The organism is Pseudomonas sp. B329 (assembly GCF_023127835.1).
Lineage (GTDB): Bacteria > Pseudomonadota > Gammaproteobacteria > Pseudomonadales > Pseudomonadaceae > Aquipseudomonas > Aquipseudomonas synxantha_A.
In genome coordinates this window covers 1-57,671 of record NZ_SPKP01000069.1, presented here as the reverse complement: position 1 = coordinate 57,671, position 57,671 = coordinate 1, and the positions used below count along the sequence as shown (strand labels likewise).

General features: G+C 60.9%; 42 protein-coding genes, 1 pseudogene and 1 riboswitch. Of the genes and pseudogenes, 30 read left to right on the top strand and 13 right to left on the bottom strand.

Going from position 1 to position 57,671, the window contains the following annotated elements:
* Nucleotides 1–325: 325 nt before the first annotated feature.
* Entirely contained in the window at nt 326–1,273 is a 948-nt protein-coding gene (locus E4P00_RS28285) for a hypothetical protein (RefSeq protein WP_078820118.1), read from the bottom strand.
* Between the two features lie 346 nt (nt 1,274–1,619).
* On the opposite strand from E4P00_RS28285, the gene E4P00_RS28280 reads away from it, so the two are divergent.
* The 3 genes from E4P00_RS28280 (at nt 1,620) to rlmJ (ending at nt 5,300) form a co-directional block, all read left to right on the top strand.
* Complete coding sequence (locus E4P00_RS28280) at nt 1,620–3,641, top strand: type VI secretion system tip protein VgrG (protein WP_248133471.1); 2,022 nt, start codon at nt 1,620–1,622, stop codon at nt 3,639–3,641.
* Nucleotides 3,641–4,366: a DUF4123 domain-containing protein gene (locus E4P00_RS28275; RefSeq protein WP_248133468.1), complete on the top strand. Its 726-nt coding sequence runs from the start codon at nt 3,641–3,643 to the stop codon at nt 4,364–4,366. Before E4P00_RS28280 ends, E4P00_RS28275 begins: the two co-directional genes overlap by 1 nt.
* Nucleotides 4,367–4,463: 97 nt before the next feature.
* On the top strand, nt 4,464–5,300 hold the full coding sequence (rlmJ, locus tag E4P00_RS28270) for a 23S rRNA (adenine(2030)-N(6))-methyltransferase RlmJ (RefSeq protein ID WP_005784124.1): 837 nt from the start codon (nt 4,464–4,466) through the stop codon (nt 5,298–5,300).
* A gap of 136 nt (nt 5,301–5,436) precedes the next feature.
* Here the strand turns inward: rlmJ and msrA are convergent, their stop codons facing one another.
* The 4 genes from msrA to aceE form a co-directional block, all read right to left on the bottom strand.
* Complete coding sequence (msrA, locus tag E4P00_RS28265; protein WP_248133467.1) at nt 5,437–6,084, bottom strand: peptide-methionine (S)-S-oxide reductase MsrA; 648 nt, start codon at nt 6,082–6,084, stop codon at nt 5,437–5,439.
* A 72-nt stretch (nt 6,085–6,156) separates the two neighbouring features.
* Nucleotides 6,157–8,850, bottom strand: a complete 2,694-nt coding sequence (locus tag E4P00_RS28260; protein WP_248133466.1) for a GGDEF and EAL domain-containing protein — start codon at nt 8,848–8,850, stop codon at nt 6,157–6,159.
* A 303-nt stretch (nt 8,851–9,153) separates the two neighbouring features.
* Nucleotides 9,154–10,794: a dihydrolipoyllysine-residue acetyltransferase gene (gene aceF / locus E4P00_RS28255; protein WP_103733920.1), complete on the bottom strand. Its 1,641-nt coding sequence runs from the start codon at nt 10,792–10,794 to the stop codon at nt 9,154–9,156.
* An 11-nt stretch (nt 10,795–10,805) separates the two neighbouring features.
* Entirely contained in the window at nt 10,806–13,451 is a 2,646-nt protein-coding gene (aceE, locus tag E4P00_RS28250) for a pyruvate dehydrogenase (acetyl-transferring), homodimeric type (RefSeq protein WP_003187985.1), read from the bottom strand.
* A 383-nt stretch (nt 13,452–13,834) separates the two neighbouring features.
* Here aceE and glnE point away from each other — a divergent pair, with 383 nt between their 5' ends.
* From glnE to E4P00_RS28210, 8 genes are all read left to right on the top strand, one after another.
* The gene (gene glnE, locus E4P00_RS28245) at nt 13,835–16,774 is read left to right on the top strand and encodes a bifunctional [glutamate--ammonia ligase]-adenylyl-L-tyrosine phosphorylase/[glutamate--ammonia-ligase] adenylyltransferase (RefSeq protein WP_078820123.1); all 2,940 of its coding nucleotides are present in this window, start codon (nt 13,835–13,837) and stop codon (nt 16,772–16,774) included.
* Nucleotides 16,775–16,996: 222 nt separating this feature from the next.
* The gene (waaF, locus tag E4P00_RS28240; RefSeq protein ID WP_032878265.1) at nt 16,997–18,031 is read left to right on the top strand and encodes a lipopolysaccharide heptosyltransferase II; all 1,035 of its coding nucleotides are present in this window, start codon (nt 16,997–16,999) and stop codon (nt 18,029–18,031) included.
* Nucleotide 18,032: 1 nt separating this feature from the next.
* Nucleotides 18,033–19,094 (top strand): lipopolysaccharide heptosyltransferase I, encoded by a 1,062-nt coding sequence (waaC, locus tag E4P00_RS28235; RefSeq protein ID WP_248133522.1) that lies wholly within the window; start codon nt 18,033–18,035, stop codon nt 19,092–19,094.
* Nucleotides 19,094–20,218, top strand: a complete 1,125-nt coding sequence (locus tag E4P00_RS28230) for a glycosyltransferase family 4 protein (protein WP_005784135.1) — start codon at nt 19,094–19,096, stop codon at nt 20,216–20,218. Before waaC ends, E4P00_RS28230 begins: the two co-directional genes overlap by 1 nt.
* Nucleotides 20,215–21,021 (top strand): lipopolysaccharide core heptose(I) kinase RfaP, encoded by an 807-nt coding sequence (gene rfaP / locus E4P00_RS28225; protein ID WP_078820125.1) that lies wholly within the window; start codon nt 20,215–20,217, stop codon nt 21,019–21,021. The genes E4P00_RS28230 and rfaP overlap by 4 nt, the downstream gene beginning before the upstream one ends.
* Complete coding sequence (locus E4P00_RS28220; RefSeq protein ID WP_005784139.1) at nt 21,021–21,755, top strand: lipopolysaccharide kinase InaA family protein; 735 nt, start codon at nt 21,021–21,023, stop codon at nt 21,753–21,755. Before rfaP ends, E4P00_RS28220 begins: the two co-directional genes overlap by 1 nt.
* On the top strand, nt 21,752–22,504 hold the full coding sequence (locus tag E4P00_RS28215; RefSeq protein ID WP_032878263.1) for a lipopolysaccharide kinase InaA family protein: 753 nt from the start codon (nt 21,752–21,754) through the stop codon (nt 22,502–22,504). Before E4P00_RS28220 ends, E4P00_RS28215 begins: the two co-directional genes overlap by 4 nt.
* Complete coding sequence (locus E4P00_RS28210; protein WP_216090646.1) at nt 22,504–23,949, top strand: lipopolysaccharide kinase InaA family protein; 1,446 nt, start codon at nt 22,504–22,506, stop codon at nt 23,947–23,949. Before E4P00_RS28215 ends, E4P00_RS28210 begins: the two co-directional genes overlap by 1 nt.
* Nucleotides 23,950–23,997: 48 nt before the next feature.
* Here E4P00_RS28210 and E4P00_RS28205 read toward each other — a convergent pair whose 3' ends face one another.
* Nucleotides 23,998–26,076, bottom strand: coding sequence for a TonB-dependent receptor (locus tag E4P00_RS28205; RefSeq protein WP_248133465.1), 2,079 nt, complete (start codon nt 26,074–26,076; stop codon nt 23,998–24,000).
* Nucleotides 26,077–26,281: 205 nt separating this feature from the next.
* Here E4P00_RS28205 and E4P00_RS28200 point away from each other — a divergent pair, with 205 nt between their 5' ends.
* The 6 genes from E4P00_RS28200 to E4P00_RS28175 all read left to right on the top strand — a co-directional run bounded on the left by E4P00_RS28200 (nt 26,282) and on the right by E4P00_RS28175 (nt 32,907).
* Nucleotides 26,282–26,617 (top strand): YceK/YidQ family lipoprotein, encoded by a 336-nt coding sequence (locus tag E4P00_RS28200; RefSeq protein ID WP_032878260.1) that lies wholly within the window; start codon nt 26,282–26,284, stop codon nt 26,615–26,617.
* 119 nt (nt 26,618–26,736) lie between these two features.
* Entirely contained in the window at nt 26,737–28,494 is a 1,758-nt protein-coding gene (locus tag E4P00_RS28195; RefSeq protein ID WP_248133464.1) for a carbamoyltransferase, read from the top strand.
* Nucleotides 28,495–29,391, top strand: coding sequence for a GNAT family N-acetyltransferase (locus E4P00_RS28190; RefSeq protein ID WP_216090648.1), 897 nt, complete (start codon nt 28,495–28,497; stop codon nt 29,389–29,391).
* Nucleotides 29,388–30,794, top strand: coding sequence for a PIG-L family deacetylase (locus E4P00_RS28185; RefSeq protein ID WP_216090649.1), 1,407 nt, complete (start codon nt 29,388–29,390; stop codon nt 30,792–30,794). The genes E4P00_RS28190 and E4P00_RS28185 overlap by 4 nt, the downstream gene beginning before the upstream one ends.
* A gap of 86 nt (nt 30,795–30,880) precedes the next feature.
* The gene (locus E4P00_RS28180; RefSeq protein ID WP_032878257.1) at nt 30,881–32,029 is read left to right on the top strand and encodes a glycosyltransferase family 4 protein; all 1,149 of its coding nucleotides are present in this window, start codon (nt 30,881–30,883) and stop codon (nt 32,027–32,029) included.
* Nucleotides 32,026–32,907: a glycosyltransferase gene (locus tag E4P00_RS28175; RefSeq protein ID WP_078820131.1), complete on the top strand. Its 882-nt coding sequence runs from the start codon at nt 32,026–32,028 to the stop codon at nt 32,905–32,907. Before E4P00_RS28180 ends, E4P00_RS28175 begins: the two co-directional genes overlap by 4 nt.
* A gap of 19 nt (nt 32,908–32,926) precedes the next feature.
* Here the strand turns inward: E4P00_RS28175 and E4P00_RS28170 are convergent, their stop codons facing one another.
* Nucleotides 32,927–34,768, bottom strand: a complete 1,842-nt coding sequence (locus E4P00_RS28170; protein ID WP_248133463.1) for a bifunctional O-antigen ligase/aminoglycoside phosphotransferase family protein — start codon at nt 34,766–34,768, stop codon at nt 32,927–32,929.
* Nucleotides 34,769–34,925: 157 nt separating this feature from the next.
* On the opposite strand from E4P00_RS28170, the gene msbA reads away from it, so the two are divergent.
* Together msbA and hldE are read left to right on the top strand one after the other, a co-directional pair.
* Nucleotides 34,926–36,731, top strand: a complete 1,806-nt coding sequence (msbA, locus tag E4P00_RS28165; protein WP_216090650.1) for a lipid A export permease/ATP-binding protein MsbA — start codon at nt 34,926–34,928, stop codon at nt 36,729–36,731.
* Nucleotides 36,732–36,920: 189 nt separating this feature from the next.
* Nucleotides 36,921–38,345, top strand: coding sequence for a bifunctional D-glycero-beta-D-manno-heptose-7-phosphate kinase/D-glycero-beta-D-manno-heptose 1-phosphate adenylyltransferase HldE (gene hldE / locus E4P00_RS28160; protein WP_032878253.1), 1,425 nt, complete (start codon nt 36,921–36,923; stop codon nt 38,343–38,345).
* Nucleotides 38,346–38,534: 189 nt separating this feature from the next.
* Here the strand turns inward: hldE and E4P00_RS28155 are convergent, their stop codons facing one another.
* The 4 genes from E4P00_RS28155 to E4P00_RS28140 are packed head-to-tail and all read right to left on the bottom strand — an operon-like array spanning nt 38,535 to nt 41,911.
* Nucleotides 38,535–39,494 carry a metal ABC transporter ATPase gene (locus tag E4P00_RS28155; RefSeq protein ID WP_216090651.1) on the bottom strand — a complete coding sequence of 320 codons (960 nt, stop codon included), beginning with the start codon at nt 39,492–39,494 and terminating at the stop codon, nt 38,535–38,537.
* 41 nt (nt 39,495–39,535) lie between these two features.
* On the bottom strand, nt 39,536–40,348 hold the full coding sequence (locus E4P00_RS28150) for an aldo/keto reductase (RefSeq protein WP_032878250.1): 813 nt from the start codon (nt 40,346–40,348) through the stop codon (nt 39,536–39,538).
* Complete coding sequence (locus tag E4P00_RS28145; RefSeq protein ID WP_078820133.1) at nt 40,345–41,520, bottom strand: FAD-dependent oxidoreductase; 1,176 nt, start codon at nt 41,518–41,520, stop codon at nt 40,345–40,347. The genes E4P00_RS28150 and E4P00_RS28145 overlap by 4 nt, the downstream gene beginning before the upstream one ends.
* A gap of 55 nt (nt 41,521–41,575) precedes the next feature.
* Nucleotides 41,576–41,911, bottom strand: coding sequence for a multidrug efflux SMR transporter (locus E4P00_RS28140; RefSeq protein ID WP_005784167.1), 336 nt, complete (start codon nt 41,909–41,911; stop codon nt 41,576–41,578).
* Between the two features lie 103 nt (nt 41,912–42,014).
* Here E4P00_RS28140 and E4P00_RS28135 point away from each other — a divergent pair, with 103 nt between their 5' ends.
* Both E4P00_RS28135 and waaA read left to right on the top strand, forming a co-directional pair.
* Nucleotides 42,015–42,905, top strand: a complete 891-nt coding sequence (locus tag E4P00_RS28135; protein ID WP_216090652.1) for a LysR family transcriptional regulator — start codon at nt 42,015–42,017, stop codon at nt 42,903–42,905.
* Between the two features lie 23 nt (nt 42,906–42,928).
* Entirely contained in the window at nt 42,929–44,206 is a 1,278-nt protein-coding gene (waaA, locus tag E4P00_RS28130; RefSeq protein WP_216090653.1) for a lipid IV(A) 3-deoxy-D-manno-octulosonic acid transferase, read from the top strand.
* Nucleotides 44,207–44,329: 123 nt separating this feature from the next.
* Here waaA and E4P00_RS28125 read toward each other — a convergent pair whose 3' ends face one another.
* Nucleotides 44,330–45,769, bottom strand: coding sequence for a TolC family outer membrane protein (locus E4P00_RS28125; protein ID WP_005784173.1), 1,440 nt, complete (start codon nt 45,767–45,769; stop codon nt 44,330–44,332).
* 196 nt (nt 45,770–45,965) lie between these two features.
* A riboswitch (TPP riboswitch) is annotated at nt 45,966–46,071 on the top strand.
* Between the two features lie 149 nt (nt 46,072–46,220).
* Between E4P00_RS28125 and thiC the strand changes: the two genes are divergently transcribed.
* Entirely contained in the window at nt 46,221–48,125 is a 1,905-nt protein-coding gene (gene thiC / locus E4P00_RS28120) for a phosphomethylpyrimidine synthase ThiC (RefSeq protein ID WP_032878242.1), read from the top strand.
* A gap of 226 nt (nt 48,126–48,351) precedes the next feature.
* A pseudogene (locus E4P00_RS28115) lies at nt 48,352–48,693 on the top strand (putative hydroxymethylpyrimidine transporter CytX); the annotation flags it as partial.
* Here E4P00_RS28115 and E4P00_RS28110 read toward each other — a convergent pair.
* Nucleotides 48,662–49,408 (bottom strand): RsiV family protein, encoded by a 747-nt coding sequence (locus tag E4P00_RS28110; RefSeq protein WP_032878238.1) that lies wholly within the window; start codon nt 49,406–49,408, stop codon nt 48,662–48,664. The pseudogene E4P00_RS28115 and the gene E4P00_RS28110 sit on opposite strands and share 32 nt — an antisense overlap.
* Nucleotides 49,409–49,613: 205 nt before the next feature.
* On the opposite strand from E4P00_RS28110, the gene E4P00_RS28105 reads away from it, so the two are divergent.
* From E4P00_RS28105 to parC, 7 genes are all read left to right on the top strand, one after another.
* A complete protein-coding gene (locus tag E4P00_RS28105) occupies nt 49,614–50,231 on the top strand; it encodes an NUDIX domain-containing protein (RefSeq protein WP_032878236.1) in 618 nt (205 codons plus the stop codon).
* Complete coding sequence (locus tag E4P00_RS28100; protein ID WP_003209507.1) at nt 50,222–50,671, top strand: DUF1249 domain-containing protein; 450 nt, start codon at nt 50,222–50,224, stop codon at nt 50,669–50,671. Before E4P00_RS28105 ends, E4P00_RS28100 begins: the two co-directional genes overlap by 10 nt.
* 95 nt (nt 50,672–50,766) lie before the next feature.
* On the top strand, nt 50,767–51,579 hold the full coding sequence (gene cpdA, locus E4P00_RS28095; RefSeq protein ID WP_248133462.1) for a 3',5'-cyclic-AMP phosphodiesterase: 813 nt from the start codon (nt 50,767–50,769) through the stop codon (nt 51,577–51,579).
* A gap of 141 nt (nt 51,580–51,720) precedes the next feature.
* Complete coding sequence (locus tag E4P00_RS28090) at nt 51,721–52,329, top strand: YqiA/YcfP family alpha/beta fold hydrolase (protein ID WP_078820136.1); 609 nt, start codon at nt 51,721–51,723, stop codon at nt 52,327–52,329.
* Nucleotides 52,330–52,375: 46 nt separating this feature from the next.
* Nucleotides 52,376–54,280, top strand: a complete 1,905-nt coding sequence (gene parE / locus E4P00_RS28085) for a DNA topoisomerase IV subunit B (RefSeq protein WP_005784190.1) — start codon at nt 52,376–52,378, stop codon at nt 54,278–54,280.
* A complete protein-coding gene (locus E4P00_RS28080) occupies nt 54,280–55,275 on the top strand; it encodes an esterase-like activity of phytase family protein (protein ID WP_216090654.1) in 996 nt (331 codons plus the stop codon). Before parE ends, E4P00_RS28080 begins: the two co-directional genes overlap by 1 nt.
* 73 nt (nt 55,276–55,348) lie before the next feature.
* A complete protein-coding gene (parC, locus tag E4P00_RS28075) occupies nt 55,349–57,613 on the top strand; it encodes a DNA topoisomerase IV subunit A (protein WP_032878231.1) in 2,265 nt (754 codons plus the stop codon).
* Nucleotides 57,614–57,671 lie beyond the last annotated feature (58 nt).

Here is a 57,671-nt window from a genome sequence, read left to right as displayed (position 1 = left end):
CGTGCAGAGAAGGAACGTTAGATGAAGCAGAAGCTTTGTTTGACGTGGAAAGGCCCGCACCTGCTCCAAGTCAGCGACGCCTCGCCAAGCATTGAATCGGGGTAGCGCAATGACGCAATACACTGCGCAAAGCCTCGCTATCCTTTCCCTTGGCGAATTTCTCAAATAACTGCTGTGGAAGGCGACCAAGCGACATCTGTCCAGGAGTGCTTCCATGGACTCAAGTTTTCGGTAGCACAAAAAGAACATAAGTATGTTTGAGACGATTGCTGCGGATATTGAGCTAATGGCGACCAATATGATTGGAGGCCAATTCATGAACTCCTCAATACTCATACAAAAACTCACCTACCTTTTCGCCAGCCACACCGCCAAAATGCCCTCCTGCGGCACCGCCGATACCTCCGGCAACCAACATACAGGCTAGAGCCCCTGGACCAGTACTAGGAGCCAATAAAAAAATACACAGCGCTGTGCCGCCAAAACCACCTGCTAAGCCTCCACTAACCCCTGTGCTCAGTTTTCCCAACTCTACATATTTCGCTTTCCTGCACTTCTCCTCTCTCCCCGTAGAGCATGCCTCCTTGATCTCCAGCGCTGTCACCGTCGTACTCAACGCTATCCCCAACGGCGTCCCGTTTTTAAGCAGCTTCGCTGTCTTCGAAACCCGTGCGATGGTCTCTTGATATCGGCTTATCTCCCCCGTATGCAAATAGCTTCTGGTTGAGATTCCCAGCATTTTTTTGATCGAGCCTTCATTGCGCAGCTCTGTGCCATAACGAGCAAAACTACGCAGTTGGGCGTCCAGCCTTGCAAACAGTGTTCGGCGTCGTGCAAGAAACTCATCTCTGTCGGCACCACCGCCCCGGCGTAGCGACTGTTTATGCAGGGCATCAATGTCTTCCAGGGTTTTTGCAACGTCTTGCAAATGCTTGCTCCAGGCATCACCTGCCGTGCCTATTCCCAGCGAGGTATACCCCAGCAGTTTTTGCAGCAAATCATAGTTGTGCAGTGCAAAGGCATCCCCGCCTTCGGCCATCACACTATGGCGAATGTCCCAGGCGGCTCGCATCAGGCGTGACTCTTCCAGGGTGCAGGCTGCGGTGGTGTCGTCGCCGATAATGACGAGTTGACCCGGTAGTACCACCACATTGCGAATGTGCGTGTTGAGCGCATCGAACTTGGTTTCGGCCTGTTTGCCCAAACGTAATTTGGCCTTGAGCTCCACAGAGGTTTGTTGCCGGTCATTGATGAAGGTGTAGGGCTGGGGCATTACACATTCCCCAACAGTGACTGGCTCGAAACGTGGCGATTGCCTGCCATGAAAACATTCCTTTTGAATGAACATGGCGGCGCAATTTAAACAGGTGATGGGACGGTGTCGTGGTTATGGAGGGGCGTTTCGGGGTGGTGTTTTTGTGTTTGGGAAACCGGCTACTGGGCTGCCGTAATATTCTGTCAGACCTGTGTATTTTTACTGCAATGGGGCTTCAGCACATGGCTCCCCTCCCAGATCAAATGAAGGCGGTGGTAGGACCTTACTGATTTACCTGGCATAAGCTCAGGCCGGCTACGAGCTGGTGCAGAATCAGCTGCCACCCTTCGCAGAGAAACACCGGATGTTCGCTCCTGCCAACCAAAGTGCATTTACCCTGGCCCTGGATGGGGCGCCCAGTGACCTCAAGGTGTATGAGTTCAGTGGCTCCGAGGCCATCAGCCAGCCTTACCGTTTCGAACTTGAGCTGGTCAGCGAGCAGCCGAATATCGACCTGGAGAGCTTGCTGCATCGTCAGGTATACCTGGGTTTCGATGACCGCGGCCATGGTGTGCATGGCCTGGTGTACCGGGTCGCCCAAGGCGATTCCGGACGGCGCCTGACACGCTACCAGCTCAGCCTGGCGCCGCACCTGGCGTATCTGGCGCACAGCAGTCATCAGCGGATTTTCCAGCATCAGACGGTGCCGCAGATCGTTGCGCAGGTGTTGGCGGGGCAGGGCATCCACAGTGACAGCTTTGAGTTCCGGCTGAGCGGTCAATACCCTGAGCGTGAGTATTGCGTGCAATTCGGTGAGACGGATCTGGCGTTCATCCAACGTCTGTGTGCCGAAGTCGGCATTCACTATCACTTTCAGCATTGCCCCGATGCTCATTTGCTGGTGTTTGGCGATGACCAGACGGTATTTGCCCAGGTCGATCAGCCCACGCCGTACCGGCCTGGGTCGGGCATGGTTGCCCAGGCGCCGGCGATCAAGCGTTTCACACTGCAATTGGCAACCCGCACCACGGCGGTCAATCTGCGCGATTACGATTTTTGCAAACCGCACCTCGAGCTGCAAAGCACGGCGGCCGACGCGCAGTTGCCCAAGCTTGAGGCGCAGCAGTTCCCCGGCTATTTTTCCGACCGGGCCCATGGCAAGTACCTCGCCCAGCGTAGCCTGGAGCGGCACCGCAGCGACTACCGCATCGCCCAGGGGCAAAGCGACGAACCGGCCTTGGCCGGCGGCAGGTTCCTGCAATTGAGGGAGCACCCGCGCGAGGAGTGGAATGACTTATGGTTGGTCACCCAAGTCACCCACGAAGGCAAACAGCCCCAGGTGCTGGAGGAAGCGGTCACCGAGGTGGTTGGCGGGGCGTTTCGTCAGGGGTATGGCAACACCTTTGTTGCCACGCCGTGGGATGCAATCTTTCGCCCGCCCTTGGCTGAGCAGCCGCGCCCGACGATATCGGGTTACCAAAGCGCAGTGGTCACTGGCCCGGTTGGCAGTGAGATCCATTGCGACGAATACGGACGGGTAAAGGTGCAGATGGCGTGGGATCGCATCGGCGAGCACAACGATAATTCCAGTTGCTGGCTGCGGGTGGCCAGCGGCTGGGCCCATGACCGCTATGGTGTGGTGCTGATCCCCAGGGTCGGCATGGAGGTGCTGGTGGGCTTTGTCAATGGTGATTTGGATATGCCGCTGGTGGTGGGGTGCCTGCCTAATGCCGCCACGCCGATGCCCCTCGACCTGCCGGCGGACAAGACCCGCAGTATCCTGCGTAGCCAGAGCAGCCCGGGCGGTGGAGGCTACAACGAACTGCGCATCGAAGACCGTAAGGGGGCCGAGGAAATCTACCTGCGCGCCCAGCGGGACTGGACCCAGCATGTGCTCAATGACCAACAGGTGCAGGTCGATAACCAGCGTCGTGTGCGGGTGGGCGGCGAGTCGCACCATGAGTTGCAGGGTGAAGAGCAGCGCATCACCCATGGCAACCGCCTCACTGAACTCAAGCAGGATGATCATCTGGCGGTCGGCGGTTCGCAGTACATGCGTGCCGGGCAGACCATTCAATTGGGCGCTGGGCAAAGCATCGTCATTGATGCCGGTGCCAGCGTGACGATTCAAGCGGGCGGGCAGTCGATCACGCTGTCGGCGGGTGGGATATTCAGCAGTGTGCCGATCCAGCCAGGCGGCGCGCCTGTTCCAGCGGCGGCGCCGTTAATGCCGGGGGTGAAGGAAACATTGTTGGCCGTTATTCCCGCGCCGCTAAGCCCTGCGCAAGTGGCCAGCCTCAAGCGCAGTGCGCCGTTTTGCGAAGAGTGTGAGCGCTGCAAAAACGGGCAGTGCGATATCAGCGCCCACGCACGGAGTTTCCCCTGATGGCCTCACCCTTGACGCCCCGCGCCTGGCTGGCCCAAAAACCGTTGCAGCCTGATGAGCAGCTATACGTCGTCATGGGCAACACCAGCGAGGCCAAGCCGTTTGCAGCCTGGCAAACCATGGCGGTCGCACCACCGCCGCAACCGGTGTGGGCGGGCACGCCCTATGCCGATTGGAATGAGGTGATGCCTTATGTTGGCGTTGTCGAGCCTGGCAGTGCTTTTCTCGACTGGGTAGCCACCACCCAGGCCTTGGACTGGGGCTGGCTGGCGGTGTCTTCGTGCCCGTTGGAGGTTGTGATCGATCACTTGAAGGGTTTGACCCAGGTGTACCTGCCTGAAGACCAGCCGGTATTTTTGCGCTTCTGGGATGGCGCGCAGTTTTTGCCGATGTTGCAGCAGTTGGGTGACGATGCCGCAACTGTGCTGCCCGTATTCCAGCGTTACTTAATCAATGGACAGTCGTTGGCAGTCTCGCCCCGCCAGGTGGCTGCGGCCAAACCCAGCCCTTGGTGGCGAGTGCCGGCGCCATTGTTGGCAAGCCTGGCGCAACACTCGCCCCAGGTGCTGATCGACAACCTGTTGCAATGGCTCCAGGAGCAGCGTCCCGACTTATACACTGCGTTTACACCCACGATCCTGCAGCACAAGGTCGCCTACTTCGCACGCAGGCCGGATATCAGCCATGCCGAGGTGGCGGACTACCTTGGCGTACAACTGAGTTAAACCCATGAGGCTCGCGTGATATCCGTACCGCCCGCCATGCGGCCCTGCACCTTTGCACCGGTAGAAGGTAAACTTCGCCCCCTGCGCAGGAGCAACCATGAATTATCGTCACGCCTTTCACGCCGGCAACCATGCCGATGTCTTCAAACACCTGACCTTGACCCGCCTCATCGCCCTGATGTCGCGCAAGGAGCAGCCGTTCGCCTACCTCGACACCCATGCCGGCATTGGCCTGTACGACTTGCAGGGCGACCAGGCCAACCGCACCGGTGAATACCTGGAAGGCATCGCTCGCCTGTGGGGCGCAAGCGACCTGCCGCCGCTCACCGCGGACTACATGCGCGTGCTGCACGAGATGAACCCGGACGGCCAGTTGCGCTACTACCCGGGCTCGCCGGAGCTGGCGCGACGCCTCACGCGTCCCCAGGACCGTGTGCTGCTCAACGAGAAGCACCCCGAAGATGGCGTGCTGCTCAAGGACAATATGAAGGGTGATCGCCGGGTCAAAGTGCATCTGGGCGAAGGCTGGCATGTGCCGCGTGCCCTGTTGCCGGTGCCGGAAAAACGCGCGTTGATGCTGATCGATCCGCCGTTCGAGAAGCTCGACGAAATGCAGCGTTGTGCGGCGTCCCTCAAGGAAGCCGTCAGCCGCATGCGCCAGACGGTCGCGGCGATCTGGTACCCGGTGAAGGACCAGCGCATGTTGCGCCGCTTCTACCAGGACCTGGCCGGTACCGGTGCGCCGAAGTTGCTGCGGGTGGAACTGCTGGTGCATCCACTGGACACGCCCAACACCCTGACCGGCTCGGGCCTGGCGATTGCCAACCCGCCGTGGGGTCTGGAAGAGGAGTTGCGTGAGTTGCTGCCGTGGCTGTCCAAGAAGCTTGGCCAGACCCAAGGTGGCTGGCAGATGGATTGGCTTATCGCTGAATAGTCAGCGCTCAGGCCACACACAAAACTAAATGTGGGAGGGGGCTTGCTCCCGATTGCTGAGTGTCAGTCAGTACTTCTGTAACTGACACACCGCAATCGGGAGCAAGCCTCCTCCCACATTTGGTTCTATGTTGACCTTAGATCGGGCAGGTCACGCCTGTGCCGCCGATCCCGCAATACCCCTGCGGATTCTTCGCCAGGTACTGCTGGTGATACGCCTCGGCAAAGTACACCGTCGGTGCTTCTTCGATTTCCGTGGTGATCTCACCCAGGCCGGCCTTGTTCAGCTCTTGCTGATAAGCCTCGGCACTGGCTTTGGCCGCCGCCAGTTGTTCAGGCGTGGTGGCATAAATCACCGAGCGGTACTGGCTGCCAATATCGTTGCCCTGGCGCATGCCCTGGGTCGGGTTGTGCAATTCCCAGAACATCTTCAGCAAATCTTCGTACTTGACCTTGGCCTGGTCATACACCACCAGTACCACTTCGCTATGGCCGGTCAGGCCTGAGCAGACTTCTTCGTAGGTCGGGTTCGGCGTGTAGCCGCCGGCGTAGCCGACCACCGTGCTGAGCACGCCGTCGCGTTCCCAGAATTTACGTTCAGCGCCCCAGAAACAACCCAGGCCGAAGATCGCAAAACCGACGTCATCAATAAACGGACCCAGCAGCGGGTTGCCGTTGACGAAGTGCGTTTCCGGCAGCTTCATCGGGGTTTCACGGCCAGGCAAAGCTTGTTCTTGAGTAGGCAGCACGTTTTTGTTCACCAGAATTTCCGAGCGCAAGACCATGATCAGTCCTCTCGTCAGGTTGAGTAACAGTAAATTGTCAGACAGTCAGTGTGCCCGAGTGTTACAGCGCTGTCAGGCGATTGGCCCGCGCGGGTAGCGTTTAAGCATCGTCAGCAGCTCTGCACCGGGGATCGGTCGGTCGAACAGGTAGCCCTGGCCGACATCGCAGCGGTGTCTGCGCAGGAACGCCAACTGTTCGGCTGTCTCGATGCCTTCGGCCACCACTTTGAGCTTGAGGTTGTGAGCCATGGCGATCACTGCCGAGGTGATTTCCATGTCGTCCTGGTTATCCGGGATCTCGTGGATAAAGCTGCGATCAATCTTAATGATGTCGATGGGGAATTTTTTCAAGTAGCTCAGCGACGAGTAACCGGTGCCGAAATCGTCCATGGCCAGGGTCAGGCCAAAGCTTTTCAACTGGTCCAGTTGCAGGCGCGTGTCTTCGGTGGCTTCCAGCAGCAAACCCTCGGTCAGCTCCAGCTCCAGCAGGTTGGCCGGTAGCTGTTCTTCCTTGAGGATGGTGGCAATCGAGGTCACCAGGTCCGGATCGGAAAATTGCTTGGGCGACAGGTTGATCGCCACCTGCAAATTGCCCATGCCGGCGGCGCTCAACTGCCTGCTCATGCGGCACGCCTGGCGGGCGATCCATTTGCCGATCGGAATGATCAACCCGGTCTCTTCGGCCACGCTGATGAACTGGTCGGGGCGGATCATGCCCTTTTCCGGGTGGTTCCAGCGCAACAGCGCTTCCATGCCCAGCAGACGGCCGCTGCGCAGGCACAGTTTGGGCTGGTAGAACACGTCCAGCTCGTTCTGGGTCAGGGCGCGACGCAGGTTGTTTTCCACGAACAGCTTGTAGCTGGCTTCGGCATTCAACGCTTCGGTAAACACTTGCACCTGGTGTTTGCCGTTGGCCTTGGCCTTGTGCAGCGCCAGCCCTGCGTTACGCATCAGCGTCTGCGGGTCGCGGCCATGCAGCGGCGCGCAGGCCAGGCCCACGGAGCCGGTGACGCTGATCAACTGGTTGTCGACGAACATCGGCTTGTCGAGCGTGGCCAGCAACTGGCTGGCGACCTGCTGGCCGGTCTCCAGGTCGGAATCATCCAACAGCACTGCGAACTCGTTACTGGCAAAGCGTGCCAGGCTGCCACCGCTGCTCAAGCTATTGCGCAAACGGCGGGCGAGGCTGATCAGCAACTTGTCGCCGGTCTGGTGGCCGAGGCTGTCGTTGATGCGCTTGAAGTTGTCGATGTCCACCAGCAGCAGGCTGATCGGGCTGTCGCTGTCGCGGGCAAAGCGTTCGTCGAGGTTACGGATGAACGCCGGTCGGTTGCCCAGGTTGGTCAGGTTGTCGGTGTAGGCCAGACGCTCGATGCGCTGTTGCGCCAGCTTGGTCTGGGTGATGTCTTCGTAGATGCCGATGTAGTGGGTCAGCTCGCGGTTATCGCCATACACCTTGGAAATCGACAACTGGCCCCAGTAGGGCTCCAGGTTCTTGCGCCGGCTTTTGAACTCGCCTTGCCAGCTGTTGCTTTTGGCCAGGGCCGACGGCGCGTCGAACAGCAACTCACTGAGATTTTCCAGGGCCGGCAGTTGCGCCAGGCGATGGCCGTGGACTTCTTCCGCGCTGTATTGGGTAATTGCGGTGAAGCTGGGGTTGACGTACTCCACCACGCCGTCGCAATTGACCAGCAGAAAGGCATTGGCGCTTTGTTCCACAGCACGCTGGAACAGGTGCAGGGCGCTGGTGGCGGTACGGCGGTTGTGGTTGTTGATGACTTGCGCGAACTGGTCTGCCAGCTCGCCGGCAAACGCGATTTCATCGGACTGCCAGGCACGTGAGCTGCCGCTTTGTTCCAGGCACAGCACGCCGACGACCTGGCCGTCGACACGAATACTGGCGTCGAGCATCGCGTGGATATCGTTGGCGCGCAGGCTTTCGGCCATTTCCCGGGTGCGCGGGTCACGTTGGGCATGGGTGGCGTCGATGGCGCGGCTGGAGTGCAGGGCTTCCAGATAATCCGGGAAACCGCTGGCGTCGATGGCTTGGGGCAGGCGGTGCTGTTGGTCGGCGCGGTGGTACGCCGAGATAGGCACCAGATGTTGGCCTTCGAGGTGCCAGATGCTGGCGCAGTCGATCTGGTAAATGTCGCACGCGCTACGGGTGATCAGCTCAGCGGCTTCTTGCAGCGAATTGGGCGTGGTGTAGCGCTGTCGGGCCAGCAGCAGGATCAGCTCCTGCTGGGCGCGCACCCGTTCCAGGTGTTGCAACTGTTCCTGCTGCGCGCGCTGGTTGAGTTCCAGGGCGATCTGCAGGCGGCTGTTCTGGTTTTCCAGGTCAGCGGTCGGGGCGGGCGCGGTGGTATCGCTGAACAGCCCGTCGACCACCATCAGGTAGCCGCGCAGCAGATGGCGGTTGTGTTGTTTGTAGGCCTCGCCCATTTCCAGCAGGCTCATCGGGCCGTCATGGGTGTGCAGGGTATAGCGCACCAGGTAATAGGGGCTGTGGGTCAGTTGCTGCTGGATTGCGTCGTGCAGCTGATAGCGGGCCTGGGGCTCCATCAGGCTGGCGTAGGGCGTGCCGATCAGCGCGCAGAGCTCCACAGCTGGCAGGCCGAACTGGCGCTCGCAATTGGGATCGAGGTACAGCAGGGCCCAGCTTGCCTCATTAAGCCGCTCGAAACGCAGCATACCGAGGCGCGAAGGCACCGGTAATTGCGTCACTACCTCGGCCGCCATACGGGCGACATCGGGTTGGCTTTTCATGGGGAAACTCGCTTGGGAAAATGCGCGTGGCGCCCGGCTCACGCCCTCTTTACTGTCGCCTGCGGCAAGGTTGCATCATGCGGCACGCACTGACAAGAGAGGATGAAGGCTAAGTGCTATAAGGCAGTTATCGGCCGTGCGGGGGATTTCTGCAATCGAAGTGACAGAAGGTGTACAAGCCTGTTCTGTGCGTACACCGAGCGCACAAAAAAAAGCCCCGCCAAGCGGCGGGGTTGAGGTACGAGCGTGGCGCTCGGAAATCGGTGCGGCGGGGCCTTCCCAGTACAAGGAAGGCCCTGCGGTTTACAGCAGGATGGTACGGATGTCGTTCAGCAACTGGCTCAGGCGCTGGGTGAAGCGTGCCGCGGCGGCGCCGTTGATCACACGGTGATCGTAGGACAGCGACAGTGGCAGCATCAGCTTGGGCTGGAACGCTTTACCGTCCCACACAGGCTGGATGGTGGCCTTGGAAACACCCAGGATCGCCACTTCCGGCGCGTTGACGATTGGCGTGAAGCCAGTGCCGCCAATGTGCCCGAGGCTGGAGATAGTGAAGCAGGCGCCCTGCATGTCATCCGGGGTGAGCTTCTTGTCGCGGGCCTTGGCAGCCAGCGCAGCCGCTTCACCAGCGAGTTGCAGCAGGCTCTTCTGGTCGACGTTCTTGATGACCGGTACCAGCAGGCCATCCGGAGTGTCGACGGCAAAGCCGATGTTGACGTACTTCTTGCGAATGATCGCCTTGCCGCTTGGCGCCAGCGAGCTGTTGAAGTCCGGCAGTTCCTTGAGCAGGTGCGCGCAGGCCTTGAGCAGCAGTGGCAGCACGGTCAGCTTCACGCCGGCCTTCTCGGCCACGGCTTTCTGCGCAACGCGGAAAGCTTCCAGGTCGGTGATGTCGGCCTGGTCGAACTGAGTCACGTGCGGGATGTTCAGCCAGCTGGCGTGCAGGCCGGCCGCGCCGATTTGCATCAGGCGGGTCATCGGCACTTCTTCGGTTTCGCCGAAGCGGCTGAAATCCACGGTACGGATCGGCGGAATGCCCGAGCCGCCCGTCGCGCCGGCAGCCGGTGCTTCCTTGGCCTTTTGCATCATGGCTTTGACGTAAGCCTGCACGTCTTCCTTCAGCACACGACCGTGCGGGCCGCTGGCCGAGACGGCGCTCAGCTCGACGCCGAACTCGCGGGCCAACTGACGCACGGCAGGGCCGGCGTGCACCTTGGCACCGCTTGGCGCAGGTGCGGCAGCAGCAGGGGCCGGTGTGGCCTCGGCTTTTGCAGCAGGTGCCGGGGCAGCAGCGGCCGGAGCGGCTTCAGCCTTGGCAGCCGGAGCAGCCGCCGGTGCTGGAGCGGCGGCCGGGGCAGCGCCTTGTACTTTCAGCTTGAGGATGAAGTCACCGGTGCCGACTTCGTCTTCCAGCTTGACCGCGATGCTTTCCACTACGCCGGCAGCCGGCGAAGGGATTTCCATGGAGGCCTTGTCGGACTCCAGGGTGATCAGCGACTGATCGGCTTCGACGGTGTCGCCGACCTTGACCAGCAGCTCGATGATCTTGGCCTTGCCCGACGAGCCGATGTCCGGGACGTGAATGTCCTGGACGGTGGCGGCGGCAGGTGCAGCAGCCGGGGCCGCTGGGGCCTCGGCAGCAGGTTTTTCAGCGGCAGGCGCAGGTTCAGCAGCGGCAGCCGGAGCCGCCGCAGGGGCTGCATCAGCGGCGCCTTCGATTTCCAGCTCCAGCAGTTCGTCGCCTTCTTTCAGGCGGTCGCCCAGCTTGACCTTCAGGCTCTTGACCACGCCGGCCTTGGGAGCAGGGATTTCCATGCTCGCCTTGTCCGACTCCAGGGTCAGGATGCTCTGGTCGGCTTCGACGGTGTCGCCGACCTTCACAAACAGCTCGATTACTTCACCTTCACCGCTGCCGATGTCAGGTACGCGAATGAGTTCGCTCACAAAAAATCTCCTCAGCAGTCCAGTGGGTTGCGTTTTTCCGGGTTGATCCCGAACTTGACGATGGCGTCAGCCACCACCTTGGGTTCGATCTCACCACGGTCAGCCAAGGCTTCCAGGGCTGCCAACACCACGAAGTGACGGTCGACTTCGAAGAAGTGACGCAGCTTCTTGCGGCTGTCACTGCGGCCGAAACCATCGGTGCCCAAGACTTTGAATTCCTTGGACGGGACCCACTGGCGAATTTGTTCAGCAAACAGTTTCATGTAGTCGGTAGAGGCAATAACCGGACCCTTACGGCCGGCCAGGCACTCTTCGACGTAGCTCTTGGCTGGCTTCTGGCCAGGGTGCAGACGGTTGCTGCGCTCTACGGCCAGGCCGTCGCGACGCAGTTCGTTGAAGCTGGTCACGCTCCACACGTCGGCGCCGACGTTGAATTCGTCACGCAGGATCTTCGCCGCTTCACGCACTTCGCGCAGGATGGTGCCGGAGCCCATCAGCTGTACGTGGTGCGCCGCTTCCTTGGTGTCTTCTTCGAGCAGGTACATGCCCTTGATGATGCCTTCTTCCACACCGGCCGGCATGGCTGGCTGCTGGTAGGACTCGTTCATCACGGTGATGTAGTAGAAAACGTCCTGCTGCTCTTCGGTCATCTTCTTCATGCCGTCCTGGATGATCACCGCCAGCTCATAGCCGTAGGTTGGATCAAAGGTGCGGCAGTTCGGGATGGTGGCAGCCAGGATATGGCTGTGACCGTCTTCGTGTTGCAGGCCTTCGCCGTTCAGCGTGGTGCGCCCGGCGGTACCGCCGATCAGGAAGCCACGGGTACGGCTGTCGCCTGCTGCCCAGGCCAGGTCGCCAATACGCTGGAAGCCGAACATCGAATAGAAGATGTAGAACGGCAGCATCGGCTGGTTGTGGCTGGAGTATGAAGTACCGGCAGCGATGAAGGAGCTCATGGCGCCCGCTTCGTTGATGCCTTCTTCGAGGATCTGGCCCTTCTTGTCTTCCTTGTAGAACATCACCTGGTCTTTATCGACTGGCTCGTAGAGCTGGCCGACGGAGGAGTAGATGCCCAACTGACGGAACATGCCTTCCATACCAAAGGTACGGGCTTCGTCCGGGATGATCGGGACGATGCGCGGGCCGATGTCCTTGTCCTTGACCAATTGCGCGAGGATGCGCACGAAGGCCATGGTGGTGGAGATTTCACGGTCGCCCGAGCCGTCAAGGATGGCCTTGAGGGTGCTCAGGTCCGGCGTCGGTACGCTGAAGCTGTTGGCGCGGCGCTGTGGCACGAAGCCACCCAGTGCGCTGCGGCGCTCGCTCAGGTAGCGGGCCTCGGCGCTGTTTGGCTCAGGCTTGAAGAACGGCAGGTTCTCCAGCTCTTCGTCCTTGACCGGAATGTCGAAGCGGTCGCGGAACAACTTCAGGCTGTCGACATCGACTTTCTTGGTGTTGTGCGCGGTGTTCTTCGCTTCGCCGGCACCGGTGCCATAACCCTTGATGGTCTTGGCCAGGATGACGGTTGGTTGTTCTTTGTGGTTGACCGCTTCGTGGTACGCCGCGTAGACCTTGTACGGGTCGTGGCCGCCACGGTTGAGCTTCCAGATTTCGTCGTCGGACAGGTCGGCAACCATCGCCTTGAGTTCAGGCGTGTTGAAGAAGTGTTCGCGAACGAACGCGCCGTCTTTGGCCTTGTAGTTCTGGTACTCGCCGTCGATGACTTCGTCCATGCGACGTTGCAGGATGCCGTCCACGTCCTTGGCCAGCAGTGGGTCCCAGAAACGGCCCCAGATGACCTTGGTCACATTCCACTGAGCACCACGGAACACGCCTTCGAGTTCCTGGATGATCTTGCCGTTGCCGCGAACCGGGCCGTCGAGGCGCTGCAGGTTGCAGTTGATGACGAAGATCAGGTTGTCGAGCTTCTCGCGGCCGGCCAGGGAAATGGCCCCCAGGGATTCCGGCTCGTCGCACTCGCCGTCACCCAGGAAGCACCAGACTTTCTGCTTGCCTTCCGGGATGAAGCCACGGGCTTCCAGGTACTTCATGAAGCGTGCCTGGTAGATCGCCTGGATCGGGCCCAGACCCATGGAAACGGTCGGGAACTGCCAGAAATCAGGCATCAGCCAAGGGTGCGGGTAGGACGACAGGCCCTGACCGTCGACTTCCTGGCGGAAGTTGTTCATTTGTTCTTCGCTGATGCGACCTTCCATGAACGCACGGGCGTAGACGCCTGGCGAGGTGTGGCCCTGGAAGTAGATCAGGTCGCCGCCGTGTTCGTCGGTCGGGGCCTGGAAGAAGTAGTTGAAGCCGATGTCATACAGGGTGGCGCTGGAAGCGAAGCTGGAAATGTGACCGCCCAGGTCCGAATCTTTCAAGTTCGTGCGCATTACCATCGCCATGGCGTTCCAACGTACCAGCGAGCGAATGCGGCGTTCCATGAACAGGTCGCCAGGCATGCGTGCTTCGTGGGTAACGGGGATGGTGTTGCGGTATGGCGTAGTGATGGCGTAAGGCAGTTGCGAGCCGCTGCGGGTCGCGAGTTCGCCCATACGGGTCATCAGGTAGTGAGCACGGTCTTCGCCTTCTTTGTCGAGAACCGATTCCAGGGCGTCCAGCCATTCCTGGGTTTCGACGGGATCGAGGTCTTGCATGGCTTGCTCCAGGGCGGAAAGGCTACCAGAATCGGTTGCCTGAAGTTTGCGACTGGCCTTGTGGGCAGACGACATAAATTCTTGGATGGCCGAAGGTTGCTTCGGCGTCCTGTAGTTTTACTACAAATCGTCGGCCATTTCAGCCTTTCGAATGTATATACGAGTAGTAAAACTACACAAGACTGAGCGTATGGCTCGGTCTTGCTGGTGAGCATAATCGTTATTGTTGGTCTATTGCGAACAAGAAAAGGTGAAAGTTTGATGTTGCCTGCCAAGATTAATTTAATTTCAGCTATTTCTAACTTTTGTTCGACAGTCCTTCATCGAGCATGGCTCTTGCGTTCACAACTACACGCCAATTACACGCCGATCAAGGATAGACCATGAGCCTTCCAACGCTGGCCGAACTGCCGGCCATTCTCTTGCCTTATGCCCAGCGGGCCGAGCAGTCATTTCGTGACGCGGTGGCCGCGCTGGACGACGATCATGGCCTTTCTGCGTGGACGCCGCAACGGTGGGCCGACTTCGCCCGCGTGTGCGCTGCCAGTGATTTTGTCATTGAACAGAGTGTTCGTGACCCTTTGATGTTGCTCGAACTGGTGGCCTGGGGTGAGCTGGACCGCAGCTTTGCGCCCGGTGAGCTGTGCAGCCAGATTGCCGGCGCCGTGCAACAGGCCGAAACAGAAGATGAGTTGGGCCGCGTGCTGCGCCGCCAGCGCACGCGCCAGCAGGTGCGCATCATCTGGCGCGACCTGACGCGCCAGGCCGACCTGGTGCAAACCTGTCGCGACCTTTCCGACATGGCCGACGCCAGCATCGACCAGGCCTACCAATGGCTGTACCAGCGCCACTGCGCGCAGTTCGGCACGCCGACCGGGCGGCGCAGCGGTGAGGCGCAGCATATGGTCATCCTCGGCATGGGCAAGCTCGGTGCGGTGGAGCTGAATCTCTCTTCGGATATCGACCTGATTTTTGCCTACCCCGAAGGCGGCGAGACGGTGGGGGTAAAGCGCTCCCTGGACAATCAGGAATTCTTTATTCGTCTTGGTCAAAAATTGATCAAGGCCCTGGATCCTATGACGGTCGACGGTTTTGTCTTCCGTGTGGATATGCGCCTGCGCCCCTACGGCTCGGCCGGTGCGCTGGTGCTCAGCTTCAACGCGTTGGAGCAGTACTACCAGGATCAGGGCCGGGATTGGGAACGCTACGCCATGATCAAGGCGCGCGTAGTGGCCGGTGATCAAGTGGCCGGCGCGCAGTTGCTCGATATGCTGCGCCCGTTCGTCTACCGCCGCTACCTGGACTTTTCCGCCATCGAAGCGCTGCGCACCATGAAGCAGTTGATCCAGCAGGAAGTACGGCGCAAGGGTATGGCCGAGAACATCAAGCTGGGCTCAGGCGGCATTCGGGAGGTGGAGTTTATCGCCCAGGCGTTCCAGCTGATTCATGGCGGCCGCGACCTCAGCCTGCAACAACGCCCACTGCTGAACGTGCTGGGTACGCTTGAGGGGCAGGGTTACCTGCCGGCTGCGGTGATCACCGAACTGCGCAATGGCTACGAATTCCTGCGCTACACCGAGCACGCCATCCAGGCGATTGCCGACCGCCAGACCCAAATGCTGCCGCACAATCCCGAAGATCAGGCGCGTATCGCCTTCATGCTGGGCTTCAGCGACTGGGCTGCGTTCCACGAACGCCTGATGTACTGGCGTGGCCGCGTGGACTGGCACTTTCGTCAAGTGATTGCCGACCCTGATGAAGAAGAAGGCGAAGAAAGTGAATTGGTCGTCGGTGGTGAGTGGTTGCCGCTGTGGGAGGAATCCCAGGATGACGACGCCGCGTGCCGTCAATTGGCCGAGGGCGGTTTCACCGATGCACCCAAAGCCCTCAAGGCCTTGGCCGGCCTGCGTGGCAGCCCGCAGTTGCGTGCCATGCAGCGGCTGGGGCGCGAGCGTCTGGATGCATTCATTCCGCGCCTGCTGGCCCAGGCGGTCGAGCACGCCAACCCGGACCTGGTGCTGGAGCGCGTGTTGCCGTTGGTGGAGGCCGTCGCCCGGCGTTCGGCCTATCTGGTGTTGCTCACCGAGAACCCGGATGCGCTGCGTCGCCTGCTGACCCTGTGCGCCGCCAGCCCGTGGATCGCCGAACAGATCACCCGTTTCCCGTTGTTGCTCGATGAGCTGCTCAACGAGGGCCGCCTGTTCAAGCCGCCGCTGGCGCCGGAGCTGGCTGCCGAGCTGCGCGAGCGCCTCACCCGCATTCCCGAGGACGACCTTGAACAGCAAATGGAGGCCCTGCGTCACTTTAAATTGGCGCACCGCCTGCGAGTCGCGGCCTCGGAAATTGCTGGCAGCCTGCCGCTGATGAAAGTCAGCGACTACCTCACCTGGCTGGCCGAAGCCATTCTTGAGCAAGTGCTGGCCCTGGCCTGGCGCCAGACTGTCGCCCGCCACGGCGCGCCGCAGCGCCTGGACGGTACCCTGTGCGATCCTGGGTTCATCATTGTCGGTTATGGGAAAGTCGGCGGCATCGAACTGGGGCATGGTTCGGATCTGGATCTGGTGTTTATCCACGATGGCGACCCCCAGGCCGAGACCGATGGCGCCAAGCCGATTGACGGCGCGCAGTTCTTCACGCGTCTGGGCCAGCGCATCATTCACCTGCTGACCACCCAGACCAACTCCGGCCAACTGTATGAAGTGGACATGCGCCTGCGACCTTCCGGCGCCTCCGGCTTGCTGGTGAGTTCCCTGGGCGCCTTCGATCGCTATCAACAAAATGAAGCCTGGACCTGGGAACATCAGGCGCTCATCCGCGCACGGGTGCTGGTGGGCAGCCAGGATGTGGGCCATGCATTCGAGCAGGTACGTGCCAACGTATTGGGGCGTGAACGGGACTTGGCGAAGCTGCGCCAGGAGGTCAGCGAGATGCGCACCAAGATGCGCGATAACCTGGGTACCAAGGCCACGGCGGCCGGCAGGGGCGCCAATGCCTTCGAGGCCACGGCGGTGTTCGACCTCAAGCAGGACGCCGGAGGTATCGTCGATATTGAATTTATGGTGCAATACGCGGCTTTGGCGTGGTCTGCGCAACATCCATCGTTGCTGCGCTACACCGACAATATTCGCATTCTGGAGGGCCTTGAGCAGGTCGGGCTGATGCCCGCCGCCGATGCCCATTTGCTGCGTGAGGTATATAAGGCCTACCGCTCCGCCGCCCACCGCCAGGCCTTGCAGAACGAGGCCGGCACGGTCGCCGGGGACCAGTTTGCCGACGAACGGCGACAGGTGATGCGAATCTGGCAAGCGCTGGGCTTAAATTGAAACTCGACTGATTGGGCGACGCCAATTTTTATATGGGATGCGGATTAATGTGGGAGCCGGGCTTGCCCGCGATGCAGGCGCCTCGGTTTATCAGTGATACCGAGGTGATGCAATCGCAGGCAAGCCAGCTCCCACATAAAGATGCTCCCTGGCGCGCCGCGATCTACAGTCATTATCGAGGCGGGGAGGCATAAGCCTCCCCGCATCGTTTGTGGAAACTACATGAATATTCTGATCGTTGGGCCCAGTTGGGTCGGTGACATGGTGATGGCACAGACACTTTTCCAGTGCCTGCGCCAGCGCTATCCAGACTGCCAGATCGACGTGCTCGCCCCTGAGTGGAGCCGGCCGATCCTGGAGCGCATGCCCGAGGTGCGCAAGGCCTTGAGCTTTCCGCTCGGCCACGGTGCCCTGGAACTGGCGACCCGCCGACGCATCGGCAAATCCATGGCCGGCCAGTACGACCAGGCGATCCTGTTGCCCAACTCGCTCAAGTCGGCGCTGGTGCCTTTTTTTGCCGGTATCCCCAAGCGCACCGGTTGGCGCGGTGAGTTTCGCTATGTGCTGCTCAATGACGTACGCACCCTGGATAAAGCCCGCTACCCGCTGATGATCGAGCGCTTCATGGCCCTGGCCTACGAGCCCGGCACGCAATTGCCCACGCCGTACCCGCGGCCCAGCTTGCAGATCGACCCGGTGACCCGCGATGCGGCGCTGGCCAAGTTCGGCCTCACCCTTGATCGGCCGGTTCTGGCCTTGTGCCCTGGCGCCGAGTTTGGCGAGTCCAAGCGCTGGCCGTCGGAGCATTACGCCAAGGTCGCCGAGACCAAGATCCGCGAAGGCTGGCAGGTGTGGCTGTTCGGTTCGAAGAACGATCATTCGGTAGGTGAAGATATTCGTCAGCGCCTGATTCCCGGCCTGCGCGAAGAGGCGGTGAACCTCAGTGGCGACACGTCCCTGGCCGAGGCTATCGACTTGTTGTCCTGCGCCGATTCGGTGGTGTCCAACGACTCCGGCCTGATGCATGTGGCGGCGGCGCTGAACCGCCCGCTGGTAGCGGTGTACGGCTCCACGTCCCCAGGCTTCACCCCGCCCTTGGCCGACAAGGTCGAAGTGGTGCGCCTGGGCCTGGATTGCAGCCCGTGTTTTGATCGCACCTGCCGCTTCGGCCACTACAACTGCCTGCGCCAATTGCTGCCGCAGCCGGTAACCGATGCCTTGCAGCGGTTGCAGGGCGATGTGGTCGAGGTTCACTGAGTTGCGGGTACTGGTAGTCAAGACCTCATCCCTGGGCGATGTGATCCATGCCTTGCCGGCGTTGACCGATGCAGCACGGGCGATTCCCGGCATTCGCTTTGATTGGGTGGTGGAAGAAGGCTTTGCCGAAATCCCGACCTGGCACCCGGCGGTGGACAAGGTGATCCCGGTGGCGATTCGCCGCTGGCGCAAGAACCTTTGGCAAACGATCAAGAGCGGCGAGTGGGGCCGTTTCAAGCAGGCCGTGCAGTCGACCAAGTATGACTTGGTGATCGACGCCCAGGGCCTGCTGAAAAGCGCCTGGCTGACCCGCTATGTGCGTGCTCCAGTGGCCGGCTTTGATAAAAACTCGGCCCGTGAGCCGATCGCTGCGCGTTTTTATTCACGACGCCTGGCCGTGGCCCGCGGGCAACACGCGGTAGAGCGCTTGCGCCAACTGTTCGCCGTGGCCCTGGGCTACGACCTGCCCAAAGGCTTGGGCGACTATGGCCTGAGCGTTGAAAAACTACTGGGCCTGCCGCCGAAAAAACCCTTTGTGTTGCTGCTGCACGGCACTACCTGGGACACCAAGCACTGGCCCGAAGCCTATTGGCGTGAGCTGGCCGAACGCATGGGGCGCCTGGGCGTGGACGTGAAATTGCCGTGGGGTAACGCCGCCGAAAAGGCTCGGGCCGAGCGCCTGGCCCAAGGCCTGCCCAACGCCGAAGTGCTGCCCAAACTCAACCTGGCGGGCGTGGCCGGCGTGTTGGCGGGCGCCCGCGCCTGTGTGGCGGTGGACACCGGCCTCGGTCACCTGGCGGCAGCGCTGGATGTGCCGACCATTTCCCTGTTCGGCCCCACCAATCCGGGCCTTACTGGCGCTTACGGCAAGGGCCAGATCCATTTGGCCAGCGACTGGCCGTGTGCGCCGTGCCTGCAAAAGCAGTGTACCTATCAACCTACCGCCGACGACCTGCGGCGGTTCGACATCAAGCGTGAGTCGCCCCTGTGCTTCACGCGCTTGAATCCTGAGCGTGTAGCAAGCCGGCTGAGCACGTTGTTACTGGCTGAGGAGCAGCACTGATGCAACTGGCTTTTGTTCTGTACAAGTACTTTCCCTTCGGTGGCTTGCAGCGCGACTTCATGCGCATCGCCCTGGAGTGCCAGCAGCGCGGCCACAAGATTCGTGTCTATACGCTGATCTGGGAAGGCGACATCCCACCCGGCTTCGAAGTACTGGTGGCGCCGGTCAAGGCGCTGGTCAATCACCGTCGCAATGAAAAGCTGTATGCCTGGATACAGGCCGACCTGGCCAAGCGGCCGGTGGATCGCGTGGTGGGCTTCAACAAGATGCCGGGGCTGGATGTGTATTTTGCCGCCGACGGGGTGTTCGAAGACAAGGCTCAAAACCTGCGCAACCCCATGTACCGCTGGTTCGGGCGCTATCGGCACTTCGCCGAATACGAGCGCGCGGTGTTCGATAAGGACGCCAAGACCCAAATCATGGTGCTGTCCGAACATCAGCAGAAGTTGTTCACCCAGTATTACGGCACCCAGGCCGAGCGTTTCCACTTGCTGCCGCCGGGCATTGCCCGCGACCGGCGCGCTCCGCCTGACGCGGCCGAAATCCGCGCCGAGTTTCGTCGTGAGTTCGGCCTGGCCGAGGACGACCTGTTGCTGGTGCAGATCGGTTCGGGCTTCAAGACCAAGGGCGTCGACCGCAGCCTCAAGGCCGTGGCCGCCTTGCCTTCCAAGCTGAAGAAGCGCACCCGACTGTTTGTAATCGGCCAGGACGACCCCAAGGTATTCCAATTGCAGAGTGCGGCATTGGGCCTGGGCGATCAGGTGCAGTTCTTCAAGGGCCGCAGTGATATCCCGCGTTTCCTGCTGGGCGCCGACCTGCTGATTCACCCTGCGTACAACGAGGCGGCCGGCATGGTGCTGGTCGAAGCGGTGGTCGCCGGCCTCCCGGTACTGGTGAGCCGGGTGTGTGGCTACGCGTTCTACATCGACAAGGCCCAGAGCGGCCGAGTGTTGGACGAGCCGTTCGAGCAAGCCCAGCTCAACCAGTACCTGGTGGATATGCTCGACGATCCACACGCGCGTGCGACCTGGAGTCGCAATGGTCTGGCCTTCGCCGAGACGGCCGACCTCTATAGCATGCCGCAGTACGCTGCGGACCTGATTCTGGCGGAGCCAAACCGATGAAGTTGATTCTAGCCGAACCCTTCAAGACCCTATGGGCCGGACGCGATGCGTTCGCCGAGGTCGAGAAGCTGCAAGGCCAGGTGTTCCGCGAGCTGGCCGCTCGCCGTACGTTGCGTACGGTGGTCGAAGGCCAGCCTTACTTTGTGAAGATTCACCGTGGCATTGGCTGGGGCGAAATCCTCAAGAACCTGGTCACGGCCAAGTTGCCGGTACTGGGCGCAGGCCTGGAGTGGCTGGCGATCCAGCGCCTGCAAGCGCTGGGCGTGCCGACCATGACCGCCGTGGCCTTTGGCGAAAAAGGCCGCAACCCGGCCGACCAGCATTCGTTCATCATTACCCAGGAACTGACGCCGATTATCAGCCTGGAAGACTTGACCCTCGATTGGGTCAAGCAACCGCCCGTGCCGGCCATCAAACACGCCTTGACCCGTGAGCTGGCGCGCACCGTCGGCGCGATGCACCGCGGTGGCGTGAACCATCGCGACTGCTACCTCTGCCATTTCCTGTTGCACACGGACCAGCCCATTACCGTCGACAATCTGAAATTGTCGGTGATCGACCTGCACCGTGCGCAGGTGCGTCCGACGATTCCACTGCGCTGGCGTAACAAGGACCTGGCCGGCCTGTATTACTCCGCATTGGAGATCGGCCTGACCCAGCGCGACAAGCTGCGCTTTCTCAAGACGTACTTCCAGCAGCCGTTGCGCCAGATCCTGGCGGAGCAAGCTGCGCTGCTGTCTGAGCTTGAGCGCATGGCCGCCAAGCTTTACGCGCGCAAGCAACGATACGGGGATGCGCTCTGATGGCGGGTTGGAACCTGGAACCTGCCTATGCCGCCCTGGCGGATGACTTTGGAAGCCTGGAGGCGGTATTTGCCTTGCAAGGCGAGCGATTGACCCGCGACCCGCTGTCGGAAGTCATCCGGGTCGAGCGCGGCGGGGTCAATTATTACGTGAAGCGCTACGTGGGCGCCGGCAAAGGCTTGCGCCGTTACCTGGGCAGGCCGCGGGTGAAATCCGAATGGCAGAACCTCAAGCGTTTCGCCAAGTGGGGCATCCCGACGGCTGATGTCGTCGCCTGGGGCCTGGACCGCAAGGGCCTGGCTTATAACCGGGGCGCGATGATTACCCGCGAGCTGCCCAAGACGGAAGACTTGTCAGTGCTGGCCGAGCGCAATGACGAACGCCTGAAAGACCCCCGGTGGGTCGATGGCATCAGCCGCCAGCTCGCCGAATACACGCGCACCATGCATGAGCACCGCTTCACTCATAACGACTTGAAGTGGCGCAACCTGCTGGTGGACGACCAACGAACCCTGTACCTGATCGATTGCCCCAACGGTGATTTCTGGCGTGGTTTCTGGCTCAAGTACCGCATCACCAAGGACTTGGCTTGCCTGGATAAGGTCGCCAAATATCACCTGTCGGCCACCCAGCGCCTGCGTTTCTACCTGCAATACCGCCAGCGCACGCACTTGTCGGCGTCGGACAAACGGCGAATTCGTCACGTGGTGAAGTTTTTTGAGGGACGCGAATGAGTGACTTCCTGGCGGCCGAAGACCGAGCCTTGCTTGAGCGCAACGGTCTGGCGACGTTTGACGCCCTGTGGGCCAAGCAACTGGACGCAGTGGACGAGCCCAATACCAGTCACGGCGGCTGGAGCAGTGTGTATCGCCTGGAGCTTGAAGGGCAGGGCTATTACCTCAAGCGCCAGAGCAACTACCTGACGCGCACCTTGCACCGGCCGTTTGGCGAGCCGAGTTTTGCGCGCGAGTTCCGTAATATCAGCCTGTATCGAAAGCTCGGAATCCCTGCTCTGCAGGCGGCGTTCTTCGGTGAGCGCAAGGTTAAGGGCGAGCGCCGGGCAATGCTGCTTACCCGTGCTCTGGATGGTTGGAACGACCTGGATTCGTTGCTGGAGCAGTGGCAGCAATTGAGCGTCGCCCAGCACAGTGCGATCCTGTCGGCGTGCGGCAAGCTGGCGCGTCATCTGCACAGCGTCGGGCAGGTGCATGGCTGTTTTTACCCCAAGCATATTTTCCTGCAGGCCACCGCTGAGGGTTATGCCGCGCAGCTGATCGACCTGGAAAAAACCCGTCCGTTGCTGTTTGGCTGGCGTGACCGGGTCAAGGACCTGGAACCGCTGCTGCGTCGCGCGCCCCAATGGTCGGACGCGCAGGTGCGCCAACTGCTGGCGGCGTATCTTGAGCAGCCCGAGGACAGCGACCTGGTCTCCACTTGGCACCAGCGCCTGACCGCACGCCGCAGCCACAAGGAGAACCGCTGATGCGTTTATCCGAGCTGAAAAATGCCGGCCGTAGCCCCAGCCTGCCGTTGACCATCGATCTGGCGGATGCTGCAGGCCCGGGGCAGTTGCAACTGCTGAGCCTGCTGCGGGTGTTGCCCGGGCAGCGCTACGTGGGCGCGGCAGTGTGGCGTGGTCGCCCGGTATTGGCCAAATTGTTGGTTGGCAGCAAGGCGGCGCGGCATTTTCAGCGTGAACTCAAGGGTGTGCGTTTGTTGGCTGAGCAAGGCCTGACCACACCGTTGTTGTTGGCCGATGGCTTGCAGGACGGCGAGGGCGGCTGGCTGCTGTTTGAGTTTATCGAGGGCGCCCAAAGCCTGGCCGATGCGTGGCACGCCGTCGAACATCTGCCGCCGTTGGCGGACGAACAAACCGCCGTGCTCGCCGAAGCATTGGGCGCGATTGCGCAAATGCATGCCAAAGGCCTGTGGCAGGAAGACCTGCACCTGGACAACCTGCTGCGCCAGGACGGCAAGCTGTACTTGATCGATGGCGCAGGCATTTGTGTCGAGGAGGCGGGTAAGCCGTTGTCGCGCAATCGCGTGCTGGAAAACCTCGGCGTGTTTTTCGCCCAGCTGCCGAAAAACCTTGAGCCGTTTACCGAAGAATTATTGGTGTACTACCTGCTGGGTAATGGTGAGCACGCCTTGCCGCTGCAAGCCCTGGAAAAGCAGGTGCGCAAAGTCAGCGCCTGGCGCTTGAAGGACTTTCTGGACAAGACTGGCCGCGAATGCACGCTGTTCAGCGTGGTGCGTGGCGCCTTTGGCTTGCGTGCGATTCGTCGCGAAGAAGAAACGGCCATGTTACCGGTGCTGGAACAGGCAGACGCCTTGCTCGACCAGGGCCACCTGTACAAGACCGGCGGCGCGGCCAGTGTGGCCAAGGTCGAAGTGGCTGGTCGGCCATTGGTGATCAAGCGCTACAACATCAAAGGCTTTGCCCACTGGCTCAAGCGCTTCTGGCGTCCGAGCCGAGCCTGGCATTCCTGGCGCGAGGGTAACCGCCTGGCATTTCTCGGCTTTGCTACGCCCAAGCCACTGGCGGTGCTGGAGAAGCGCTTTTTATGGCTGCGCAGCCGTGCGTATCTGGTCACCGAGTTTCTGCCGGGGCCGGACATCATCGAGCGCTTTGCGCCGTATGTTGAAAACGGCGATGCGCCTGAGAGCGAGCTGCTCGCACTGGAGCAGTTGTTTACCCAGTTGATTGGCGAGCGCATCAGTCATGGCGATTTCAAAGGCCATAACCTGTTCTGGAATGACGGGCGTTGGGCGATGATTGATCTGGATGCCATGTGTCAGCACAGTTCCGTTGCCAGCTTCGCACCGGCCTATGCCAAGGATCGCGCACGGTTTATGCGCAATTGGCCGCAGGGCAGTGCGTTGTATCAGTTGATCGATCAGCGGTTGCCTAAAACCATCGTGGTTTAAGCGGGCGCCTGATACCCAAATGTGGAAGGGGGCAAGCCCCCTCCCACATCAGAATTGATATTCAGCCCCAGCGCCTGCATACCAGGAGCGTCCCGGTGCTGCTTCGTAGTAGCGCCTATTGCCGTCACCCACAATCACCGACCCCACATATTGACGATCCAGCAGGTTATCCAGGCGCAAGGTCTGGTGAAAGGTCCAGTGCTCCACCTTCTGCTCAAACCGTGCCCGCCAGTTGAAGACGCTGTAGCCCGGTGCGGCATGTTGGCTATTGGTGTCTTCGACATAGACTTTGCTGCGGTACATACCTTCGATGGCCGTGCTGACCCAGTCCCGTGGCTTCCAGTTCAGTTCGGCGAACAGGGTGGTTTGGGGGACGCCGGGGAGGTAGTTGCCCTTGTCGATGGTGTTGGCGCCGCTGGCGAAGTCGCTGTCGTAGGTGGCTTGGAGGCGGGTATAGGCGAGGCTGGTGCTCCAGTGCTCGTTCAGTTGGCTTTCAACACCCAGTTCGAAGCCGCGACGTAGTGTGCGACCGGCGTTCTGGTAGCTGGTACGGCCACCGATGGATTGCTGCACCACCAGTTCGTCCTCGGTAGTGATTTGAAAAACGGCGGCGTTGATCCGCGTGTTGTTCAGTTGCGCCTTCACACCTATTTCATACTGAGTGCTTTCAGACGGCTTCAAGCCGAAGTTGAAGCCCTCGACGTTGCCCGGGGCATAGGCCAGCTCGGCCTGGGTCGGGGTTTCAAAGCCCTTGCCTGCACTGATATAGCCGTGCAGGTCGGGCGTGAATGCATACATCACGCTCATCGAAGGCGTGTTTTTCTGGTAGGTCTTGTTACCACTGGCATCGCCATTGCTCAGGAATTGATCATCGACGTCCATCTGCATGGTGCTGTGCCGGACACCGGCTTGCAGGGTCCAGCGGTCGAGGGCCCAGTTGGCCTGGATATACGGATCGAGGCTACGAGCCGTGTCGATTTCGTCGCGGCGTAGTTGGCCTTTCACGCCGAGGGTGTTGCCGCTGTAGTTCTGATAACCGTGGCGGCTGTCTTCGCTTTGGTCGAAGTCCAGGCCAGTGATGATCATCAAGTCGCCGGGCGCACTGTCGATGGGCTGCATCCAGCGCACGCTGCCACCGTAGAACTTGCGGTCGAATTGCACCACGCCGCCGCCACGTTCGTTGGCGGGTGTGCCTTTTGGGATCGACAGGTACTGAATCACACTGCGGCGCCCGGTATACGCATTGACCTGCAACGTCGCATTGCCGATGTAGCGCTCGTAGTTCATTCCCAATTGCTGGTGATCGATGCTTTTACGCGTGTTATAGGTCAGCGCGTTGGCGCTTACCGAACGCGGATCGGCCTTGTACGCTGTCCAGGTCTGCCCCAGCGGATCCTGCGTACCGTTCTGCTCCAGGCTGCTGTAGATCAATGCCAGCTTGCTGTCGTCATCCGGCTGGAAGTTGAGCTTGGCGAAGGTCTGGTCGCGCCGGGCGCTGCTGTGGTCGCGGTAGCCGTTGGTGTCCATGCGTGAGGCATCGAGCACGAACCCGGCACCATTCGCCGCGCCTTCCGCGCTAAGGTGGTTCTTGTTCAGCCCGTCGCTGCCCACCAGCGTTTCTGCGCCGATGCGCGGTGGGCCTTCGCCGTCGCGGGAGAACATTTGGATCACACCGCCGGCGTTACTGCCATACAGAGTCGCCGCCGGGCCGCGCAGCACTTCGATGCGCTCGGCAGTGTCGAGGTTGAACGTTGCGGCCTGGCCCTGGCCGTCGGGGGTGCTGGCGGGGATGCCATCGGCGATCAGCTTGATGCCGCGTACGCCAAACGCCGAACGGGCGCCGAAGCCGCGGGACGAGATCTGCAAGTCCTGTGCATAGTTCTGGCGGTTCTGCACCACCAGGCCGGGCACGCGGGACAGGGCTTCGGAGGCGTTGATGCCCAGTTGGCCGTTGCTGATTTGTTCACGATTAATGCCGTCTACCGAATACGGCAGGTCGAACGTCCGGCTGGCGCTGCGCGAGCCGGTGACCACGCTGGGATCCAGGATCAGGGGCGCATTGTCGGCTTGGGCGGTGTTGCACAGGCCCAGCAGTAAGGCAAGGCAGGTTGGAGCAGAAGGAGTCATGAAAAGGCCGAGTGGGTAGCGCACGCAAGTAAGGGTGTAAGTGCAAATGTGACAAGTTTAACGACTCGTCCTCTGATTTGCCGAACTCCTTACCGCCTGGCGCATTGGGACGCTTCCTACGCTTAGCGTCGACTGCGCAAGCCTGAAGTCTTGGTTTTGTGGTGCTAGGTTTTCGATCTTTATCAAACGAAAAGAAGAATCAACTATGTGGACTCCTATCCTGCGCTTGCTGATGTTGCTGGGAATGTCGTTGATCGTTGCAGGCTGCGGCACGGCGACCACCGTGCTGCGTGGCGATGACGTTACTGTTCGTGACCTCAAGGGCAAGAAAACCTACTGTCAGTCCGTTTCGCGAATCTACAGTGGCGTAGCTTATGACCTCTGCGTCTTGCATGGGCCTCCCAACTCTGCGGGTGGGCTCTCGTTGAACGGGATTCCATGGGTCATTCTGGATGCGCCGGTTTCCGCGGTGCTGGACACGCTCGTCTTGCCCTACACCATCTACCGCCAAAGCGCCGACGGTAGCATCGAGCTGCGCTAACAGCTTCCTACTGCTTTTAAGCTATAATCCCGCCCTTTAGCTGTTTCCCGCCCGGGCGGGAAGCACACTTTTTTCAGGCGCGATGCGCCTGCATGCAGACTAAAAGAGGCTAGACCCCAGTGGCATTGACGATTCTTGGCCTGTCCGGCGCCCTTAGCCATGATCCTTCCGCAGCCCTGTATATCGACGGCAAGCTGATTGCGGCCGCCGAAGAAGAGCGCTTCGTACGCGACAAACATGCAAAGAACCGCATGCCCTACGAGTCGGCGAAGTTCTGCCTGGAACAGGCTGGCATCAAGCCTTCGGACGTTGACGTGGTGGCGATCCCATTCGCCCCGATCAGCCTGTTCGGCGAGGCACGCTGGCACTACGCCAAGCGCTACTGGTACGCCCCGGACCGCGCCCTCGACGCGATCCTGATGGGTAACCGTCGCTACAAGCGCTATCGCAACAAGATTGTCTGGTGCCTGGAACAACTGGGCTTCGATCCGAAGAAAATCAAGATCGAACCGGTTGAACACCACCTGGCCCACGCTTCCAGCGCCTACCACTGCTCGGGTTTCCAGGAAAAAACCGCGATCCTGGGCATCGACGGCAAAGGTGAGTACGCCACCACGTTCTTCGGCTATGGCGAAAACGGCAAGATCCACAAGATCAAGGAATTCTACGACCCGGATTCTCTCGGCGGCCTGTACGGTGCGATCACCGAGTTCCTCGGTTTCGAGATGCTCGACGGTGAGTTCAAGGTCATGGGCATGGCGCCGTACGGTGATGCCAGCAAGTACGACTTCTCGCGTTTGGCGTCCTTTGAAAACGGCGAGCTGGTGATCAACACCGACTACGCCAACGTCATCGGCCTGCGTCGCTACAAAGAGAAGGGCAAGGGTTTCTACTTCTCGCCAAAACTGATCGAGTGGCTGGGCCCCAAGCGCGAAGGCGACATTGCCGACGAGCCGTATATCCACTACGCCGCCAGTATGCAGGCGTTGTTCGAGAAGCTGGCCTTGCAGATGATCGACCATTACCTGGGCGACATCCTCAAGGACACCGGCAAGCTGGCCTTCGCCGGCGGCTGTGCGCTGAACGTCAAGCTGAACCAGAAGATCATTGCCCGCGACGACGTGAAAGAGTTGTTCGTGCAGCCGGCGTCCGGTGATGCCGGCACGGCTGTCGGCGCGGCCGCCTATGTATCCCACGCTTGTGGTGTACCGGTGGAGAAGATGGAGCACGTGTACCTCGGCCCGTCCTATAGCAACGAAGACGTGATCGCCGCTTGCGCCAAGCACGAGAGCAAGCCGAACTGGCGCAAGATCGAAAACATGCCCAAGCGCATCGCCAAGATCATGGTCGACGGTAACCCGGTGGCCTGGTTTCAGGGCCGCATGGAGTTTGGCCCGCGTGCCTTGGGTGGGCGTTCGATTATCGGCTGCCCAAGCGCCACCGGCGTGGCTGACCGCATCAACCACCAGATCAAGTTCCGCGAGCGCTGGAGGCCTTTCTGCCCGTCGATGCTCGACACCGTGGCCCCGCAGATGATCAAGGTCGATCACCCGGCGCCGTTCATGACCTTCACCTTTGAAGTGTCGGAAGAGTGGAAGACCCGCGTGCCTGAAGTGGTGCATGAAGATGGCACGTCCCGCGCTCAGGTACTCAAGCGCGAATACAACCCGCGCTACTACGACATGATGAAAGAGCTGGAAGTGCTGACCGGCAACGGCGTGTCCCTGAACACCTCGCTCAACCGTCGTGGCGAGGCGATGATCTGCTCGCCGACCGACGCGCTGAACATGTTCTTCGGCTCGGACCTGCAGTACCTGATCATGGAAGACATCCTGGTCGTGAAAGACGGCGTGGACCCTTATGACGCCGTGGTTTAAATGCTGAACCGCTTCCAGGGCTGGCGTGAACGTGGCTGGGCGCCTGTCGAGGCCGAGGTTTACGCCCAGGCCTGGCAGCGTTACGGCGGCAGCGTGGCGACCCACCCGCAGGTTATCGAGCGGTTGGCTGGCCTGGCGCAGATTCCGGTACGCTACCTGGGCTGGGAACAAGGTGGCGAACTCAAGGGGGCGATAGCCACCTGGGGGCGCGATCTGGCTCTCTCCAAGGACGTGCTCAAGCGCACCGGCAAGAAAGGCCTGTTTGACCTGGGCAATGCCGAGGTCATCCTGCCCATTGCCGTCGATGCGCAGTTGCCGCTGCGCCACCGGGCGCGCTACCTGTCGGCCCTTAACGAAGGGCGCGTCAGTACCCTCAAGCCCCAGGCCGAGCAATTGGCCATGGCGCGCACGCCCGAAGAGCTGTCGAAGAAGTTTCGCTACAACCAACGACGTGAATTGCGTTTGCTGGAAGAAGCGGGCGGCGTGGTGCGGGCGGTCAGTGAGTTCTCCAGCGTGGAACTGGCGGCGATTTATTGCGATCTGTTCCAGCGTCGCTGGGGGTTCCCGGCGGCTGGTGCGGCGCGTTTGGCCGAGGTGCTGGAGCTGCTCAAGGAGTTTGTGTTCGGCTCGGTGCTGTTTCTCAATGACGCCGCGATTGCGGTGCAATTGGTGTATCAGGTGCAGTCCAATGAATGGTTCAGCGCCGAGTACGTCAACGGCGGCGTCGACCCGCAAACCCGTGCGTTCAGCCCTGGCAGCGTGTTGAGTTTCCTCAATACCCAAAGCGCCTGGGAGCAGGCGCGGGCGGCGAACAAGTCGCTGCGCTTTTCCTTCGGTCGTTCCGACCGTGAGTATAAGGAGCGCTGGTGCAACCCGGTGCCGGTGTTCAGCGTATGAGTCGCAAACAGCAACTGCTCAAGCGCCATCGGCGCAACAAGCGCATTGCGCTGTTGATCGGCTTGGCGGTGCTGGTTGCCACCGGTGTAATGGTGGCCTGGTGGCTGCCGCCGATGTTGGCGGTATTGCTATGGGCGGCCCATGAAGCGTGGTTTGCCGATCACCTGTTCTACTCGCCCAGCGACCACTATGAGTACGCATTCCCAGCCGGCAGCGAGCAGCCCGGTTTGCGCCTGGAGTCGGGGCGGCTGTTGCTGGATGCGCCGCTGGCGAACGATGAAACCCTGATTATTGGCGTTGAGTTGAAAAGTTCGTGGCTGGGGCGCTTCCTAGACCCGGCGGTGGACCTGTTGGGCCTTGACTCAGCGGACCGCCAAACCTTTGAACGTGGCGTCAACGGGCGCCGCTATCTCAACCTGACCGGCGCTGCACAAGCACTGGCGGCGGGCAACATCAGCTTGCGCGGGCGCTTTTGCCGGATCCAGGGGCAGCCGATTCTGTGGCGTTTCCACCAACCGGACTATCGCCAGCAACGTGTGATGGTGATCGCTCCTCACGCCGACGATGCCGAGCTGGCCGCGTTCAGCCTTTACAGTCAAGCGGCTGAAAGCTGGATCGTGACCCTGACCGCCGGGGAGATCGAAGCCGAGCACTATCAGCAGATGGGTTTGCCCAAGGCCCAAGCATCACGCCTCAAGGGCCGCTTGCGTGCCTGGGACAGCGTCGCGGTGCCGCGTTGGGCCGGGGTGCCCGAAGCACAATGCGTGCAGTTGGGTTACTTCTGCATGCAATTGCAGGCCATGCAGGCTGCGCCGGACCAGCCTCAGGCGTCGCGCGAAGCGGATTTGGCCGACACGCGGCTATTTCGCCAGTTCAACGGCTTTGCCCTGCCGGGTGATGCAGATGGCGCACCGACCTGGCACAACCTGATCGCCGACCTGCGCGCACTGCTGCTCAAGGCGCGCCCTCAGGTGATCGTGTTGCCCACGCCATTGCTGGACCCCCACGCTGACCACATCTGCGCCCATGCGGCGGTGCTTGAAGCTCTGCAGGGCCTGGAGTGGCAGCCCGACACGTTGCTCGGTTATGCCAACCACCTGCATGATAATGACCGCTGGCCCATGGGTGACTCCGGTGCTGGGATGGCGCTGCCGCCACGTTTCGATTCATCGCCCGAGATGGTGCCGTGCAGCTTTGCACTCACCTTGAGCCAGCAGCAGGACAAGGCCATGGCCCTGGGCATGATGCACGACTTGCAGCCGCGCGCGCCGCTCAAGCGCCGGGTGCGCAAGTGGTTGCAGCAAGTGCTGGCCGGACGTAGTCCATCGCCTTACGGCGAGAACGAATTCTTTCGCAAAGCCGTGCGTCGTCACGAGCTGTTGTGGGTCCTTAAGCAGGACTGAGAACCTCTCGAAGGTAGGCCAGCGTGGGTCTGCCGCCCATTTTTACCGGGCCTTGCGCCCGTAGCCAGATCGCTGCATGGAGAGTTATGAAGCCGCGTTTCAAGGTTTTGCAGTTACAGCCGGACTACAACGTCAAGACCCATGACTTCGCCGACCTGGGTGAGCAAATCGTCAAATCCCTGCCGCCTGAACGTTTCGAGGTGACCTCCGGATTTCTAAGCGGTCGTCCGCTGCCCGGCCAGCCCCTGAGCGTGGCTGAGCATTCCCACTATTTCGAGCTGCCGGAGAAGTCTCTCAAGGGCATTCGTTTTGGCGCCATGTGGCAGATCTACAAATATTGCCGCGAGCAGAAGTTCGATGTGGTCATTTGTAACCGCTTCAAATCGGTGAACATGATGCTGTCGCTCAATCGCTGGTTGAAAATCCCTCTGTGCATCGGTATCTCCCACGGTTTTGGCGAATATGCCCGTGGTTACCGTCGGCGTCAGACCCAGCGCTGGGTCAGCCCGGCCTGGCGTTTTGTCGGCGTGTCGGAAGCGGTGAAGGACTACCTGGTGGACCTCAACTGTGGGTTCACCCGTGAAAACACCAGCTACGTCACCAACGCCATCGACATTCCCCAGGCAGAAGCCTTGCAACTGTCCCGTGAGGACGCACGCAAGGCCCTGGGCCTGCCAATGGAAGCACGGATGATCGGCGCTCTGGGCCGCCTGGTGCCGATCAAGGGCCATACTCATCTGCTGCAGGCCTTCGCCACGCTCAAGGATAAATACCCTGAGGCGCAGGTGGGCATCATTGGTTCCGGGCGCGCCGAAGCCGATTTGCGTGCCGATATCGAACGCTTGGGCCTGAACGGTCGTGCGCACTTGCTGGGCTTTCGCGAAGACGGCATGAAGTATGTGCGCGGCTTCGACATCTGGACCATGCCGTCGCTGTTCGAGGGCCTGGGCCTGGCTCTGCTGGAAGGCATGAGCGGCCATCTGCCGGTGATTGCCTCCAACGGACCGGCAATGCTGCCCCTGGTGCAGGGCGCGGGTGGGCTGTCCCATGACCCGGGCAACGTCGAGCAGCTGGCTGCAGCCCTGGATACTTATCTGGCACTGAGCGATGAACAGCTGCGCGAAAAGGGTGAAGAGGTGTTCCGCTATCTGGAGGCCAACCACACCCTTGACGAGTTCAAGCACAAGTACCTGACCCTGATTGAAACCGGTTTGCGTGAAGTAGGTAGAGCATGAATCAGCAACAGCCCCTGGTCTCGGTGATCATCGCCTCCTATAACCATGGCCAGTACATCGAACAGAGCATCCTCAGCGTGCTGGGGCAGACCTACCCCAATATCGAACTGTTGGTGGTGGATGACGGTTCCAAGGATGACAGCGTCGAACGCATCCAGCGCTTGCAGGCCGAGCACGGCTTTGATTTCCAGGTGCAGCAGAACCAAGGCCTCAGCGCCACCTTGAACGGTGCGATCGCTCGTGCCAAGGGTAGCCTGATCGCGCCGTTCGGTTCGGATGACATCATGTTGCCGGACCGTCTCGCCACTCAGGTTGCGTACATGGAGGGCAAGCCGAAGGTGGGCATGTGCGCCGGCAATATCGAGCTGATCGACGGTGACGGCAACCTGCACCCGGAGAAGAAGCAACGTCGCGACGTGCCGTTTCGCAGCCTCGACTTCGACGATATATTCCTGGACCGCAAGCCCTTTCCGCCGGCGCCGACCATGCTGATTCGTCGCGACGTACTGGAGGAGGTCGGCGGGTTCGACCCGCAGATTCCCCTGGAGGACTTGCTGATCCAGCTGAAGATCACGGCGGCGGGCTATACCATCGACGCTTTGGGTGTGGTGATGGCCAAATATCGCCAGCACGCTACCAACACGTACAAGAACCACCGTTACATGATCCAGAACATTCTCAAGACTTACGCATTGTTCAGCGATCACCCGGCCTATGATCAGGTGCGCTACAACTTCCTGAACTCAATGTTCCTCAAGACCGCCGACCGCGACCGCCCGTTGGCGCGCGAGATTCTCAAGCAGATCCCGTTGAAGTTCTGGGGGCGCAAGACCTTGCGTGGGTTGGTGAGGTTGTATCTGGCGCCGCTCAGGAGCTGAAACGGCGCCATCCCTCCTACTACAGGCCCTGTACCTGCTCGCGGATTTTCGCAGTGGCGGCCGGGCTTGCCACCGAGGCATACCCTTTGACCAGTTGTTCGAAATGCGTTTCGAACAGCCAGTTGCGGTCTTGTGGGTAGCGCTGCATGTGACGCAGGTTACGTTGGCGCAGCGCATAACGCAGTGAAGAGGGGTAGATGCGCAGGTCAGCGATGTCGATCAGGCCGAACTCGCCATCGTCCATCAACAACACATTGCCCAGGTGCAACGAGCGAAAGTACACCCCTCGCTCGTGCAACTGCGCCATGAACCGGCCAAAACGCTCCACCAGTGATTCGCGCAGGCTGCTGTCCAGGCTTTGCAACGCCTGGCGCAAAGTCAGGCCGGGCAGGGGGGTGTAGGCAACCGCGCTGCTGGCATCGCTCAGGCGATAGAGTCCGAGGATCTGTGGCGTTGGAATGCCCAGGGTACGTAGTTGCTCGCTGTTGCTGGCAAAGCGCTCGGAATAAGGGTTGAAGCTGCCGGAAGTGTACCAGCGGCGTGGGCGGAACAGCTTGAGGAAGCTGCCGTCTGCCAGGCGCAGGACTTTTGGCCCCAAGCCATCGGCTTCAATGACATGGGCGTTGCTGCACAGCTGCTCGAAAGCCGGGGCCTTGATGTTCTGTACCGGCATGCGCAGCAGGCTGCGGTGGCGCTGGGCGAGGCTCAGACCTGTGATAATTGCCAACGGAATCCACAGCAGGAACCAGTGTTCTTTGGGGCGCGACAATATGCCGCCGCCTTCGGTCAGGCCCGCGCCGATGCCGTAAGCCAGCAGTGACGAAGCCAGGATGAACAACGGCTGGGCGCGTTCCTTCAGGCCTTTGTATAGAGCCCAACCGAGCATGAAGGCCCAAGGGATAAAGCCGATGATGCCGACGTAATAAAGCACGCCGAGGGCAAAGCTGTGGGGTTCGCGCAGTTGGTAGCCATCGGGCACGGTCAGGTATAGCTCGGAATCGTAGCTATGCCCAATCCAGGGGTGTTCGGCGATGAGCTGCAATGTCATGGTCCACAGTTCGAGGCGGAACGAGCTGCCGCGTCCAGTGATCATTTCGGGGAAAAACAACAAGAGTCCGGCTGCACCCAGGACCAAGCCGGCGAAAAGCATCGCTGCGCGGCGGTTACGGCTGACAAAGCTCAACCATAGGACGGCCAACGTCAACGCTACTAATGCAGTGCGTGAACCGGTTGCTAAAACCGCGGCGGTCATGATCGCCAGGGCCGGTACGCTGAACCACAACACCTTCATGCGCTGGGTGGTCATGCAGACGTACAGCCAGTACACGGTGAAAAAACCAAAAAGGTGCGAACTCAGCAGCGGGTTATCAAGCGCGCCAAGGCCGCCGATCATGCGCATACCGGGCGAATAACCCTTGGCGAACGCCACCAGGTTGCCCAGGCTGACTACCAGCGCAATGACAGCGGCGCTGAAGAACATCGGCTTGAACAGTTCATTGCGGTAATGCAGCAACAGCCCGCAGCCACCAAACAGCATGAAGGTGTTCAACGGCCGCTTGAACAGGTCGGTATCGGAGCTGGGTTCGGGACTCCAGAGCAGGCTGGTCAGGGCCCAGGCGGAGAATGCTACAAACGCGATGACCAGAGGTTCTCGTAACAGGTCCTTGAGTTCCCGGGGGCGCATGCACAACAGGAACAAGGTCGGTACGCTGAACAGGATATAGACGATTCTGTGCAGCACATTGCGATTGCCGACAAAGAACAGCGCACTCAGGAGCAGCAACAAGCCAACAGGCAAAATCCATAGGACCAGGAAGTCGAAAACGCGATTTGAGCCATAAATAAGGCGCTTGGAGTGCATACAGTAAAGCCATTCCAGAAAGAGAAAGCCGACCATCTTAAGCTAGTGGCTAAGTAATGTCGCCGGTCGGATCCAACCGGGCCGCGGGTATACCGGGTGCAAGTACAACAGAGAAGCTGTGCTAAAGTCAGCCTCCTTTTTCAAAACGCCGCGTGATATGACCGACTCCAGTCCGAGCGCAAGCCCTTCGAGCTTGAAAATATACTTCCGCCTGCTCAGTTACGTTAAGCCCTACATGGGCTTGTTCGCGTTGAGTATCCTTGGATTTCTGATTTTCGCGTCGACCCAACCGATGCTGGGTTACATCCTCAAGTACTTTGTAGACGGCCTTTCCAATCCGGAAGCCGTGTTGTTCCCCACCGTACCCTTCCTGCGCGATCTGCAACTGCTGCAGGCGGTGCCGCTGCTGATCATCCTGATCGCGGCCTGGCAGGGCCTGGGTTCGTTCCTGGGCAACTATCTGTTGGCCAAGGTCTCCCTGGGGCTGGTCCATGACCTGCGGGTGCAGTTGTTCAACAACTTGTTGACGCTGCCCAACCGTTACTTCGATAACCACAACTCCGGGCACCTGATTTCCCGCATCACCTTCAACGTGACCATGGTCACGGGTGCGGCAACCGATGCCATCAAGGTGGTAATTCGCGAAGGCATGACGGTGATCTTCCTGTTCGCCTCCCTGCTGTACATGAACTGGCGCCTGACGCTGGTCATGATCGCGATCCTGCCGTTGATTGCGGTAATGGTCAGCACCGCCAGCAAGAAATTCCGCAAGCAGAGCAAGAAGATCCAGGTGGCCATGGGCGACGTGACCCACGTGGCCTCGGAAACCATCCAGGGCTACCGCGTAGTGCGCAGCTTTGGTGGCGAAGTCTACGAAGAGAAGCGCTTTTTCAAGGCCAGCCAGAGCAACACCAACAAGCAACTGCGCATGACTCGCACCGGGGCGATCTACACCCCGGCGCTGCAGTTGGTGATCTACTCCGCCATGGCCGTGCTGATGTTCCTGGTCCTGTATCTGCGTGGCGATGCCTCGGCGGGTGACATGGTGGCCTACATCACCCTGGCTGGCTTGTTGCCCAAGCCGATCCGTCAGCTCTCGGAGGTCAGTTCGACCATCCAGAAGGGTGTTGCGGGCGCCGAGAGCATCTTTGAACAATTGGACGAAGACGTTGAGGTCGACCACGGCACCATCGAGCGCGACAAGGTCAATGGCCGCCTGGAAGTGCGCAATCTGAACTTCACCTACCCAGGCACCGAACGCCATGTGCTCAAGGACATCAGCTTCACCGCCGAGCCTGGGCATATGATCGCTCTGGTGGGTCGTTCAGGCAGCGGCAAGTCGACCCTGGCCAGCCTGATCCCGCGTTTCTACCACCATGAAAGCGGAGAGATCCTGCTCGATGGCGTAGAGATCGAAGACTACAAGCTGCTCAACCTGCGCAAGCATATTGCTCAGGTCACCCAGCACGTGACCCTGTTCAGCGACACCGTAACCAACAACATCGCCTACGGCGACCTGGCCGGTGCACCTCGTGCCGACGTTGAAGCGGCGGCGGCGGATGCCAATGCCAAGGACTTCATCGACCAGTTGCCCAAAGGCTTCGATACCCAGGTCGGTGAGAACGGCGTGCTGTTGTCCGGCGGCCAGCGTCAGCGCCTGGCGATTGCGCGCGCCTTGCTCAAGAACGCGCCGCTGCTGATTCTCGACGAGGCTACTTCGGCCCTTGATACCGAGTCCGAGCGGCATATCCAGGCGGCACTGGACAAAGTCATGCAAGGCCGTACGACCTTGGTGATCGCGCACCGATTGTCGACTATCGAGAAAGCCGACCTGATTCTGGTGATGGATGACGGGCGGATTGTCGAGCGCGGTACCCACGGCGAGTTGCTGGCGCAGAACGGCTATTACGCTCGCCTGCATGCCATGGGGCTGGATGCGCCAGTAGCGGCTGACATCACCTGATCCAGCAGCGACACAGAGCTAATGTAGGGGGCTTGCCTCCGATAGCGGTGGATCAGCCGGCATTTGTGCAAGCTGATACACCGCCATCGGGCGCAAGCCCCCTTCCACATTTGGCCTGCAGTGCGCGCAAGCGACCGCAAACCCTGTGCTAATATCGCGCCCCTGTTCATTTTGTATGTGGGTTGCTCCATGAAGTTGTCCATGCCGCGATTCAATCAAGCCGCTGTCTTGGTGGTCGGCGATGTCATGCTCGACCGTTACTGGCATGGTGGTACCTCACGGATTTCCCCTGAGGCTCCGGTACCGGTCGTCAAGGTCGAGCAAATCGAAGACCGCCCGGGTGGCGCTGCCAACGTCGCGCTCAATATTGCCGCCCTCGGTGCCCCGGCTTCCCTGGTGGGTGTGACCGGCGACGACGAAGCTGCCGAAAGCCTGGCCAACAGCCTGCAGGGGGCCGGCGTGCGGGCACTGTTCCAGCGCATCGCCCATCAGCCGACGATCGTCAAGCTGCGGGTCATGAGCCGTCACCAGCAATTGCTGCGTATCGATTTTGAAGAGCCCTTCGCCACCGACGCCCTGGCCCTCGGCGACCAGGTCGAGGCGCTGCTCGAAGGTATCAAGGTGCTGGTATTGTCCGACTACGGCAAAGGCGCCTTGCAGAATCACCAGGTGCTGATCCAGGCCGCCAAGGCTCGCAACATTCCGGTACTCGCCGATCCCAAGGGCAAGGATTTCTCGGTGTATCGAGGCGCCAGCCTGCTCACGCCTAACCTCAGTGAGTTCGAAACCATCGTCGGCGGTTGTGCCGATGAGCACGAACTGGTGAGCAAGGGCGCGGCGCTGATGGCCGAGCTTGATCTGGGCGCCTTGCTGGTGACCCGTGGCGAGCACGGTATGACCCTGCTGCGACCTGACCATCCGGCCATGCACCTGCCGGCGCGGGCCCGTGAAGTGTTCGACGTTACCGGTGCCGGTGACACCGTGATTTCCACCCTGGCGGCGTCTATCGCGGCCGGTGAGGAACTGCCCCACGCCGTGGCCCTGGCCAACCTGGCGGCGGGCATTGTGGTGGGCAAGCTGGGTACCGCGGCCATCAGCGCACCGGAGTTGCGCCGTGCGATCCAGCGCTCCGAAGGCTCGGAGCGCGGTGTGCTGGGCCTGGAGCAGTTGCTGCTGGCGATTGACGATGCACGTGCCCATAACGAAAGCATTGTGTTCACCAACGGTTGCTTTGACATCCTGCACGCCGGGCATGTGACGTATCTGGAGCAGGCGAGTGCCCAAGGCGATCGCTTGATCGTTGCGGTCAACGATGATGCATCGGTCAGTCGCTTGAAAGGCCCGGGCCGTCCGATCAACAGTGTCGATCGGCGCATGGCGGTATTGGCGGGCCTGGGTGCGGTGGACTGGGTGATCAGCTTCTCCGAGGGCACCCCGGAAAACCTGCTGGCCCAGGTCAAGCCGGACGTGCTGGTCAAGGGCGGTGACTACACCGTCGACCAGGTGGTCGGTGCGGATATCGTCAGCGCCTATGGCGGCACGGTCAAAGTGCTGGGGCTGGTTGAAAACAGCTCCACCACCGCTATCGTCGAAAAGATCCGCAACAACGAGTAATGCCCGTGGGGCGAGCCTGCTCGCCCCTAGGGGGCGTTCTCAATTGGTTTCCCCGCCGCGTTGTCGCCTTAAAGCGGGCCAGGCAAGGCGCAGGCCGCAGGGAATGGTTGTTCCCTTTCCAAGGCCTGCAACGCAGGCTGGCCCGCTTTAAGGCACAACCCGAAGGGGGAAACTAATTGAGAACGCCCCCTAGCCCTTCTTTGGCACGATCTTGCGCAGCATCTGCCGCGCCTTGCCGGTCAGGCGCTTGAGTTTCGAGTCCTTTTCCGGCTCTGCCAGGCCTTGCTGGCGCAGCCAATCCTTCCAGCGAATCCGCTCATCGCGCACCAGCCAGCCCTCTTGCTGGGCAAAGCTTTCCGCCAGGTACAAACCGCGTGTGCTGGCCGGGTACAGCTGATCTTTCTTGACGGTATACAGTTCGGCCAACGGCTCGCCGTCTTTCAATGGCATCAGGTACAGATCCGGGCGCTGACGATCCAGGCGCGCCACCAGTTGGTCACCTTCCAGGCGTTCATCCACATGGAACAAGCTCAGGGACTTGGCTTCCTTTGGCACTTCCAGGCGCAGGTCATAAATCAATTGCAGCGATGCCGTCGGCAGGTGCACATAGGCCCGTGGGCGCTCGATCAGTTGCGTGGTGGCGCAGCGTACCGGGCGTGCGGCGCCGGACAGGGGGCTCAGGCGAAACGGTAGGGCTTCGCGGTAATGCAGGGCGGCGGAGTAGGGCGCCGGTAGCCAGGTGTCATTGAAGCGCCCGCCGAGCCAGCCTTCAGGCGTCTCCAGCAGGCACTCTTCGGCAATTTCCTGGATCGCGGTGTGCAGCGGCAGGTTCAGTTCATGGGCCGGTACGTAGCCGGAGATCAGCTTGAGCACCACATCGCCGCGGTCCTGACGACGCTGGCGCACCAGCACCCAGTAATCCTTGTTTTGCCAGTGCAGTGTCAGGCGCACCGAGACGCCGAGGTTCGCCAGTTCCAGGGCGAAGCGTTCGGCATCCGGCACCTCCACCGGCTTGCGCCGTTGCAGGGTCTGGGCAAAGTTGAGCGGCATGCCGACGCTCTGGTAGCTCAGGCCTTCGGGGGTGGCCTCTACGTGCAGCGGCAGTGTCTTGAAGTTACTGGGGTTCTTTCTTATGAGCGTACGCGGCATGTCGGCTCCTTTGTGCGACGGGGTCGGCCGCGTGGGCGGCATCAGAGTTGACGGATGACTCGGGCAGCGGTTGCCACGTTATGGGCCAGGTGCAGCGGATTAATGGTCCCGACAATAGCACTGGCGACGCCCGTTTGCGCAAACAACAGCTGGAAACTGGCATGAATTGGATCCATTCCCGGCTCCAGGCACACGTGACCGCTGGCCAGGGCTTTTTTTACCAGGATGCCCTTGCCATGGGTGGTCGCGTAATCGATCACGGCTTTCTCGGCCTGTTCATTGAGGTTGTAGGTGACCATCGCGCAATCGCCCTGTTCCAGGGCCTTTATGCCGCCTTCGACGGTTTTGCCGGAGAAGCCGAAACCGCCGATCTTGCCGTCCTTCTTCAGTTGGGCCAGGGTCTGGTAAACCTCGCAGTCGTTGAGGATGTGCAAGTCGTTACCGTCGGAGTGCACCAGCACCAAATCGATAAAATCCGTTTCAAGGCGTTTCAGGCTGCGTTCGATCGACATTCGCGTATGGGCCGCGCTGAAGTCGTGACGGGACACGCCATCGGCAAACTCTTCGCCGACCTTGCTGACAATCACCCACTCGTTGCGCTGGCCACGCAGCAACGGGCCCAGGCGTTCCTCACTCATGCCGTAGGCGGGGGCGGTGTCGATCAGGTTGATGCCCAGCTCGCGAGCCTGGCGCAGCAGCATTCGCGCCTCGTCGTCGCCGGGAATCTGAAAGCCGCTGGGGTATTTGACCCCCTGGTCGCGGCCCAGCTTGACGGTGCCCAGTCCCAATGGCGACACCAGCAGGCCGGTGCTGCCCAACGGGCGATGCAGGTCGTGCAGGGTTGGCAGGCTCATGGCAACAGTTGCTCCCAGGCGGGTTGGCCGATAGCCGGTTTTGGCAGTTCGGGCAGTGGGGTGCTGGCGCCGGGGCGAATGCCGTCTCGCTCCAGAGCGTGGAGGACGCGGTCGGCGAAGTCCGGTGCCAGGGCCAGTTTGGTCGGCCAACCGACCAGCAGGCGGCCGTCTTCGGCCAGAAAGGCGTTGTCGGGCCGGCTCAGCCCCGATTGCAGCGGCTCGGCGCGCTCCACCCGCAGGGTCGCCCACCGGGTCTGGCTCATGTCGATCCAGGGCAGCAGGTGCGCCAGCTCTTTCTGGGCGGTGGCAATTTGTTCGTCAGGCGTACGCGCCACGCCATCGGCCTCGGCGATATCCCCGCCCAGGTACCACACCCAGTTGCCATCGGCGGCCGGGTGGGTGGTTACGGTGATGCGTGGCTTGGTACCGCCGCCCAGGCAATGGGCATACAGCGGCTTCAGGCCCGGGCCTTTGGCGATGATCATATGCAACGGGCGCTTTTGCATGGCCGGCTGGCTCAGGCCCAGGGCCGCGAGCAGGTCAGCGGTGCCGGCGCCGGCGCTCAGCACGATGCGCTGGGCACGGATCTCGCGGCCATCGACCTTCAAGCCCACCAGCGTATTACCGTCCAGCAACGGCTCGATTTGCTGGCCTGCGAGCAAGCCGTCACCCGCCAGTTGCGCCAGGCGTTCGATCAGGCTCGGTACGTCCACCACCAACTCCGCCAGACGATAGACCTTGCCCTTGAAGCGGCGGTCTTGCAGGGCAGCAGGCAGCTCTTCGCCCTTGACCTGATCAACGCGGCCGCGCACGGCCTTGCTGGCAAAAAAGCTGGTGAGGTTGCCGGCGAGGGTGCCCGGGGACCACAAATAATGCGCTTGGGACAACACGCGCACACCAGACAGATCCAGCTCACCGTCACCCGCAAGGGCTTCACGCCAGCGCCGCGGCATGTCGGCAATGGCTTCGGAGGCGCCGGTGAGGGCGCCATGCAGGGCGTATTTCGCACCGCCGTGAATGATCCCCTGGGACTTCACGCTTTGCCCGCCGCCCAGGCTGGCGCTTTCTACCAGTACCGTGGAAAACCCCTGGCGGCGCAGGCGCGCATTGAGCCAGAGCCCGGCAACCCCGGCGCCGACAATCAGAACGTCGGTGGAAATAACGGATGGCATCGGCGACCTCAGTGTTCAAGACAAGAGGCGCAGTATACAGGCTGTTGAGTGACGGTCAGTGCCCGGCGGTTTTCGAGAACAGCTGAATCACCACCACGCCCAGCACGATCAAGCCCATGCCCAGCATCGCCGGCACATCCAGCTTCTGCCCGTAGATGAACAGCGCCGCGACACTGACCATCACAATCCCCAGCCCTGCCCAGACCGCGTAAGCCACGCCCACGGGTACGGTGCGCACCACCAGGGTGAGCATCCAGAACGCTACGCCATAACCCGCGATCATCAGCAGCAGCGGGATCGGTGTGCTCAAGCCTTTGACCGCTTTCATGGAGACGGTGGCGATCACTTCCGAGCAAATGGCAATGGCCAGGTAGCAGTAGGCGGCGTTCATGGGGCAATCCTCAAGGTGAAGCTGGTTTGATAAGGTCGGCATTCTAGAGGTTCAACAGATGCGGTAAAGTCATTACCTATCCGAATTCAAGATAGGTTCAACCATGAGCGTGCAGTGGGATCTGGAACAGATGCGCCTGTTTGTCAGCGTTGCCGAGCAGCGTTCGTTCTCTGCCGTAGCGCGCGGGCAACGCAAGGCGCAATCGGCGGTCAGCAATGGCATCGCCCTGCTGGAGGCGGACCTGGGCGTCAACCTGTTTGAACGTAGTAGCGGCCGCCAGCCACGCCTGACCGAAGCCGGCAGCGTGTTGCTGGAAGAAGCACGTGAAGTGCTGCGCCAATGCGAGCGGCTTAACGGCCGGGCGCTGTCCCTCACCCGCGGCGAGGAAGCCTGCCTGCGGCTGGCCCAGGATGAGGCGATGTTGTTTCAGCCGGTGCTCGACAGCCTGGAGGCGCTGGCGGTGCAATACCCGCTCCTGGAAGTGCAGCTGTCCAGCGCCGCCCAGGGCGATGTGGCGCGCAAGCTGGTGGAGCGCCAGGCGGACCTTGGGTTGTTGTTCTATCACGACCAAATCCCGGAGGCCCTTGAGCGGCGGGTAGTGGGCAGTGTGGAAATGGTCACGGTATGCGGGGTGAATCATGCGCTGGCCAAGGAAACTTACGTGACTTGCCAGCATTTGGCCCAGCATCGGCAGTTGCTGATGTCGACCCAGACCAGCGTCTATCCCGGCAGCGAAGCGGCCAGCCCTCTGGTGTGGCGCGCCGACAGCTTCTACGTATTGGCCGAATGGCTGATGAGCGGCCTGGGCTGGGCCTGGCTGCCTCGGCACATCGTGCAATACCCGACCTACCAACAACAGATGGTCGAGTTAGCCAGCGAATGGACACCGCCGGCGCTGGTCGTGGAACTGGTATGGAGGCGCGATGAGCATCTGGGGCCCGCCGCTCGCTTCCTGGCCAAACGATTTGCCGAGTGCTTGCAGGCGATCGACTGAAAAAGCCGATAAACTCCGCCGCCATGAATAGAACTCTCTACAGCTGTCTGTTTTACCTGGCGCTGCCGTTGGTGGCCTTACGTTTATGGCTGCGCGCGCGCAAGGCACCGGCCTATGCCAAGCGTGTGGGCGAACGGTTTTCCTATGGCTTGCCGGTGATGCGCCCCGGCGGCATCTGGGTGCACGCCGTTTCGGTGGGCGAAAGCATTGCCGCCGCGCCGATGATTCGCGCTTTGCTGGCGCGGTATCCGCAACTGCCGATCACTGTCACCTGCATGACGCCTACCGGTTCCGAGCGTATCCAGGCGTTGTTCGCCAATGAGCCGCGCATCCAGCATTGCTACTTGCCCTACGACTTGCCTTGCGCCGCCAAGCGTTTTCTCGACCGTGTGCAGCCCAAGCTGGCGGTGATCATGGAAACCGAGCTATGGCCCAACCATATCCATGCCTGCGCTCAACGCGGTATCCCGGTCGCGCTGGCCAATGCACGTTTGTCGGCGCGTTCGGCAAAGGGCTACGCCCGGTTTGCCAAGCTGACGGCGCCGATGCTGGCGCAAATGAGCCTGTTCGCCGTGCAGACGCAAACCGAGGCGGAGCGCTTTCGCAGTCTGGGCGCACGGCCTGAAACGGTGGAGGTGACTGGCTCGATCAAATTCGACCTGACCATCGACCCCCAATTGACGGCCCGCGCCGCTGAGCTGCGTGAACAGTGGGGCGCCAGCGACCGGCCAGTGTGGATCGCCGCCAGTACCCATGAAGGTGAAGACGAAGTGGTGTTGGCTGCCCATCGCCAATTGCTGGCGAGCTATCCCAACGCGTTGCTGATTCTGGTGCCGCGTCACCAGGAGCGCTTCGACCCGATGTTCGAGCTTAGCGTGCAACAAGGGTTTGCCACGGTGCGTCGCTCCAGCGGTGAGCCGGTCACCGAGCAAACCTCGGTGCTGCTCGGCGATACCATGGGTGAGCTGCTGTTTCTCTACGCCCTGGCCGACAGTGCCTTTGTGGGCGGCAGCCTGGTGCCGACCGGCGGGCACAACCCGCTGGAGCCGGCGGCTTTGGGTAAGCCTGTGATCATGGGGCCGCACCTGTTCAACTTCCTCGAAATCAGCACGATGATGCGCGACGCCGGGGCGTTGCGAGAGGTGGATGATGCAGACGGTTTGGCCGAAGCGGTGCGCCAATTGTTCGAACTGCCGCAGGATGCGCGCAGGATGGCGCAGGCGGGGTTGAAAGTGATGCAGGCCAACCAGGGTGCGTTAAAACGCCTTTTGGACGGTTTGGAAAGATTGATCGCTCACTGACCCAGCGCCCATCAAATGTGGGAGGGGGCTTGCTCCCGATGGCAGTGGGTCAGCCAACCTATTGGGCGACTGACACAGCGCTATCGGGAGCAAGCCCCCTCCCACATTGGTTTGGCGGTGTATTTAATATCCCGGGCGGGCCTTGAGCTGTTCGGCAGCGGCCTTGGCCAGGTCCGGCGGCAGGAAGTCCTTGTCCGGGTTGTAGTCGGCCTTGAGGTAGCGCGCCAGGTCTTGCAGGTCCCCTGGGTTCAGGGTGCCCGCGGCCTGTTTCAAGCGCAGGTTGTCGAGGATGTAGTCGTAGCGGCTGTTGTTGTAGTTACGCACTGACGCATACAACTGGCGCTGTGAGTCCAGCACATCGACGATGTTGCGCGTGCCCACCTGATAACCGATTTCCGTGGCTTCTACCGCGCTCTGGTTGGAAATGATCGACTGACGGCGTGCCTGCACCTGCTCCACGTCGGTGTTCACTGCACGGTGCAGGTTGCGGGTGTTTTCCACCACCTGGCGGCGCAGGCCCTCGCGTTGTTGCTCGGACTGGTCGAGGCGTGAATAGGATTCGCGCACTTGCGAACTGGTGAGGCCGCCGCTGTAGATCGGGATGTTCAAACGCAGGCCGATGGTGCGTTGCGACACATCGCCACCGTACGGGATAGGCAACTGATTCGGGTTGCTGAACCCCAGGGCGTCGTTGTCGCCTTTTTCGTATTGCGCGACCGCATCGAGTGTCGGCAAGTGGCCGGCCTTGCGCTGCCTGAGGGTTTCTTCGGCGGCGGTCACGGCGTAATTGCTGGCCAGCAGATTGAGGTTCTGACGCCCGGCGGTTTCGACCCAGGCCTTGGCGTCGTTCGGCGCCGGCGGCAGCACCGGCAGCGTATGGACGATGCCCTGGATCGAGTTGTATTGGCGGTTGGTCAGGGTAATCAGCGCTTCGAAAGCGTCGTCTACCTGGCGCTGGGCCACGATGCGGTTGGCCCGGGCGGTGTCGTAGCTGGCCTGGGATTGCAGCACGTCGGTCTTGTCCGACAGGCCCACATCGAAGCGCTCATTGGACTGGTCGAGCTGACGCTTGAAGGCATTTTCTTCGGCCTTGGTCGACGCCAGGTTGTCCTGGGCACGGAGCACGGCGAAGTAGCTCTCGGCACTTTGCAAAATCAGGTTCTGCTCACTGGCCGACAGTTGCAGCGAGGCTTGCTCGTTGACGGCTTCGGCAGCTTGCAGCTGGAACCAGCGATCGGCGCGGAACAGCGGCTGGCTCAGGGTAGCGCGCCAGGAGTGGGCGTCACGGTTGGCCGTGGCGGCGGGCTGGTCGATCTGGGTGCGCACATTGTTACTGTCGGCGCCGGCCGACAGGTTCGGCAGCAAGCCTGCGCGCGCCTGGGGCACCACCTCTTTTTGCGCGCCATATTGAGCGCGGGCAGCGGCCAGGTCGGCGTTGTTGCTCGCCGCTTCCTGATAGACGCTGACCAGATCGGTGTTGGTGGACAAGGGCGCTTCAGCTGCCCAGACCAGTCCGTTGGTCGCACAAGACACGGCAAGAGCCAGTGAAAGTTTGCGCAGCATGAGGCGATCCCTAATTTAAATATTACGGCAATAATTTAGCGCTCAAGGCTAAGGCTGGCCATTCCTGGCGTCAAGCCTTGAAGCAGTGCCCGAGTGTAGTTGCCGGACCTGCGCACAACAATCCCACGATCACGCCATTCATCACGCTGAATGCACCGCTATTGGCAATTTGCCCACGCCATGGTCTAGACTGGCCGCGTTCTTGTCGGGGTGCCTTGTTGGAAGGCTGAGATCGGTAAATACCGGATCCCGTTGAACCTGATCAGGTTAGCGCCTGCGTAGGGAACAAGATTTCTCGTCACCCGGCGAGTCCTCTTGTGCTTCGTCCGGGATGTTGTTCGACAATCGAACAGCCCTCGTGCGCCAAGCACAGCACTGGTTCCAGTGCGTCCGTCCGTCACAGGTTCGCTCCGACAAAAATCCACCGCCTGGATCAGTTGGAGAGCCCGTGATGAGCACTGAGATAAAAAGTACAAAACCAAAAAATACTGTGCACCTGAGTGAATCGGCCAAGGTCGACTCCGGCTCCGTGCAGCCGTTTACCCGCTCGCAGAAAATCTACGTGCAGGGCTCGCGCCCCGACATCCGCGTACCGATGCGGGAAATCAGCCTGGATGTGACCCCCACCGAGTTTGGCGGCGAAATCAACGCCCCTGTGGTGGTCTACGACACCTCCGGCCCCTATACCGACCCCAACGTCATCATCGATGTGCGCAAAGGCCTGGCTGATGTGCGCTCGCCGTGGATCGAAGAGCGTGGCGATACCGAGCGGTTGTCCTGCCTGAGTTCCAAATACGGCCAGGAACGCCTGGATAACCCGGACCTGGCCTACCTGCGCTTTGCCCACCTGCAAAACCCGCGTCGGGCGAAGGCCGGTGCCAACGTCAGCCAGATGCACTACGCACGAAAAGGCATCATTACGCCCGAGATGGAATACGTGGCCATCCGCGAAAACATGAAGCTCGAAGAAGCCCGTGCAGCCGGCCTGCTCAAGCAACAACATGCCGGGCACAGCTTTGGTGCCAGCATTCCGAAAATCATCACGCCTGAATTCGTGCGCGAAGAAATCGCCCGCGGCCGCGCAATTATCCCGGCCAACATCAACCACACCGAGCTGGAACCGATGATCATCGGCCGTAACTTCCTGGTGAAGATCAACGGCAATATCGGCAACAGCGCCTTGGGTTCGTCCATTGAAGAAGAAGTGGCGAAAATGACCTGGGGTATCCGCTGGGGTTCGGACAACATCATGGACTTGTCCACCGGCAAACATATTCACGAAACCCGCGAATGGATCATCCGTAACTCGCCCGTACCAATTGGCACCGTGCCGATCTACCAGGCCCTGGAAAAAGTCGACGGCGTGGCCGAGGACCTGACCTGGGAGTTGTTCCGCGACACCCTGATCGAGCAAGCCGAGCAGGGTGTGGACTATTTCACCATCCACGCCGGCGTGTTGCTGCGTTACGTACCGCTGACTGCCAACCGCGTGACCGGCATTGTCAGCCGTGGCGGCGCGATCATGGCCAAGTGGTGCCTGGCCCACCACAAGGAAAACTTCGCCTACACGCATTTCGAAGAAATCTGCGAAATCATGAAGGCCTATGACGTCAGCTTCTCCCTGGGGGACGGCCTGCGCCCGGGTTCGGTGGCCGATGCCAACGACGCTGCGCAATTCGGCGAGCTGGAAACCCTGGGCGAGTTGACCAAGATCGCCTGGAAGCACGACGTGCAAACCATGATCGAAGGCCCCGGCCATGTGCCGATGCAGTTGATCAAGGAGAACATGGACAAGCAACTGGAGTGCTGCGACGAGGCGCCGTTCTACACCCTCGGCCCGCTGACCACCGACATCGCGCCGGGCTACGATCACATCACTTCAGGTATCGGCGCGGCGATGATCGGCTGGTTCGGATGCGCCATGCTCTGCTACGTCACGCCCAAGGAACACCTGGGTTTGCCGAACAAGGATGATGTGAAGACCGGGATCATCACCTACAAGATCGCCGCACACGCCGCAGACCTTGCCAAGGGCCATCCGGGTGCGCAGATTCGCGATAACGCCTTGAGCAAGGCACGCTTCGAATTCCGTTGGGAAGACCAGTTCAATCTCGGCCTGGACCCAGACACCGCACGGGCGTTTCACGACGAAACGCTGCCGAAGGAGTCGGCCAAGGTGGCGCATTTCTGCTCCATGTGCGGGCCGAAATTCTGTTCGATGAAGGTGACTCACGAAGTGCGTGAGTATGCGGCCAACCAGCGTATTGAAGCGGTGGATGTGGACGTGGCCAAGGGGTTGGCCGAGCAGGCGGAGCGGTTCAAGCGCGAAGGCAGTCAGCTCTACAAGAAGGTCTGATCCCGAGTCGGCGGTGCCTGCACGGCCGTCATCGCGGGCAAGCCCGGCTCCCACAGTTGATCGAGTTGTAGACAATTTTTGTGTCCACAGCCGGTCCCCTGTGGGAGCGGGCTTGCCCGCGATAGCGATCTCCCAAACAACAAGTGCCCCTTAGAGATCACACCCTTGGGCGGTCAGTGGCCCGCTGACGTTTGTACGGCAAATCCTGCGCAAATGGGGGATTTGGCTGCTGGCACTGGCGGGCGCCGGGCTCGGCATTCCGCTGCTGTTGATTCTGCTCGATGAGTCGGAAAACGCCTTTGCCGATATTCACTCGGCGGCGGTGTCCAGTGGGATGCTGTTGCGTATGAAAGTCGAGCACCTGGCGTTGGTCATTGGCCTGGTCTGTACCTTGATTGCCTGTTTTGCACCCTTGGCGCAATACCAGAACTTCCTGCTGCTGATCGGCTCAGTGTTTGCGCCGCTGTTCGGCGTGGTCGGTGCGACCCTGCCGGCATTGCTGCTGGCAGGGCTGTTGCAGTTGATTCTGGGCCGGGTTAGTGGCGTGCAGGCATCAGTTCAGGCTTGATCACACCCGTGAGGCGCGTATAGGGGATGGTAATTTCGATCAGCCCCTGTGCGTAAGGGGCGATGGTGGCAACGTTGTACTTGAGTACTACGCCACCACTGGTCAAGGCCACGTTCGGGGTTTTCTGGAACGGCCAGTTCTTCAGGAACTCCGGATCGCGGTCCATCTTGGTGTTGATCAACCAACTGTTATGCGCAACTTTCGCGGTGTTCCAGAATGCCTGCTCCTGGCCCGGCAGCAACATGTCAGCCAGGCTCAACTCCTTGTGCAGCAGGCGCGAATAGTTGATGAAACCACGGCCCGGCTCACCATGAGCGACGCCGGTGTCGAGGTAGCTGGACACTTCAACGATCACCAGTGCGTCATGTTGCTCGCGTACCTTGGCTTGCAGATACATGCTGTGGCGGTCCGCGGATTCGCGCAGGAACTTGTCTCGATAGGCATTGAGCGTGGCAGGCACACTGGCGCCGGGCGTAGTGCGGGTCATCTGCAGCAGGCGCTGTTCCACCAGGCTGTCGAGTTGCGGGTCGGCGGGGAAGTGCACGGTATCGATGTTCACCAGTGGGCAGTCCGGGCTATCACAGCCAGGCTTGATCTGTTCCGACTTGTCGGTCGTGACGTCCAGCGGCTTGAGCTGGCCGGGTTGGAACAGGCTCTGGCAAGCACCCAGGGTCAAGGCAATACAGGCCATGGAGGCGATTTTGAAAAGCGACATGTGTGTCCTTCGTAAATCGATGGAAAGCGAAAAGAGTAGCGCTTGGACTGCCAACAAGGCAGTCAGTTCGCCACTAGACTGATGGGGGAGAGTTTGACGTCCGCCGCCGGTCCCGGCAACCGGAAAGGGGCTGCATCAACGGGCAACGGCGCGTTAGGATGGCGCCAATTGCACAAGCACACTCCTTGTCAAAGAGAGGAAACACATGACGGACACCGCGAAGTCCACGCCGAACAAGATCGAGATCGTTCAGCGCGACAATAGCTACCAGGGCTTCTACAAGCTCGATCACGTGCAACTGCGCCACGAGAAATTCGACGGTGGCATGAGCCGCGTGATCAGCCGCGAAGTCTTCGTTCGCCATGACGCTGTGTGCGTGCTGCCCTACGACCCGCAACGTGACGAGGTGGTGCTGATCGAACAGTTCCGCGTGGGCGCCATGGGCCGCGCCGGCAACCCGTGGTTGGTAGAGATGGTCGCCGGCCTGATTGACAAGGATGAGCAACCGGAGGAGGTTGCACACCGCGAGGCCGAGGAGGAAGCTGGGTTGACGTTCTCCGCGCTGTGGCCGATCACCAAGTACTTCCCGTCGCCCGGCGGCAGTACCGAATTTGTCCACCTGTACCTGGGCCGTTGCGACGGCACGGGTGCTGGTGGCATCCATGGATTGGAAGAAGAGGCAGAAGATATCCGCGTCACCGTCTGGGCATTCGAAGACGCCCTGCAAGCGGTGCGCGACGGCAAAATTTCCAATGCAGCCAGCATCATCGCCCTGCAATGGCTTGCGCTTAACCGCGCGGAAGTGAGGGGGCTATGGCAGTAAAGGCACGGGAACGTTATCGAGTTGACCTGATCGGGCTGCAAGCCGCCTGCGAGGCCAATTATGCGCGGCTGATGCGCCTGCTTCCCGACATGCGTCACACTCCCGAGGCGCGGCGTATCGCCGTGACCCATGGCGACCAGATGCTTGGTGTGCTGACCCTGGAAGTCATCGTCAATTGCCCGTACACCACCACCCTGCGCGTACGCCAGGAACACAGCCTGCCCTGGCTGCCGGTGCCGCAACTTGAAGTGCAGGTGTACCACGACGCGCGTATGGCCGAAGTGATCAGCGCCGAACATGCGCGACGCTTTCGCAGCATCTATCCTTACCCGAATGTGTTCATGCACCAACCCGATGAGAAAGCACAGCTCAATGTGTTCCTCGGTGAATGGCTGAGCCACTGCCTGGCCCTGGGCCATGAGTTCGAAGTTGTGCGCTAGATGTGAATTGAGCCTGTTTCTCAGGTTTCCTCTTTGAGTCCTGCCCTAGCATAATCGTCAAATTATCCATGCCTGTGATTGCCAGGGAGAGCGCCTTGCCTCGCGTACCCACCATGAACCTTGATGCTGCGTTGTTGGTGCAATTGTCCGACAGCCATCTGTTTGCCGAAGCGGGCGGTACGCTGCTGGGCATGAACACCCGTGCAAGCTTGCAAAGCGTGATCGACTTGGTGCACGAGCAACAGCCGCGTATTGACCTGGTGCTGGCGACGGGCGACTTGTCCCAGGACGGCACACTGGCGTCGTACCAGCTATTTCGGAACATGACCGCGCCCATCGGTGCGCCGGCGCGCTGGATCCCGGGGAATCATGACGAGCCGCAGGTCATGGCCGAGGCCGCTGTGCAAAGCGATTTGCTCGAGCCCGTGGTGGACGTGGGCAACTGGCGCATAACCCTGCTGGACTCCGCAGTACCGGGTTCGGTGCCCGGTTACCTGCAGGATTCGCAACTGCAATTGCTTGCCCAGGCCCTGAGCGAGGCGCCCAGCCGCCATCATCTTGTGTGCTTGCACCATCATCCAGTGTCCATCGGCTGTGCGTGGATGGAGCCGATCGGCCTGCGCAATCCCGAGGCGCTGTTTGCCGTGCTTGACCGCTTCCCGCAGGTCAAGGCGCTGCTCTGGGGGCATGTGCATCAGGAAATCGACCGCGAGCGCAACGGCGTGCGGTTGCTGGCCTCACCGTCTACCTGCATCCAGTTCGAGCCGGGCAGCGAGGATTTCCAGGTCAGCGAGCAAGCGCCGGGGTATCGCTGGCTGCGCCTGTATGCCGACGGGCGGTTGGAGACGGGGGTAGAGCGGCTTCGGGACTTCGCGTTTACCGTCGACTACGGCAGCAACGGCTATTAAGACCTGCAAACACTGATCAAATGTGGGAGGGAGCAAGCCCCCTCCCACATGGGTTCTGCGGTGTCTGGAAGATCGGGTGCTCACACCTCACTCCGATCCCTGTAAACTGCGCCTCTTTGGCCCAAGCACGGAGAGCCCGGCATGTCCGCTTCGATCCTGTATATCCACGGCTTCAACAGTGCGCCAGCCTCCAACAAGGCCAGCCAGTTGATCACCGTAATGGGCAAGCTTGGCCTGTCCGACCGTTTGCGTGTGCCGGCCCTGCATCACCACCCGCGTCAGGCGATTCTGCAATTGGAGCAGGCCATTGACCAACTGGGGCGGCCGCTGCTGGTCGGCAGCTCACTCGGCGGCTACTATGCAACCCATCTTGCCGAACGCCATGGCCTGAAGGCGCTGCTGGTCAACCCGGCGGTCAGCCCCCATCGGATGTTCGACGGTTACCTGGGCACCCAGAAGAACCTCTACACCGATGAGACCTGGGAGTTGACCCATGATCACGTCGCAGCGCTGGCCGAGCTGGAAGTACCGGCGCCGCAGGATGCAGGGCGGTATCAGGTGTGGTTGCAGACCGGGGACGAAACCCTGGATTATCGCCTCGCCCAAGCGTATTACCGAGCCTGTGCCTTGCGCATCCAGGCCGGTGGCGACCATGGTTACCAAGGGTTCGCCGAGCAACTGCCGGCCTTGTTGAGTTTTGCCGGCATTGGCGCAGATCAGTATCAATCCTTCGATTTTTCGTCACTGTAAAAAATCGCAGGTCACTTTTTAATCGAACGACTCACGACGAGACCCCATGGCCACTCCCAGCGCTAGCTCTTATAACGCCGACGCCATCGAAGTCCTCTCGGGCCTCGACCCGGTGCGCAAACGCCCCGGCATGTACACCGACACCAGCCGGCCGAACCACCTTGCCCAGGAAGTCATCGACAACAGCGTCGACGAAGCCTTGGCCGGGCACGCGAAGTCGGTACAAGTCATCCTCCATGCCGATCACTCCCTTGAAGTGTCCGACGATGGTCGCGGCATGCCGGTGGACATTCACCCGGAAGAGGGCGTGTCGGGCGTCGAGCTGATCCTCACCAAGCTGCACGCCGGCGGCAAGTTCTCCAACAAGAACTACCAGTTCTCCGGTGGTTTGCACGGCGTGGGTATTTCGGTGGTCAACGCCCTGTCGACGCAAGTGCGGGTCAAGGTCAAGCGCGACGGCAACGAGTACCAGATGACCTTCGCCGATGGCTATAAAGCCACCGACCTGGAAGTGGTTGGCACCGTTGGCAAGCGCAACACCGGCACCAGCGTGTACTTCGCCCCGGACCCGAAATACTTCGATTCGCCGAAATTCTCCATCAGCCGCCTCAAGCATGTGCTCAAGGCCAAGGCCGTATTGTGCCCCGGCCTGCTGGTCAGCTTTGAAGACAAAGGCACCGGCGAGAAGGTCGAATGGCATTACGAAGATGGCCTGCGCTCGTATCTCGAAGACTCTGTCAGCGACTTCGAACGCCTGCCCAACGAGCCGTTCTGCGGCAGCCTGGCGGGTAATAAGGAAGCCGTCGACTGGGCCCTGCTGTGGTTGCCCGAAGGTGGCGACAGTGTGCAGGAAAGCTACGTCAACCTGATCCCCACCGCCCAGGGCGGCACCCACGTCAATGGTTTGCGCCAAGGCTTGCTGGACGCCATGCGCGAATTCTGCGAATACCGCAGCCTGTTGCCGCGCGGCGTGAAGCTGGCGCCGGAAGACGTGTGGGAGCGCATCGCGTTCGTGCTGTCGATGAAGATGCAGGAGCCGCAATTCTCCGGCCAGACCAAAGAGCGCCTGTCGTCCCGTGAGGCGGCGGCATTTGTCTCCGGTGTGGTCAAGGATGCCTTCAGCCTCTGGCTCAACGAGCACCCGGAACTGGGCCTGGCCCTGGCGGAGCTGGCGATCAACAACGCCGGTCGTCGCCTGAAGGCCAGCAAGAAAGTCGAGCGCAAGCGCATCACCCAGGGCCCGGCATTGCCCGGCAAACTGGCCGACTGCGCCGGGCAGGACCCGATGCGTTCCGAGCTGTTCCTGGTGGAAGGTGACTCTGCCGGCGGTTCCGCCAAACAAGCGCGGGACAAAGAGTTCCAGGCGATCCTGCCGTTGCGCGGCAAGATCCTCAACACCTGGGAAGTCGACGGCAGTGAAGTGCTCGCCAGCCAGGAAGTGCACAATATCGCTGTCGCTATCGGTGTCGACCCTGGCGCGGCGGACATGAGCCAGCTGCGCTACGGCAAGATCTGCATCCTCGCCGACGCCGACTCCGACGGCCTGCACATTGCTACGTTGTTGTGCGCGTTGTTCGTGCAGCATTTCCGCCCATTGGTGGATGCCGGTCACGTCTACGTCGCCATGCCGCCGCTGTACCGCATCGATTTAGGCAAGGAGATTTTCTACGCCCTGGACGAAGCCGAGCGCGATGGCATCCTCGATCGCCTGGTGGCCGAGAAAAAACGCGGCAAGCCACAGGTCACGCGATTCAAGGGCCTGGGTGAAATGAACCCACCGCAGTTGCGCGAAACCACCATGGACCCCAATACCCGGCGCCTGGTGCAACTGACCCTGGAAGACTTCGCCGGCACCTCGGAAATGATGGACATGCTGCTGGCGAAGAAGCGTGCGCCGGATCGCAAAGCCTGGCTGGAATCCAAGGGCAACCTGGCCGAGGTTCTGGGCTGATGCGTACAGGCTTCGCCCTGGCGATGCTGATGTTGAGCGCACTGGCAACTCCCCACGTGGTTGCCGCCGGCGTGGCAGAGTTGCAGCTGGTATCCGAGCACCCGGTGGACGGCATGCGCGGCGGTAACCTGTCGGGCCTGGCGTTGTGTGGCGCAGAACTGTGGACGGTTTCCGACCGCGATGATGATCAGATCTACCGCCTGGATACCCGCGCACCGACCTGGAACGCCGAAGCTCTGAAGATTGACGTGCCGCCCGTGCCCGAGTCGGGTTTGCCCTGGGGGCTGCGTTCACGCACCAAGGCCGCGTCGTTCATTCGCGGTGGTGACCTGGATTTCGAGGGCATCAGCTGTGATGCCGCAGGTAACCGCTACATTGTCAGCGAAGCCCATGCTGCAGTGCTGCAGGTACCTGCGACGGGCGCGCCCGAGTGGTTGAAAATCGCCCCGGGCATGGTGCGTGAGGCGCGGGCCAGTGGCATGTTGCTGCACTTCAATGCCTTGTTCGAGGGCCTGGCGGTGAACCCCGAAGGCAACCAGATCTGGCTGGCCGCCGAGCGTGAGCGTCGCGGCCTGATCTCGATCAAGCGCGGGCAAAGCGTATGGGATTGCGATGGCCGGTGCGTGTTGTTGAGCGAGGCCGGGCAGGAAGTGCAACCGGCGCAGTTTACCAACGCCAAGGCAGTGTCCAATGACTTTGCCGACCTGGCGCTGTTCAATGGCAAGCTGTTTACCCTGGAGCGCAATGCGTTCCAGATTTGCCGACGCGACACAGTCACGGCCAAGGTTGAGCTGTGTTGGTCGTTTGCTGAAGAGACCCTGACGCCGCAGCGGCGTTATCCACAGCCTTACGGCCTGGCCGAAGCCCTGCTGTTGGACGCCGACGGTGCATGGATCGGTATAGACAACAATTTCGGCCCCCGCGCCGATGGTGAAAAACGCCCCGTGGTCTATCGTTTCGCCGCCCCTGCCGGTGGCTGGAGCGCCCAGCCATGAGCCAGCCGTTTTTTCAATTGACCCGGCGCAGCGGCAGTTCCGCTGCGCGTTACCCAACAATGATGAGGCCCGCATGAGTGACATCCTCGCAGACAGCTTAGATGGCGTAGAACGCCGGTCGCTGGCTGACTTCACCGAAAATGCCTACCTCAACTACTCCATGTACGTGATCATGGACCGTGCCCTGCCGCATATCGGCGACGGCCTCAAGCCCGTGCAACGGCGCATTATCTACGCCATGAGTGAGCTGGGCCTGGACGCTGATTCCAAGCACAAGAAGTCGGCGCGTACTGTCGGTGACGTACTCGGTAAGTTCCACCCCCACGGCGATTCGGCGTGTTATGAAGCCATGGTGCTGATGGCCCAGCCATTCAGCTATCGCTATACGCTGGTGGACGGGCAGGGCAACTGGGGTGCGCCGGATGATCCCAAGTCCTTCGCCGCCATGCGTTACACCGAAGCGCGGCTGTCGCGTTATTCCGAAGTGCTGCTCAGCGAGCTGGGCCAGGGCACGGCGAACTGGGGGCCGAACTTTGACGGCACCCTCGACGAACCCCTGGTATTGCCAGCGCGTTTGCCGAATATCCTGCTCAATGGCACCACCGGTATCGCCGTTGGCATGGCCACCGACGTGCCGCCGCATAACCTGCGCGAAGTCGCCACTGCCTGCGTGCGTCTGCTGGACGAGCCCAAGGCCACGGTCGAGCAATTGTGTGAACATATCCAGGGCCCGGACTACCCGACCGAAGCGGAAATCATCACGCCGCGCGCCGACCTGCTGAAGATGTACGAAACCGGCAAGGGCTCGGTGCGTATGCGCGCCGTTTACCATATCGAAGACGGCGACATTATTGTCACCGCGCTGCCGCACCAGGTGTCCGGTGCCAAGGTGCTGGAGCAGATTGCCGCGTTGATGCAGGCCAAACCGTCGAAACTGCCCCAGGTTGCCGACCTGCGTGACGAGTCCGACCACGAGAACCCATGCCGCATCGTGATCATCCCGACCAACAGCCGGGTCGATCACGAAGTGCTGATGCAGCATCTGTTTGCCAGCACTGACTTGGAGTCCAGCTACCGGGTCAACGTCAATATCATCGGCCTGGATGGCAAGCCGCAGTTGAAAAACCTGCGCAACCTGCTGGTGGAGTGGCTGGAATTTCGCGTACAGACCGTGCGCCGCCGCCTGCAGTTTCGCCTCGACAAGGTCGAGCGCCGCCTGCATCTGTTGGACGGCTTGCTGATTGCCTACCTCAACCTGGATGAAGTGATCCATATCATCCGTACCGCCGAGCACCCGAAAGCCGAGTTGATCGCGCGTTTCGAGCTGAGCGAAATCCAGGCCGACTACATCCTCGACACGCGCTTGCGCCAATTGGCACGCCTGGAAGAAATGAAGCTGCGTGACGAGCAAGACGCGTTGCTCAAGGAACAAGCCAAGCTGCAAGCGCTGCTGGGCAGCGAAGCCAAGCTCAAGAAGCTGGTACGCAGTGAGCTGATCAAAGACGCCGAAACCTATGGCGACGACCGTCGTTCGCCGATCGTCGAGCGTGCTGAAGCCAAGGCTCTGACAGAAACCGAGTTGTTGCCTAACGAGAAAATTACCGTCGTTTTGTCGGAAAAGGGTTGGGTTCGTTCCGCCAAAGGGCATGATATTGACGCCACCGGCCTTTCGTACAAAGCCGGTGATGGCTTCAAGACCGCCGCCGCCGGGCGCTCCAATCAGTTTGCGGTGTTTATCGACTCGACCGGGCGCAGTTATTCGGTGCCGGCCCACACCCTGCCGTCCGCACGGGGGCAGGGCGAGCCGTTGACCGGACGCCTCACGCCGCCACCGGGGGCGAATTTCGAGTGCGTGCTGCTGCCGGACGATGATTCGCTGTACGTCATCGCCTCTGACGCCGGTTACGGTTTCGTGGTCAAGGGTGAAGACCTGCAAGCCAAGAACAAGGCGGGCAAGGCGCTGTTGAGCCTGCCGAACAACGCCAAGGTGATCCTGCCAAGGCCGGTGGATGATCGTGAAAGCAACTGGTTGGCTTCGGTGACCACCGAAGGGCGTTTGCTGGTGTTCAAGATCAGCGATCTGCCGCAGTTGGGCAAAGGCAAGGGCAACAAGATTATCGGGATCCCCGGTGACCGGGTGGCCAGTCGCGAAGAGTACGTGACAGACATCGCCGTGGTCCCGGAAGGCTCTACCCTGGTGCTCCAGGCCGGCAAGCGCACGTTGTCATTGCGCCCAGACGACCTTGAACACTACAAGGGCGAGCGTGGTCGACGCGGTAACAAACTGCCTAGAGGTTTCCAGCGAGTGGATGCCTTGTTGGTAGAAACGCCGGTTTAAGGCGTACTAGGGGGCGTTCTCAATTAGTTTCCCCGTCGCGCCGGGTCTGCTGTTGTGC

Bases quoted from the DNA above. Each gene is read 5' to 3' on its own strand.
- E4P00_RS28285 (WP_078820118.1), bottom strand. From the start codon at position 1,273: ATGCCCCAGCCCTACACCTTCATCAATGACCGGCAACAAACCTCTGTG.
- E4P00_RS28280 (WP_248133471.1), top strand. From the start codon at position 1,620: ATGTTCGCTCCTGCCAACCAAAGTGCATTTACCCTGGCCCTGGATGGG.
- E4P00_RS28275 (WP_248133468.1), top strand. From the start codon at position 3,641: ATGGCCTCACCCTTGACGCCCCGCGCCTGGCTGGCCCAAAAACCGTTG.
- rlmJ (WP_005784124.1), top strand. From the start codon at position 4,464: ATGAATTATCGTCACGCCTTTCACGCCGGCAACCATGCCGATGTCTTC.
- msrA (WP_248133467.1), bottom strand. From the start codon at position 6,084: ATGGTCTTGCGCTCGGAAATTCTGGTGAACAAAAACGTGCTGCCTACT.
- E4P00_RS28260 (WP_248133466.1), bottom strand. From the start codon at position 8,850: ATGAAAAGCCAACCCGATGTCGCCCGTATGGCGGCCGAGGTAGTGACG.
- aceE (WP_003187985.1), bottom strand. From the start codon at position 13,451: ATGCAAGACCTCGATCCCGTCGAAACCCAGGAATGGCTGGACGCCCTG.
- glnE (WP_078820123.1), top strand. From the start codon at position 13,835: ATGAGCCTTCCAACGCTGGCCGAACTGCCGGCCATTCTCTTGCCTTAT.
- waaF (WP_032878265.1), top strand. From the start codon at position 16,997: ATGAATATTCTGATCGTTGGGCCCAGTTGGGTCGGTGACATGGTGATG.
- E4P00_RS28230 (WP_005784135.1), top strand. From the start codon at position 19,094: ATGCAACTGGCTTTTGTTCTGTACAAGTACTTTCCCTTCGGTGGCTTG.
- rfaP (WP_078820125.1), top strand. From the start codon at position 20,215: ATGAAGTTGATTCTAGCCGAACCCTTCAAGACCCTATGGGCCGGACGC.
- E4P00_RS28220 (WP_005784139.1), top strand. From the start codon at position 21,021: ATGGCGGGTTGGAACCTGGAACCTGCCTATGCCGCCCTGGCGGATGAC.
- E4P00_RS28215 (WP_032878263.1), top strand. From the start codon at position 21,752: ATGAGTGACTTCCTGGCGGCCGAAGACCGAGCCTTGCTTGAGCGCAAC.
- E4P00_RS28210 (WP_216090646.1), top strand. From the start codon at position 22,504: ATGCGTTTATCCGAGCTGAAAAATGCCGGCCGTAGCCCCAGCCTGCCG.
- E4P00_RS28205 (WP_248133465.1), bottom strand. From the start codon at position 26,076: ATGACTCCTTCTGCTCCAACCTGCCTTGCCTTACTGCTGGGCCTGTGC.
- E4P00_RS28200 (WP_032878260.1), top strand. From the start codon at position 26,282: ATGTGGACTCCTATCCTGCGCTTGCTGATGTTGCTGGGAATGTCGTTG.
- E4P00_RS28190 (WP_216090648.1), top strand. From the start codon at position 28,495: ATGCTGAACCGCTTCCAGGGCTGGCGTGAACGTGGCTGGGCGCCTGTC.
- E4P00_RS28185 (WP_216090649.1), top strand. From the start codon at position 29,388: ATGAGTCGCAAACAGCAACTGCTCAAGCGCCATCGGCGCAACAAGCGC.
- E4P00_RS28180 (WP_032878257.1), top strand. From the start codon at position 30,881: ATGAAGCCGCGTTTCAAGGTTTTGCAGTTACAGCCGGACTACAACGTC.
- E4P00_RS28175 (WP_078820131.1), top strand. From the start codon at position 32,026: ATGAATCAGCAACAGCCCCTGGTCTCGGTGATCATCGCCTCCTATAAC.
- E4P00_RS28170 (WP_248133463.1), bottom strand. From the start codon at position 34,768: ATGCACTCCAAGCGCCTTATTTATGGCTCAAATCGCGTTTTCGACTTC.
- msbA (WP_216090650.1), top strand. From the start codon at position 34,926: ATGACCGACTCCAGTCCGAGCGCAAGCCCTTCGAGCTTGAAAATATAC.
- hldE (WP_032878253.1), top strand. From the start codon at position 36,921: ATGAAGTTGTCCATGCCGCGATTCAATCAAGCCGCTGTCTTGGTGGTC.
- E4P00_RS28155 (WP_216090651.1), bottom strand. From the start codon at position 39,494: ATGCCGCGTACGCTCATAAGAAAGAACCCCAGTAACTTCAAGACACTG.
- E4P00_RS28150 (WP_032878250.1), bottom strand. From the start codon at position 40,348: ATGAGCCTGCCAACCCTGCACGACCTGCATCGCCCGTTGGGCAGCACC.
- E4P00_RS28145 (WP_078820133.1), bottom strand. From the start codon at position 41,520: ATGCCATCCGTTATTTCCACCGACGTTCTGATTGTCGGCGCCGGGGTT.
- E4P00_RS28140 (WP_005784167.1), bottom strand. From the start codon at position 41,911: ATGAACGCCGCCTACTGCTACCTGGCCATTGCCATTTGCTCGGAAGTG.
- E4P00_RS28135 (WP_216090652.1), top strand. From the start codon at position 42,015: ATGAGCGTGCAGTGGGATCTGGAACAGATGCGCCTGTTTGTCAGCGTT.
- waaA (WP_216090653.1), top strand. From the start codon at position 42,929: ATGAATAGAACTCTCTACAGCTGTCTGTTTTACCTGGCGCTGCCGTTG.
- E4P00_RS28125 (WP_005784173.1), bottom strand. From the start codon at position 45,769: ATGCTGCGCAAACTTTCACTGGCTCTTGCCGTGTCTTGTGCGACCAAC.
- thiC (WP_032878242.1), top strand. From the start codon at position 46,221: ATGAGCACTGAGATAAAAAGTACAAAACCAAAAAATACTGTGCACCTG.
- E4P00_RS28110 (WP_032878238.1), bottom strand. From the start codon at position 49,408: ATGTCGCTTTTCAAAATCGCCTCCATGGCCTGTATTGCCTTGACCCTG.
- E4P00_RS28105 (WP_032878236.1), top strand. From the start codon at position 49,614: ATGACGGACACCGCGAAGTCCACGCCGAACAAGATCGAGATCGTTCAG.
- E4P00_RS28100 (WP_003209507.1), top strand. From the start codon at position 50,222: ATGGCAGTAAAGGCACGGGAACGTTATCGAGTTGACCTGATCGGGCTG.
- E4P00_RS28090 (WP_078820136.1), top strand. From the start codon at position 51,721: ATGTCCGCTTCGATCCTGTATATCCACGGCTTCAACAGTGCGCCAGCC.
- parE (WP_005784190.1), top strand. From the start codon at position 52,376: ATGGCCACTCCCAGCGCTAGCTCTTATAACGCCGACGCCATCGAAGTC.
- E4P00_RS28080 (WP_216090654.1), top strand. From the start codon at position 54,280: ATGCGTACAGGCTTCGCCCTGGCGATGCTGATGTTGAGCGCACTGGCA.
- parC (WP_032878231.1), top strand. From the start codon at position 55,349: ATGAGTGACATCCTCGCAGACAGCTTAGATGGCGTAGAACGCCGGTCG.